General features: G+C 64.4%; 48 protein-coding genes (2 of these 48 cut by a window edge). 23 read left to right on the top strand and 25 right to left on the bottom strand.

Features of this window, described 5'->3' with window-relative positions; genetic code table 11:
- The 7 genes from JNB89_RS18075 to JNB89_RS18045 all read right to left on the bottom strand — a co-directional run.
- Window positions 1-56, bottom strand: the beginning of a protein-coding gene (locus JNB89_RS18075) for a helix-turn-helix transcriptional regulator (RefSeq protein WP_220363178.1). The gene continues 685 nt to the left of window position 1, outside the view; the window shows 56 of its 741 coding nt (coding positions 1-56); it begins with the start codon at window positions 54-56; its stop codon lies off the left edge, out of view.
- Window positions 57-184: 128 nt separating this feature from the next.
- Window positions 185-568, bottom strand: a complete 384-nt coding sequence (locus JNB89_RS18070) for a VOC family protein (RefSeq protein WP_220363177.1) — start codon at window positions 566-568, stop codon at window positions 185-187.
- Between the two features lie 319 nt (window positions 569-887).
- Window positions 888-2,177 carry a THUMP domain-containing class I SAM-dependent RNA methyltransferase gene (locus JNB89_RS18065; RefSeq protein ID WP_135894211.1) on the bottom strand — a complete coding sequence of 430 codons (1,290 nt, stop codon included), beginning with the start codon at window positions 2,175-2,177 and terminating at the stop codon, window positions 888-890.
- A 127-nt stretch (window positions 2,178-2,304) separates the two neighbouring features.
- The gene (locus tag JNB89_RS18060) at window positions 2,305-3,090 is read right to left on the bottom strand and encodes a PqiC family protein (RefSeq protein ID WP_220363176.1); all 786 of its coding nucleotides are present in this window, start codon (window positions 3,088-3,090) and stop codon (window positions 2,305-2,307) included.
- Entirely contained in the window at window positions 3,087-4,745 is a 1,659-nt protein-coding gene (locus tag JNB89_RS18055) for an intermembrane transport protein PqiB (protein WP_013338057.1), read from the bottom strand. The genes JNB89_RS18060 and JNB89_RS18055 overlap by 4 nt, the downstream gene beginning before the upstream one ends.
- Window positions 4,738-5,388 (bottom strand): paraquat-inducible protein A, encoded by a 651-nt coding sequence (locus tag JNB89_RS18050; protein WP_220363175.1) that lies wholly within the window; start codon window positions 5,386-5,388, stop codon window positions 4,738-4,740. The genes JNB89_RS18055 and JNB89_RS18050 overlap by 8 nt, the downstream gene beginning before the upstream one ends.
- The gene (locus tag JNB89_RS18045) at window positions 5,385-6,182 is read right to left on the bottom strand and encodes a paraquat-inducible protein A (protein ID WP_220363174.1); all 798 of its coding nucleotides are present in this window, start codon (window positions 6,180-6,182) and stop codon (window positions 5,385-5,387) included. The genes JNB89_RS18050 and JNB89_RS18045 overlap by 4 nt, the downstream gene beginning before the upstream one ends.
- A 378-nt stretch (window positions 6,183-6,560) precedes the next feature.
- Here JNB89_RS18045 and JNB89_RS18040 point away from each other — a divergent pair, with 378 nt between their 5' ends.
- The 4 genes from JNB89_RS18040 (at window position 6,561) to JNB89_RS18025 (ending at window position 10,079) form a co-directional block, all read left to right on the top strand.
- Window positions 6,561-7,121, top strand: a complete 561-nt coding sequence (locus JNB89_RS18040; RefSeq protein WP_220363173.1) for a cytochrome b — start codon at window positions 6,561-6,563, stop codon at window positions 7,119-7,121.
- Window positions 7,122-7,129: 8 nt separating this feature from the next.
- Window positions 7,130-7,693, top strand: coding sequence for a YceI family protein (locus JNB89_RS18035; protein WP_220363172.1), 564 nt, complete (start codon window positions 7,130-7,132; stop codon window positions 7,691-7,693).
- A 65-nt stretch (window positions 7,694-7,758) separates the two neighbouring features.
- A complete protein-coding gene (locus tag JNB89_RS18030; RefSeq protein WP_013338062.1) occupies window positions 7,759-8,325 on the top strand; it encodes a YceI family protein in 567 nt (188 codons plus the stop codon).
- Window positions 8,326-8,801: 476 nt separating this feature from the next.
- Window positions 8,802-10,079, top strand: coding sequence for an MFS transporter (locus tag JNB89_RS18025; protein WP_013338063.1), 1,278 nt, complete (start codon window positions 8,802-8,804; stop codon window positions 10,077-10,079).
- 143 nt (window positions 10,080-10,222) lie between these two features.
- Here the strand turns inward: JNB89_RS18025 and secF are convergent, their stop codons facing one another.
- From secF to queA, 5 genes are all read right to left on the bottom strand, one after another.
- Complete coding sequence (gene secF, locus JNB89_RS18020) at window positions 10,223-11,173, bottom strand: protein translocase subunit SecF (protein ID WP_220363171.1); 951 nt, start codon at window positions 11,171-11,173, stop codon at window positions 10,223-10,225.
- An 18-nt stretch (window positions 11,174-11,191) separates the two neighbouring features.
- Entirely contained in the window at window positions 11,192-13,252 is a 2,061-nt protein-coding gene (gene secD, locus JNB89_RS18015) for a protein translocase subunit SecD (protein ID WP_220363170.1), read from the bottom strand.
- Between the two features lie 115 nt (window positions 13,253-13,367).
- Window positions 13,368-13,697, bottom strand: coding sequence for a preprotein translocase subunit YajC (gene yajC, locus JNB89_RS18010; RefSeq protein WP_013338069.1), 330 nt, complete (start codon window positions 13,695-13,697; stop codon window positions 13,368-13,370).
- A gap of 198 nt (window positions 13,698-13,895) precedes the next feature.
- Window positions 13,896-15,071, bottom strand: coding sequence for a tRNA guanosine(34) transglycosylase Tgt (gene tgt, locus JNB89_RS18005; RefSeq protein ID WP_220363169.1), 1,176 nt, complete (start codon window positions 15,069-15,071; stop codon window positions 13,896-13,898).
- A gap of 111 nt (window positions 15,072-15,182) precedes the next feature.
- Complete coding sequence (queA, locus tag JNB89_RS18000; protein ID WP_220363168.1) at window positions 15,183-16,241, bottom strand: tRNA preQ1(34) S-adenosylmethionine ribosyltransferase-isomerase QueA; 1,059 nt, start codon at window positions 16,239-16,241, stop codon at window positions 15,183-15,185.
- Window positions 16,242-16,411: 170 nt separating this feature from the next.
- Between queA and recG the strand changes: the two genes are divergently transcribed.
- The 7 genes from recG to ubiA all read left to right on the top strand — a co-directional run bounded on the left by recG (window position 16,412) and on the right by ubiA (window position 23,777).
- Entirely contained in the window at window positions 16,412-18,688 is a 2,277-nt protein-coding gene (gene recG, locus JNB89_RS17995; protein WP_220363167.1) for an ATP-dependent DNA helicase RecG, read from the top strand.
- 193 nt (window positions 18,689-18,881) lie between these two features.
- On the top strand, window positions 18,882-19,841 hold the full coding sequence (locus tag JNB89_RS17990; protein WP_013338073.1) for a LysR substrate-binding domain-containing protein: 960 nt from the start codon (window positions 18,882-18,884) through the stop codon (window positions 19,839-19,841).
- Window positions 19,842-20,045: 204 nt separating this feature from the next.
- Window positions 20,046-20,183, top strand: a complete 138-nt coding sequence (locus JNB89_RS17985) for a hypothetical protein (RefSeq protein WP_220363166.1) — start codon at window positions 20,046-20,048, stop codon at window positions 20,181-20,183.
- 103 nt (window positions 20,184-20,286) lie between these two features.
- Window positions 20,287-21,741, top strand: coding sequence for a catalase (locus JNB89_RS17980; protein WP_220363165.1), 1,455 nt, complete (start codon window positions 20,287-20,289; stop codon window positions 21,739-21,741).
- A 60-nt stretch (window positions 21,742-21,801) separates the two neighbouring features.
- The gene (locus JNB89_RS17975; RefSeq protein WP_220363188.1) at window positions 21,802-21,975 is read left to right on the top strand and encodes a hypothetical protein; all 174 of its coding nucleotides are present in this window, start codon (window positions 21,802-21,804) and stop codon (window positions 21,973-21,975) included.
- A gap of 197 nt (window positions 21,976-22,172) precedes the next feature.
- Complete coding sequence (locus JNB89_RS17970; protein WP_013338077.1) at window positions 22,173-22,661, top strand: Dps family protein; 489 nt, start codon at window positions 22,173-22,175, stop codon at window positions 22,659-22,661.
- 252 nt (window positions 22,662-22,913) lie between these two features.
- Window positions 22,914-23,777, top strand: coding sequence for a 4-hydroxybenzoate octaprenyltransferase (gene ubiA, locus JNB89_RS17965; RefSeq protein ID WP_135894221.1), 864 nt, complete (start codon window positions 22,914-22,916; stop codon window positions 23,775-23,777).
- 152 nt (window positions 23,778-23,929) lie between these two features.
- On the opposite strand, the gene proC is transcribed toward ubiA, so the two are convergent.
- From proC to JNB89_RS17935, 6 genes are all read right to left on the bottom strand, one after another.
- A complete protein-coding gene (proC, locus tag JNB89_RS17960; protein WP_013338079.1) occupies window positions 23,930-24,745 on the bottom strand; it encodes a pyrroline-5-carboxylate reductase in 816 nt (271 codons plus the stop codon).
- Between the two features lie 127 nt (window positions 24,746-24,872).
- A complete protein-coding gene (locus JNB89_RS17955; protein WP_220363164.1) occupies window positions 24,873-25,571 on the bottom strand; it encodes a YggS family pyridoxal phosphate-dependent enzyme in 699 nt (232 codons plus the stop codon).
- 46 nt (window positions 25,572-25,617) lie between these two features.
- Window positions 25,618-26,844: a glycolate oxidase subunit GlcF gene (glcF, locus tag JNB89_RS17950; protein WP_135894224.1), complete on the bottom strand. Its 1,227-nt coding sequence runs from the start codon at window positions 26,842-26,844 to the stop codon at window positions 25,618-25,620.
- Window positions 26,845-26,851: 7 nt separating this feature from the next.
- On the bottom strand, window positions 26,852-27,940 hold the full coding sequence (gene glcE / locus JNB89_RS17945; protein WP_220363163.1) for a glycolate oxidase subunit GlcE: 1,089 nt from the start codon (window positions 27,938-27,940) through the stop codon (window positions 26,852-26,854).
- A 135-nt stretch (window positions 27,941-28,075) separates the two neighbouring features.
- Window positions 28,076-29,569: an FAD-linked oxidase C-terminal domain-containing protein gene (locus JNB89_RS17940; protein ID WP_220363162.1), complete on the bottom strand. Its 1,494-nt coding sequence runs from the start codon at window positions 29,567-29,569 to the stop codon at window positions 28,076-28,078.
- Between the two features lie 171 nt (window positions 29,570-29,740).
- Window positions 29,741-31,156, bottom strand: a complete 1,416-nt coding sequence (locus tag JNB89_RS17935) for an FAD-linked oxidase C-terminal domain-containing protein (protein WP_220363161.1) — start codon at window positions 31,154-31,156, stop codon at window positions 29,741-29,743.
- A 551-nt stretch (window positions 31,157-31,707) separates the two neighbouring features.
- Between JNB89_RS17935 and JNB89_RS17930 the strand changes: the two genes are divergently transcribed.
- Window positions 31,708-32,262, top strand: coding sequence for a cob(I)yrinic acid a,c-diamide adenosyltransferase (locus tag JNB89_RS17930; protein ID WP_013338085.1), 555 nt, complete (start codon window positions 31,708-31,710; stop codon window positions 32,260-32,262).
- A 118-nt stretch (window positions 32,263-32,380) separates the two neighbouring features.
- A complete protein-coding gene (gene hmpA, locus JNB89_RS17925; protein ID WP_220363160.1) occupies window positions 32,381-33,586 on the top strand; it encodes an NO-inducible flavohemoprotein in 1,206 nt (401 codons plus the stop codon).
- A 145-nt stretch (window positions 33,587-33,731) separates the two neighbouring features.
- On the opposite strand, the gene aroG is transcribed toward hmpA, so the two are convergent.
- Entirely contained in the window at window positions 33,732-34,805 is a 1,074-nt protein-coding gene (gene aroG / locus JNB89_RS17920) for a 3-deoxy-7-phosphoheptulonate synthase AroG (protein ID WP_013338087.1), read from the bottom strand.
- A 57-nt stretch (window positions 34,806-34,862) separates the two neighbouring features.
- On the opposite strand from aroG, the gene JNB89_RS17915 reads away from it, so the two are divergent.
- The gene (locus JNB89_RS17915; protein ID WP_167507875.1) at window positions 34,863-35,060 is read left to right on the top strand and encodes a hypothetical protein; all 198 of its coding nucleotides are present in this window, start codon (window positions 34,863-34,865) and stop codon (window positions 35,058-35,060) included.
- 105 nt (window positions 35,061-35,165) lie between these two features.
- Here the strand turns inward: JNB89_RS17915 and tldD are convergent, their stop codons facing one another.
- The 3 genes from tldD to JNB89_RS17900 all read right to left on the bottom strand — a co-directional run bounded on the left by tldD (window position 35,166) and on the right by JNB89_RS17900 (window position 42,032).
- A complete protein-coding gene (gene tldD / locus JNB89_RS17910) occupies window positions 35,166-36,632 on the bottom strand; it encodes a metalloprotease TldD (protein WP_013338088.1) in 1,467 nt (488 codons plus the stop codon).
- An 88-nt stretch (window positions 36,633-36,720) separates the two neighbouring features.
- Window positions 36,721-37,617 (bottom strand): carbon-nitrogen hydrolase family protein, encoded by an 897-nt coding sequence (locus tag JNB89_RS17905; RefSeq protein ID WP_220363159.1) that lies wholly within the window; start codon window positions 37,615-37,617, stop codon window positions 36,721-36,723.
- A gap of 215 nt (window positions 37,618-37,832) precedes the next feature.
- A complete protein-coding gene (locus tag JNB89_RS17900) occupies window positions 37,833-42,032 on the bottom strand; it encodes a YhdP family protein (protein WP_220363158.1) in 4,200 nt (1,399 codons plus the stop codon).
- Window positions 42,033-42,226: 194 nt separating this feature from the next.
- Here JNB89_RS17900 and glnE point away from each other — a divergent pair, with 194 nt between their 5' ends.
- A complete protein-coding gene (gene glnE / locus JNB89_RS17895; protein ID WP_220363157.1) occupies window positions 42,227-45,037 on the top strand; it encodes a bifunctional [glutamate--ammonia ligase]-adenylyl-L-tyrosine phosphorylase/[glutamate--ammonia-ligase] adenylyltransferase in 2,811 nt (936 codons plus the stop codon).
- Here glnE and recN read toward each other — a convergent pair.
- Complete coding sequence (recN, locus tag JNB89_RS17890) at window positions 45,034-46,704, bottom strand: DNA repair protein RecN (protein ID WP_013338092.1); 1,671 nt, start codon at window positions 46,702-46,704, stop codon at window positions 45,034-45,036. The genes glnE and recN overlap by 4 nt on opposite strands.
- A 144-nt stretch (window positions 46,705-46,848) precedes the next feature.
- A complete protein-coding gene (locus JNB89_RS17885; protein WP_135894233.1) occupies window positions 46,849-47,751 on the bottom strand; it encodes an NAD kinase in 903 nt (300 codons plus the stop codon).
- Between the two features lie 318 nt (window positions 47,752-48,069).
- Between JNB89_RS17885 and hrcA the strand changes: the two genes are divergently transcribed.
- The 3 genes from hrcA (at window position 48,070) to JNB89_RS17870 (ending at window position 50,756) form a co-directional block, all read left to right on the top strand.
- Window positions 48,070-49,089: a heat-inducible transcriptional repressor HrcA gene (gene hrcA / locus JNB89_RS17880; protein ID WP_013338094.1), complete on the top strand. Its 1,020-nt coding sequence runs from the start codon at window positions 48,070-48,072 to the stop codon at window positions 49,087-49,089.
- A 168-nt stretch (window positions 49,090-49,257) separates the two neighbouring features.
- The gene (hemH, locus tag JNB89_RS17875) at window positions 49,258-50,340 is read left to right on the top strand and encodes a ferrochelatase (protein ID WP_135894235.1); all 1,083 of its coding nucleotides are present in this window, start codon (window positions 49,258-49,260) and stop codon (window positions 50,338-50,340) included.
- Window positions 50,341-50,348: 8 nt separating this feature from the next.
- Window positions 50,349-50,756, top strand: coding sequence for an RNA-binding S4 domain-containing protein (locus JNB89_RS17870; protein ID WP_220363156.1), 408 nt, complete (start codon window positions 50,349-50,351; stop codon window positions 50,754-50,756).
- On the opposite strand, the gene JNB89_RS17865 is transcribed toward JNB89_RS17870, so the two are convergent.
- Window positions 50,728-50,889: a hypothetical protein gene (locus JNB89_RS17865; RefSeq protein WP_006047884.1), complete on the bottom strand. Its 162-nt coding sequence runs from the start codon at window positions 50,887-50,889 to the stop codon at window positions 50,728-50,730. The two genes, JNB89_RS17870 and JNB89_RS17865, sit on opposite strands and share 29 nt — an antisense overlap.
- Window positions 50,890-51,262: 373 nt before the next feature.
- Here JNB89_RS17865 and grpE point away from each other — a divergent pair, with 373 nt between their 5' ends.
- The 5 genes from grpE to pabB all read left to right on the top strand — a co-directional run.
- Window positions 51,263-51,847, top strand: coding sequence for a nucleotide exchange factor GrpE (gene grpE / locus JNB89_RS17860; RefSeq protein WP_013338097.1), 585 nt, complete (start codon window positions 51,263-51,265; stop codon window positions 51,845-51,847).
- Between the two features lie 64 nt (window positions 51,848-51,911).
- Complete coding sequence (locus JNB89_RS17855; protein WP_220363155.1) at window positions 51,912-52,352, top strand: thioredoxin family protein; 441 nt, start codon at window positions 51,912-51,914, stop codon at window positions 52,350-52,352.
- A gap of 153 nt (window positions 52,353-52,505) precedes the next feature.
- The gene (dnaK, locus tag JNB89_RS17850; protein WP_220363154.1) at window positions 52,506-54,470 is read left to right on the top strand and encodes a molecular chaperone DnaK; all 1,965 of its coding nucleotides are present in this window, start codon (window positions 52,506-52,508) and stop codon (window positions 54,468-54,470) included.
- A 270-nt stretch (window positions 54,471-54,740) separates the two neighbouring features.
- Window positions 54,741-55,877 carry a molecular chaperone DnaJ gene (gene dnaJ / locus JNB89_RS17845; protein ID WP_013338100.1) on the top strand — a complete coding sequence of 379 codons (1,137 nt, stop codon included), beginning with the start codon at window positions 54,741-54,743 and terminating at the stop codon, window positions 55,875-55,877.
- Window positions 55,878-55,902: 25 nt separating this feature from the next.
- Window positions 55,903-57,671, top strand: the 5' portion of a protein-coding gene (pabB, locus tag JNB89_RS17840; protein ID WP_220363153.1) for an aminodeoxychorismate synthase component I. The gene runs 130 nt beyond the window's last position; 1,769 of the gene's 1,899 nt are visible here — the first part of the coding sequence; the start codon lies at window positions 55,903-55,905; the stop codon falls past the right edge of the window.

Here is a 57,671-nt window from a genome sequence, read left to right as displayed (position 1 = left end):
ATCGTGGGTGTCTCGTGGAAGAGGACAGGAACAGACCCGCGATGATAGCGCCACACGCCGCGCTCCAGTCAGCGTTCGGGTCAAGCTTGCGGTGGCGTTCCGGTCACTTGGGTTTCGGCGTTCAACTGGTGGGGCGCGGCGCGCGAGCGTCGACACGCGCCACGTTCGAGGCCTCGTTTTGCGCTTAGCCGTTGGTCCGCGAATGCAAGCCGAGGCGATTGCCTTCGCTGTCGGTGAAAAACGCGATGTAGCCGATCTCATGCGGCAGCTTGATCACCGGCCCGTCGGTCTTGCCGCCGGCTTCTTCGATGCGGGCGAGCGCGGCGTCGACAGTCGGCTGCGCGTTCAGGTAGACGATCACGCCGTCGCCATTCGGCTTGATAGACGGGTTGTGGACGATCGCGCCGCCGGTCGCCGGTTCTTCGTAGCCGAAGACGGCAATCGGCTGGCCGCCTATTTCCTGGCGATTCAGTCTGACGTCGAGCGCGGTTTCATAAAAGCGCACGGCGCGGTCGAAATCGACGGAAGGAATTTCGAACCAGGCAACGACTTTGGACGATGCGGACATGACACTCTCCTGTAAGCGGCGGATAAGCCGGATGAATTGCCGGATGGCATGACGAGGAGTGTGCGGGGGTGCTGCTGACAGCGTGGTGTCAGTAGGATGAGGTCGCCTGCAAGGGACGCGGCCACTGGCGAAAAAAAACCGCGGAACCATGTCCGCGGTTTTCGTGGGCTATGTGGCCATTTGCGCCGGTGTGTAACGTAAAGCGGTTTGGATAGCGCGCGGTCCACAGCACGGCTTCAGGTTCGAACGACGCGAGCGCGACTCAACCGGCACTCTTCTATGTAACCGGATTCCTGGTTGCGCGAGCCGTGCACTCAGGTCAACCCGCCGGTGTCTCACCCTGCGGGCGCTGCCGTACGCTGCCCGCGATCAGATCGAAGCGGAACAGCCGGCATTCCAGCGCGCCGTTAAAGAGTGGCGTCTTGGTCGATTCGCGCAGACGCAGCTGACCCGGCAGTTTGCGATCCGACGTCAGGATGAACGCGTGCCAGCCGGTGAAACGCTGCTTGAGTGCGTCGCCGAGCGACTGGAAGAACTCGCTGTCCGGCGTTTCTTCCTGGGCACGGCGAAAGCCGTCGTCCTCGCGGCTGTCGCGGTTGCGTCCTTCGCGAATTTCGCCGCGCGCGTTGCGCCCGCGAACTTCGATCCGCTCGCCATACGGCGGATTGGCGACCAGAATGCCCGGCTCGGTAGTGGGCGGCGTCATGCCGCGAGCGTCGACCTGTTTCAGCGGAATGGACGGCAGGCCCGCGCGGTTGAAGTTTGCCCGCGCTTTTTCCAGCATGTCGCCGGAAATGTCGCTGCCGAAAATCTGCAGGTCGGCGCGCGAGCTGCGCGCGGCGTGCTTCGCGTCGAGCGCGGCGGCTTTTAGCGTTTGCCAGGTCTTGCTGTCGTATTGCTTGAGCTTTTCGAAGCCGAAGCGGCGCTCCGCGCCCGGCGCGATGTTGAGCGCGACTTGCGCAGCTTCGGCGAGGAACGTGCCGCTGCCGCACATCGGGTCGTATAGGGGCGTGCCGGCATTCCAGCCGGTCAACCGCAGAATGCCCGCCGCGAGATTTTCGCGCAGCGGCGCCGCGCCCTTGTCGAGGCGCCAGCCGCGCTTGAAGAGCGGGTCGCCGGAAGTGTCGAGATAAAGCGTGCAGTCGGTCGCGGTGAGAAACGCAAACACGCGCACGTCCGGCATGCCGGTGTCGATGCTCGGACGCGCGCCGCTCACTTCGCGCAGACGGTCGCAGATCGCGTCCTTCACGCGCAGCGTGGTGAACTCGAGGCTGCGCAGCGGTGACTTGATCGCGGTCACGTCCACGCGCAGCGTCTCGTTGGCCGAGAACCACTGCTCCCAGCGTTGCTCGACGGCGAGTGCGTAGATGTCCTGCTCGCTGCGATACGGACGATGCGCGATTTTCAGCAGCACGCGGCTCGCGATGCGTGAATGCAGATTCGCTGCCATGCCGGCCGCCCAGCCGCCGCGAAAGTGCACGCCGCCCGGCACTTGCGAGCCTGCCGTGAACGGCGCGCCGTGCAGATGCTTCGCCGCTATTTCGGCGAGTTCGGAGGCGAGCGACGCTTCAAGGCCGCGCGGGCAGGGGAGGAAGAAATCGAAGGACATGAGTGGAGCGAGCCGGAGGGCGGTGGGTAAGCGCGTATTGTACGCGGTCGCGGCAACGCTTCTTTCGGCCTGCGGCGGCGAGGCGGTTGATCGATTCGACGACTGGAAACCGCCGCCGCCGTACGCGCTACCTTACAGCCACTGATCCCGCTGCGACTTCAGACGGACAAGCCGGCACGCTTGCACGAACAACCCGCTTGTTGGCCGCCGAAGCGGAGGCAGCGGTAGAAGGAGCTGAAGCCGGATTGGACCCAGATGTCGCCGAAGATGCCACCGCAGCCGCCGCCATCGCCTGCACGGCCCCCGCCACCTGCGCGGAAATTCGCTGCAACGCCCGCCGATGCCCATCGACAAGCGAGTCATAGCCACTGCCGACAGGCTCGCTCACCACGCTCCTGCATGTCATCACAGCCGTGCTGCGCACAGCCCGCACGCTCCACACCGCGTCGATCAACGCGTGCGATCCGGGCCACGATTCGAACCGCTGCACATTCATGCTCACCCGATACACGGGCGTCGTATCGGAATAAGCCGCGCCGTACACGTCGATCGTATTTAACTGCTGCGTGAGACTGGTTGACAGGGCACGGCGCAACTCGTCGCCCGGCAGCGACGCCCAACGCTCCTCCTCGAGCACCTTCACCTGCGTCGGGCCTGTCTGCACAACCAACTGGTTCTTCGCGACCTGCGGCGGCACATCGATCGGCGCGACCGCGATCAGCCACGCCGGCGCGGCCGCAGTCCGCACGCTCGGCGCGGCAGCCGGTGCGCCCGCGCTCACGTCGCCCAAGGTATAGAACCGGCTATTCGGCGACGAACACGCTGCAAGCGCAAACGCCGTGGCGAGCGCGCCGGCAAGAACGGCGCCGCGCACGGATCCGCGTGGCAGGCGGGGGAGTCGATCGAACATCATGGTTTGTCTCCAGCTTTACCGCGCAACAACGATTCCGGATGGCGTTCCAGATAATCCGACAGCGCATTCAGTGACTGCAAGGTGCGCGTCAATTCCTGCAACGCCTGATGCACGTCCGACTGCAACGGCGAGTCCTGCTGCAAGGTCGCCTCCGCGGAGCCGAACGTCTGCTTCGCGGCCGCGAGCGTGTCGCGGGCCTGCGGCACGACTTCGGAGTCGAGCCGCTTGAACAGCTGATCGGCATTCTTCAACGCGCTGTTCAGGTTGTTGCCGATCTGGTCGAAAGGCACCTTGTCGAGCTTTTTCGCAATGTCGGCGACCTGCAGCTGCAACTCGTCGAGCGTGTTCGGGATTGTCGGCAGTTCCAGCGGATCGCTTGCAACGTCGACGGTCGCGGGCGGCGCCTTCGGGAAGATGTCGAGCGCCACGTACAACTGGCTCGTGATCAGATTGCCGGTACGCAACTGGCCGCGCAAACCATGCTTGACCAGTTGTTGCAGCATGTTCTGACCGGCGAGGCTGCCCGGCGCGGGCGCTGTTTCGCGGAAGCGCTTGCCGAGGCGGTCCGGGTAAAGATTCATGGTCACCGGCATGGTGAAGCTGCGCGTTTTCGGATCGTAGTCGATGCCGATGTTCGTCACCTGACCGAGTACGATGCCGCGGAAATCGACCGGCGCGCCAACCGACAGCCCGCGCAGCGACTGGTTGAAGTTCATCACGACGCGCAGCGGCACGCCGTCCGGTTCACGCATCGCGTCGGCTTCGTCGGAACCGAGGCGGAAGGTCATGTTGTTCGGCGCCTGCGCGCCCACGCCCTGGCCCGGCGGCGACTGGAACGACAGACCGCCGACTATCACCGTCGCGAGCGATTGCGTGTTCAGCTTGAAGCCGCTCGAATCGAGCCGCAAATCCACGCCGCTTGCATGCCACCAGCGCGAATTGGTGCCGACGTACTGATCGAACGGCGCAGACACGAATACCTGCATGGTCACCCCGGTGCCGTCCTTGTCGAGCGAGAAACCCACCACCTGGCCGACCTGCACGCGCCGGTAAAAAATTGGCGAGCCGATGTCGATGGAGCCGAGCGAATCGCCGTGCAGGATGAACTGGTGGCCTTTCTGGTCGCCTGTCACGGGCGGCGGTGTTTCGAGCCCGACAAAGTTCTTCTCGCTGTCCGGCGAATGGCCGGCGTCCGCGCCGATATACGCGCCCGAGAGCAGCGTGGTGAGGCCGGACACGCCGCTCGCGCCCACGCGCGGGCGCACGACCCAGAAGCGCGAGTCCTTCACGGCGAAGTCTTCGCCCTCCTTGGTCAGTTGCACTTGCACGAGCACATGCGACAGGTCTTTGGACAGCCTGATCGACTTCACCGCGCCCACGTCGACGTCCTTGTACTTGACCTTCGTCTTGCCGGGCTCGAGCCCTTCCGCGCTGACGAAACTGATCGTGATGGTCGGGCCTTTCTCCGTTACCGACTTGATGACGAGCGCGATGCCGATCAGCGCGGCGATCAGCGGAATCAGCCAGACGAGCGACGGCAGCCAGCGGCTGCGTGGTTCGATGTCGGGGTCGGGCAGTTGGGGCGGCAGCTTCGGTCCGTTCGAATCGTTGCGCGGCGCATCGGAGGCGGGCGTCGGTCCTTGCGGGCTAGTCATGTTCGAGATCCTGAGGTTTTTGGGTACTGCCGTCCACGTCGTCCCAGATGAGTCGTGGATCGAATTGCATGGATGCCATCATCGTCAGGATCACGACCGAGCCGAACGCAATCGCGCCCGGGCCGGCCGTGATCACGGCAAGCGACTTGAAGCGCACCAGCGCGACTGTCAGCGTGACGACGAACACGTCGAGCATCGACCAGCGGCCGATGCGTTCGACCATCCGGTACAGCGTGGTGCGCTGCTGCGGCCGCCAGCGCGAGTGGCGCTGCACGGTGATCGTGAGCAGCGCGAGCACCGTGAGCTTGAGCATCGGCACCATGATGCTGGCGATGAACACGATCACCGCGAGCGGCCAGTCGCCGGATGTCCAGAAGTACACGACGCCGCTCATGATGGTGTCGTCCTCCGAACCGACCAGCGACGAGGTGTGCATGACCGGCAACAAATTTGCCGGAATATACAGCAAGGCCGCGGCGATCAGCAGCGCCCACGTGCGCATCAGGCTGTCGGGATTGCGCGAGTGCAGACGTGCGCCGCACCGTCCGCAGTGCTGCGGCGTGACCGAGCGGATGCGCGGCTCGACGCGCCCGCACGCGTGGCAGGCGACAAGCCCGGCGCGTTTCGCGGTGACGTACTTCATTGCGCGGGCCGTCCCTGGTGAGGCGCGGGCGCCGTGCCGAGGTTTGCGTCGCCCGCGCCGCCCGCGCCGCTCGTGCCGCCGGTGCCTTCGTCGGGTTGCAACAGCGGCGCAGCGGGCGGACCCGTCAGCGAGTTGAGCGCGGCGGCCGCGCTGTCGGCCGAAGTGCGCGGCAGCGGGCGCTGGTTGCGCGCGCCGAGTTCGTCCGCGAGGTCCCAAAGAATGCGCGGATCGAACGTGACGACCACTGCGAACATCAGCGTCAGTGCGCCGAAAGCGAACAGTGCTGCCTCCGGGATCACGCGCGCAAGACTGACCATCTTCACGATGGTGATCAGCACGCCGAGCATGAACACTTCAATCATGCCCCAGGGCCGCACGAACTGGATTGCGCGCAAGACGCGGTTGAAACCCGCCGGCACGTAGCCGGAGCGCAGCGGCACCAGCACGTAGAGCAGCGCGACAAGTTCGGTGAGCGGAAACAGAATGGTCGAGCAGAACACCATGACGGCGACAATCTGCATGTTCTCGTTCCACAGCGCGACGAGCGCACCGAACAGCGTGGTTTGCGAGGTGATGCCATTGGTTTCCAGTTCGACGATGGGAAAGCCCTGAGCGATCACGAACGTGATTAGCGCGGCAAGCGTCATTGCGCTGATGCCGTCGAGCCTGCGCGACACGCCGCTATAGAGCGTCGCCCCGCACCGCGGACAGCGGGCGACCCTGCGCCCGACAAGCCGTGGCTTGCGAAACAGCGTGTCGCATTCATGGCACGCGATCAGGTTGTCATGTTCCATACGGCAGCGGGCCAACGAAAGGTGAGAAAGCGTGCAATGCCGGTCGCGAGATGAGTTGATCTTGCAGGTTTGTAAAAAAATGTGCAGCCATAGTACCAAAACGCGTTCCAGCTTCGCGTCGGCGGTCACAGGCTTACCGGTTTACTCTTTCTGACCGTTGCAGTCCCCAATTGTTCAGCCGCGCGCCCGGCTGCACGCAAGTCAGCCTTTCGGTAAATTTCCAACGGGCGCAGCCAGCTTTTTCCGCTTCGGGTAGCATGGCGGCCTGGCGCGTCCCCAATTCTGCGACGCCAGGCCCTCTGCCGATGGACTTCCAATCGGCGGGGAATAGCCGGGCATGCCGCGCCGTTAACCTCTCTTAGCAAGCGTTAACCTGTCATGGCACATAATCCTTCGTTCGGTGGCTCGGAGTCGTACACGCGGACCGCCATTGCCTTTCATTGGCTCATCGCATTGCTGATTGTTTGCGGCTTTGCGCTCGGCTGGGTGATGACCGACATCCCCGGCTTCACGCCCACCAAGCTTCGTTATTTTTCCTGGCACAAATGGATCGGCGTGACCGCGTTCGCGCTGGCTGTGCTGCGCATCGTGTGGCGCGCCACCCACGGCGCGCCGGCAATGCCGCGCCGCATGCCCGCGTGGCAGCGCGGTGCCGCGCATTTCGTGCACCTGCTGCTCTATGTGTTGATGATCGCCATCCCGCTTTCCGGCTATCTGTATAGCTCGGCGGCGAACGTGCCGGTCGTCTATCTCGGGCTGATTCCGCTGCCGCGGCTGATCGCGCCTGATCCGCACCTGAAGGAACTGCTCAAGAACGTCCATATCGTGCTGAATTACACGCTGTTGGTGCTGGTCGGAATGCACGTGGCGGCGGCGCTCAAGCATCAATGGCTGGACCGCGACGGCCTGCTGTCGCGCATGCTTCCCTTCCTCAAATAAGGACAATCATGAAGGTCTCGTTTTATCGCTACATGCTGGCGGCATTCGCCGCTGCCTCGCTGAGCGCGGCAGGCGCCGCGTGGGCCCAGGTGGACACGGCCAAAAGTTCCGTGACGGCTACGTCGAAGCAGATGAACGTGCCCGTCGAAGGCAAGTTCGGCAAATTCACCGCGCAGCTCAGGTTCGATCCGGCCAAGCCCGCCGAAGGCAGCGCGCAGTTGAACATCGACGTGTCGAGCTACGATCTCGGCGACGAAACCTACAACGACCAGGTGCGCGGCAAGGAATGGTTCGACGCAAAGACCTATCCCAGCGCGAGCTTCGTTTCGAGCGCAATCGCGCCGGCCGGCGGCAACCAGTACAAGGTGACGGGCAAACTCACCATCAAGGGTAAATCGCAGACGGTGGTGGTGCCCGTTACCGTGACGCAGCAAGGCTCGACGCAGACGTTCGACGGCTCTTTGCCGATCAAACGCTCGCAATTCGATATCGGCACCGGCGAGTGGAAAGACACCTCCGTGGTGGCCGATGAGGTCGTCATCAAGTTTCATATCGTAGCCGCGCGCAAGTAGGTTGAACTGCGCGTTCAAAAAAAGCAGCCGTTTTTCCTGACTGGGAGCATGACTTGAAGAAATCCATGTTGATTGCCGCCGGCGCATTGGCCTCCTGTGTTTCGCTTGGCGCGTTCGCCGCCGACACCTATCAGCTCGACCCCACTCACACCTATCCGAGCTTCGAGGCGGACCACTTTGGCGGTCTGTCGGTGTGGCGGGGCAAGTTCACCAAAAGCTCGGGCACCGTCACGCTCGACCGCGCGGCCAAGACCGGCACCGTCGAGGTCACTGTCGACGCCGCTTCGGTCTCGACCGGAAACACCAAGCTCGACGATCACCTGAAAGAGGCCGAATTCTTCGACGTCGCGAAGTTTCCGACCGCGACGTACAAAGGCACGTCGATCCGCTTCGACGGCGACAAGCCGGCTGAAGTGGTCGGCAGCCTGACGCTGCACGGCGTGACGAAGCCGCTGAACCTGAAGATCGAGTCGTTCAAGTGCATGCCGCACCCCATGCTCAAGCGCGAAGTCTGCGGCGTGGAGGCAAGCGCCCAGTTCAACCGTGCCGATTACGGCATGGATTTCGGCAGCAAGTACGGCTTCAGCATGGAGACCAAGCTGCATATTCAGGCTGAGGGCATCAAGCAATAAATGCCCACCGTGCGTGCAGGCAGGCAGCCTGCGCAGGCGCTCGCGTTGCCGCTTGCGCGGCAGCCAGCGCGCTGACCGGCATCACGGCTTCCTGATGGTGCGGCCGCCGACGACGCTGCCGCCGCTGTTGATGGGGCGCGGCCACACCTGAGGCGCCGGTCGCGTGACCGGCCTCATCGCTTTTCCGGCCGCTTCGTTCGCCTTTGCGACGAAGCGGTTTTTTCATGGCATCGCGGAAAAAGAGCGACGCGAAATACTGGACGCGCTAAGGTAGAGCGCAGCGGTTTCAGGCACTGCGCAGGCACTACAGCCCGGCAGGCACTGTTGAAGCAAGTCGTTGCGAAATTTCGCGCTCGCCTCGCTTTAATTTTTCAGGTACATAAAGCGTTGCACCCATATTGGTTGTGCGCGCATCCAATCTGGCGAAAGCGGGCCTCGCCCGACACCTATAAGATCAGCGCGCAATGGAGATCTGCATGAACGCAACGACAGCAGCAAGCCTTGCGGGAAGCCGGAAAAATTCGTGGCGGGCGGTGATTGCCGCGTCCATCGGCAACGCGCTCGAATGGTTCGACCTGGTCGTCTACGGCTTTTTTGCTGTGGTGATCGCGAAGCTCTTTTTTCCAGCCGGCAACGACACGGTGTCGCTGCTGCTGACGCTCGGCACGTTCGGCGTATCGTTCTTCATGCGGCCGCTCGGCGCCGTTGTGATTGGCGCGTATGCGGACCGTGCGGGGCGCAAGGCGGCGCTTACGCTGTCCATTCTGCTGATGATGGGCGGCACGTTCATCATTGCGGTCTTGCCGACCTATCAGAGCATCGGCCTCGCGGCGCCCGTCATTCTGGTGCTTGCGCGTCTGATGCAGGGCTTCTCGGCCGGCGGCGAATTCGGCAGCGCAACGGCTTTCCTCGCGGAGCATGTGCCGGGCCGGCGCGGCTTTTTTGCGAGTTGGCAGGTGGCGAGCCAAGGGCTCACCACGCTCCTGGCGGCGGGCTTCGGCGTGCTGCTGACCGGCGGTCTGACGCCCGATCAGATGGCGTCGTGGGGCTGGCGCGTGCCGTTCTTCTTCGGGCTGCTGATCGGGCCGGTTGCCTGGTACATTCGCACGAAGCTCGACGAAACGCCCGAGTTTCTCGCCGCGGAGACCACCACCACGCCGCTGCGCGACACGTTTTCGAGTCAGAAACTGCGGCTCGTCATCGCAATCGGCACTGTGGTGCTGGGCACGGTGTCCACTTACCTGGTGCTCTTCATGCCAACCTTCGGCGTGAAGCAGCTGGGCCTCGCGCCTTCGGTCGCCTTCTCGGCGATCGCGCTGACCGGGCTCATTCAGATGGTGTTCGCGCCGCTCGTCGGGCATCTGTCGGACCGGCACGGCCGCACCACCATCATGCTGATCGCCGGATTGCTGCTGCTCGTGCTGATTTATCCGGCGTTCGTCTATCTGGTCGCGCATCCGACCTTCGGCACGCTGATCGCGCTGCAAGTCGTGCTCGGCTTTCTGATGACCGGCTACTTCGCGGCGCTGCCGGGTCTGCTTTCGGAGATGTTCCCGGTGCAGACTCGCACCACCGGCATGTCGCTCGCGTATAACATCGCGGTTACCGTGTTCGGCGGCTTCGGGCCGTTCATTATCGCGTGGCTGATCAGCTTTACCGGCTCCAAGGCGGCGCCGAGTTACTACCTGATCTTCGCCGCGCTTCTGAGTGTGGCGGCGCTGGTGGCGGCAAGGCGGAAGCTGGGGTTCCGGTAGGCGGGGAGGGCGCCGAAGGCAATAAAAAAGGCCGGTTCATCACGAACCGGCCTTTTTCGTTGTGACACCCGCTTGGGACACTCGATTGGTGCTTTCAGGCGCCGTTATCAAACCCCAACGTCAAGCGCCATCCTCAAGTCCCTTCAAACCTGCGCGCCCGCATTCGGATCGTTAGGATCGACGCGTTCTTTCTTGTCCTTCACCAGATCTTCGCGCTTCACGCCGAACCACATCGCGAGCGCTGCGGCGACGAACACCGACGAGTAGATGCCGAACAGAATACCGACCGTCAGCGCCAGAGCGAAGTAGTGCAGGGTCGGGCCGCCGAACAGGAACATCGAGAGCACCATCATCTGCGTACAGCCGTGCGTGATGATGGTTCGCGACATGGTGCTGGTGATAGCGTGGTTGATGACTTCGATCACCGTCATCTTGCGTTCGCGGCGGAACGTCTCGCGAATCCGGTCGAAAATAACCACCGACTCGTTCACCGAATAGCCGAGCACCGCCAGCACGGCGGCCAGCACCGAGAGCGAGAACTCCCACTGGAAGAACGCGAAGAAGCCGAGAATGATCACCACGTCGTGCAGGTTGGCGATCACGCCCGCGACCGCGTACTTCCATTCGAAGCGGAACGACAGATAGATCACGATGCCCACCACCACGCAGGCAAGCGCAAGCAGGCCGTCGGTGGCGAGTTCCTTGCCGACCTGCGGGCCGACGAACTCGACGCGCTGCAACTGTACCTGCGGCGTGTCGGTTTTCAGCGCGCCCATTACCTGGTCGCTCTGCTGCGCGGAAGTCAGGCCCTGCTTGAGCGGCAGACGGATCAGCACGTCGCGCGAGGTGCCGAAGTTCTGCACCTGCGCATCGGCATAGCCGAGCCTGTTCAGCGTGCCGCGCACCGGATCGAGCGGCGCGGCGCCGGGATACTGCACTTCGATCACCGTGCCGCCCGTGAACTCGACCGACAGATGCAGCCCGCGGTGCAGGAGAAAGAACACGGCGGCGAGGAACGTCAGCAGCGAAATCGCGTTGAAGATCAACGCACGCTGCATGAACGGAATGTCTTTGCGAAAGCGGAAAAATTCCATGGTCTTGTTCTCCGGGACTCAGCGGGATGAACCCGGTTTTTGCGGCGTGCCCGGCGTGCCGGGAGCATTGCGGCGACGCACAGTCGGCTTGCCCACGCGCGATTGAGCGGCCGCGGCCGGCGCTTTCTGCTTGCCAGCCGCCGCGCTCGCGGCGCGCATGGCCTGTGCGGTGTCGGTGGCGTCGTCGTTGTTGCCGAGGTACGCGGCGGAGCCCGCGGGCGCGGTCTCCGGACGCCACACCTGGCCGATTGCCAGCGTCTTGAGCTTCTTCTTGCCGCCGTACCAGAGGTTGACGATACCGCGCGAGAAGAACACCGCGGAGAACATCGACGTAAGAATGCCGATACAGTGCACGATCGCAAAGCCGCGCACCGGCCCGGAGCCGAACGCGAGCAGCGCGACACCCGCAATCAGCGTGGTGACGTTCGAGTCCAGAATCGTCGCCCACGCATGCGCGTAGCCGTTCTGAATGGCCAGCTGCGGCGGCGCGCCGTTGCGCAGCTCTTCACGCACGCGTTCGTTGATCAGCACGTTAGCGTCGATCGCCATACCGAGCGCGAGCGCGATAGCGGCAATGCCCGGCAAGGTGAGCGTGGCCTGCAGCATGGAGAGCACCGCGATCAGCAGCAGCAGGTTTACCGACAGGCCGATCATCGAGATCACGCCGAACAGCATGTAGTACGCGACCATGAAGACGGCGATGGCCGCAAAGCCCCACACGACCGAGTGGAAGCCCTTCTTGATGTTGTCGGCGCCGAGGCTCGGGCCGATGGTGCGTTCCTCGATGATGTCCATTGGCGCGGCGAGCGAACCGGCGCGCAACAGCAGCGCGAGGTCGGCGGCGGCTTGCGGGGTCGGCTGGCCGGTGATCTGGAAGCGGTCGCCGAGCTCGGACTGGATGGTCGCGACCGTCAGCACCTCGCCCTTGCCCTTTTCGAACAGCACCATGGCCATCGGCTTGCCGATGTTGTCGCGCGACACGCTGCGCACCGCGCGCCCGCCGGCCGAGTCGAGGCGAATGTTGACGGACGGACGCTGATGCTCGTCGAAGCCCGCCGACGCGTCGATAATCCGGTCGCCGGTGAAGATGATCTGCTTTCTCAGCAGCACGGGCGTCTGGTTGCCTTGCGTGAACAGTTCGTCGCCCGGCGGCACCGGATCGGACGGGTTCGGATGCGTGTTGACCGGGTCGGCGAGGCGCGCTTCGAGCGTTGCCGTGCGGCCGATGATGTCTTTCGCCTTTGCCGTGTCCTGCACGCCCGGCAGTTCGACCACGATACGGTCGGCGCCTTGCTGCTGGATGACCGGCTCGGCCACGCCGAGTTCGTTCACGCGGTTATGCAGCGTGGTGATGTTCTGCTTGAGCGCGGCGTCCTGCACGGCCTTCTGCACCATCGGCGTGAACGTGCCGACGAGTTGCACGGAGCCGTCCGGACCGTTCTGCGACGCCCATTGCAGCTCGCCGATGCTGCGGCTCAACTGCTTCGCCGCTGCGTCGGCAGTTGCCTGGTCCGCGAAATTGATCACCACCGTCTGGTTGACGCGGTTCACGCCGCCGTCGCGGATATTGTTGTCGCGCAACAGCGTGCGCGCGTCCGACGCGTCGGAGTCGAGCTTCTTGTTCAGCGCGCCCGCCATGTCGACCTGCAGCAGGAAGTGCACACCGCCTCGCAAGTCGAGACCGAGGTACATGGGCAGCGCGTGCAGGGCAGTCAGCCAGCGCGGCGACGCGCTTTGCAGGTTGAGCGCGACCACGTATTGCGGATCGCTCGGGTCGTTGTTCAGCGACTTTTGCAGCAGGTCTTTCACGCGCAGCTGCGTGTCGGTGTCGACGAGACGCACGCGGATGTTCGCGTTCGCCGACGTATTGTCGAACGTGACGTCTTCCGGTTTGATCTGATTGGCTGCGAGCGTGGCTTCGACCGCCGACAGCGTGGTCGAGTCGAGCTTGACCGTTGCCTTGCCGCTCGACACCTGCACCGCCGGCGCTTCGCCGAACAGGTTGGGCAGCGTGTAGACGAGGCCGATGACGAGAGCCACCAGCATCACGGCATATTTCCAGAGGGGGTAACGATTCATGAGTAGTCCAACGGGAGGTTGGCTTGAAAGCGATGCGCCCGGCGATGAGCGCGGGCGACCCGCAGCAGGTATGCGTGGATCGCCGGCGAGGCCGCGCCGGACGCGAGAGCAGGCCTTACAGCGACTTGATCGTGCCCTTCGGGAGAATCGTCGTGATCGACGCTTTCTGCACGGTGATTTCCGTGCCTTCCGAAATTTCGACGCCGACGTAAGCCTCGCCCACCTTGGTCACCTTGCCGACGATGCCGCCATTCGTCACCACTTCGTCGCCCTTGGCCATTGCGGCGAGCATGTTGCGATGTTCCTTCTGGCGCTTCATTTGCGGGCGAATCATGATGAAGTACAGCACGCCGAACATCAGGATCAGCGGCAGGAAGCTCATCAGATTCGACTCAACGCCACCTGCTGCGGTGCCTTGGGCGAAGGCATTGGAAATGAACGACACGTTGGTCTCTCCGTTATAGATCAATTCAATCAAAAAAATCAGCCGGTCATTCTACCACCGGCATCGAGCGCGTCGGCGCGGCGATTCGGCTTTGCGATCAACCGCTTAAAGCCGATTTTCGCCGTCCGCGAAAGTAGATTGTAAGGTTTTCCGCAAGCCGCTGACGGATTGATTCGCTTGATCCGACAGCGTTTGTCGTCACGGCGCCTCGTCTATGCCGCGTGCGCGGTTCTCGTGAAAGCGCTTGCGGAATGGCTCGAACATTTTCGCGTCGATCGCATCGCGCATTTCCTGCATGAGTTCCAGGTAATAGTGCAGGTTGTGAATCGTATTCAGCTGCGCGCCGAGAATTTCCCCAACACGATGCAGATGATGCAGATATCCGCGAGTGAAGTTTCTGCACGTGTAGCAGCCGCATTGTTCGTCGAGCGGACGCAGCGAATTCTTGTGCGTGGCATTGCGGATCTTGATGTCGCCAAAGCGCGTGAAGAGCCAGCCGTTGCGCGCGTTGCGCGTCGGCATCACGCAGTCGAACATGTCCACGCCGGCCGCCACGCCCGCCACCAGGTCTTCCGGCGTGCCCACGCCCATCAGGTAGTGCGGCTTGTTGGCCGGCAACCTGGGGCCGATGTGGTTGAGCACGCGCATCATGTCTTCTTTCGGCTCGCCGACCGAAAGACCGCCAATGGCGAGGCCGTGAAAATCTTTCTCTGCGAGGCCGGCGAGCGACTCGTCGCGCAGGTCCTCGAACATGCCGCCCTGAACGATGCCGAACAGCGCGTTCGGATTGCCGAGCCGGCGGAATTCGTCGATCGAGCGCTGCGCCCAGCGCATGGACATACGCATGGAGTCGGCCGCTTCCTGACGGGAGGTCGGCACGTTGTTGGTCGCGTAGGGCGTGCATTCGTCGAACTGCATGACGATGTCCGAGTTCAGCACTTTCTGAATCTGCATCGACACTTCCGGGGACAAAAAGAGCTTGTCGCCGTTGATGGGCGAGGCGAACGTCACGCCGTCTTCGGTGATCTTGCGCAGCTCGCCGAGCGAGAACACCTGGAAGCCGCCGGAGTCGGTCAGGATCGGCTTTTTCCAACCCATGAAGCCATGCAGGCCGCCGTGCGCGGCGATGGTTTCGAGCCCCGGGCGCAGCCACAGGTGAAACGTGTTGCCGAGGATGATCTGCGCATGCATTTCCTCGAGCTCGCGCGGCTGCACCGCCTTGACAGTGCCGTACGTGCCGACCGGCATGAAGATCGGCGTCTCGACCACGCCGTGATTGAGCGTGACGCGGCCGCGGCGCGCGAGGCCGTCCGTGCCTAGCAGTTCGAACTGGAGGCCGTCGGCGGGTTGGGGTAATGGATGACCGGTGGTCATTGAGATAACTCCAAAAGCAACCGGAAAACAGTCCGGCGCGATAAGAAAGCACCGCCGCGAGCATTCGCGGCGGCTGCGAAGAACTACAGAACCAGAACGCGGTGTGTCAGATCAGCCGTCGCGCCGCGTCAGCAGCATGGCGTCGCCGTAGCTGAAAAAGCGGTAGCGTTGCTCGATTGCATGACGATACGCGGCGCGTATCGTCTCCACGCCCGCGAATGCGGACACCAGCATCAGCAGCGTCGACTTCGGCAAATGGAAATTCGTGACGAGCCGGTCGATCACGCGAAACCGGTAGCCCGGCGTGATGAAAATGTCGGTTTCCGTGCTCGCGGCGGCAAGCGGGCGGCCGGCCGCTTCGGCGTCGCGCGCGGCGGCTTCGAGCGCGCGCATCGAGGTGGTGCCTACCGCGATCACCCGGTTGCCGCGCGCCCGGGTCGCGGCGATTTTATCGGCGAGCGATTGCGGCAGGTGATACCACTCGCTGTGCATCTTGTGCTCGGCGAGGTTCTCGACGCGCACCGGCTGGAACGTGCCGGCGCCCACATGCAGCGTCAGCGTCGCGCGTTGCACGCCGCGCGCGTCGAGCCGCTCGAACAGCGCGTCGTCAAAATGCAGGCCCGCCGTGGGCGCCGCCACCGCGCCCGGGTTTTGCGCGTAGACGGTCTGATAGCGGGTCTCGTCGGTGGAGTCGGGATCGTGCTCGATGTACGGCGGCAGCGGCAAGCGCCCGTATTGCTCGATCAGCGTCAGACAGTCGGCGGGAAAGTGCAGCGTGTAGAACGGCTCGACGCGCTCGCCGACCGTCACGTCGAACGCGTCGGCAAGGCGAATCGTGGTGCCCGGCTGCGGGCTCTTGCTCGCGCGAATCTGCGCGAGCGCCGTGCGCTCGCCAACCAGGCGCTCGACCAGCACTTCGATCTTGCCGCCACTGGCCTTCTGGCCGAGGAAGCGCGCCTTCAGGACTTTGGTATCGTTAAAGACCAGCAGATCGCCGGCGTTGATGCATTCGGGCAGCTCGGAGAAGCGGCGGTCGGTCAGACGCGCGGCGCGGTCGGCGTCGGGTGCGTTGTCGACCTCGAGGAGGCGGCTCGCGCTGCGCTCGGGCAGCGCGACTTGCGCGATCAGCTCGGGCGGCAGGTCGAAATCGAAATCGGAAAGCGTAAGCATGCGAACCACTGGAAGCGAATGAAGACTGAATTGAGCCGAAGCCTCGGCCGGGCGGCTATGATTGCGGGACGCCGCGGCGGCCCGCGAGCCCGCGCGCTTGCGCGGCGGGCAGAAAGCCGTGCAGCCTTCGATATTTTTTGACAGCCGATATTGTACTTGCGAAGCAGCCCATGCCTTTGTCCGATCGCCGATTGCCTTCCGCTACCGATGAAGTGAGCGCCGAGCCGGCAGCCCGCGTCGCGCACGGCGGCGAGTCGGCGCAGTCGGCGCAGTCGGCGGCGAGCTCTGGCGACGAGGTGGCCGCCGCGTCCGCCGGCAAGCCTGCGGCGGAGCGCAAGGCCAAGCCCACCGTCAAGCCCGCGGCCAAATCCACTACGAAGCCCACCGTCAAAACCGCCGACAAACTCGCCAAGCTCGGCCTTACGCGCGACATCGACCTCGTGCTGCATCTGCCGATGCGCTACGAGGACGAAACCTCGCTCACGCCGATCGGCCATCTGCTGCCCGGCGGCATTGCGCAAACCGAAGGCGTGGTGTTCGACAACGAGATCGCGTATCGTCCGCGCCGCCAGTTGCTCGTCAAGCTGCGCGACGATGCCGGCGACGAGCTCGTGCTGCGCTTTCTCAACTTCTACGGCTCGCAGGTCAAGCAAATGGCGATCGGCGCGCGCCTGCGCGTGCGCGGCGACGTGCGGGGCGGCTTCTTCGGCATGGAGATGGTGCACCCGGCGGTGCGCGTGGTCGACGAAGACACGCCGCTGCCGCAAGCGCTCACGCCGGTCTATCCGAGTACCGCGGGCGTGAGCCAGGCGTATTTGCGCAAGGCAATCGACAATGCGTTGTCGCGCACGTCGCTGCCCGAACTGTTGCCCGAAGCCGTTGCGCGTCAATGGCTGGAGCCGCTTGGCGTGCCCTCGCTGATGGACGCGGTGCGCACGCTGCATCATCCCGGCGCGCAATCCGACGAAACCGCGTTGATCGACGGCACGCATCCGGCGTGGGTGCGCATCAAGTTCGAGGAACTGCTCGCGCAGCAGATGTCGCTCAAGCGCGCGCACGAGGAGCGCCGCACGCGCGCCGCGCCGGCCATGCCGCGCCGCAAGCTCGGCGACGAATCCGCGCTGGTCGCGCGTCTGCTCGCCGCGCTGCCGTTTTCGCTCACCAGGGCGCAGGAGCGCGTGGGCGGCGAGATTGCACTTGACCTGACGCAGCCGCATCCGATGCAGCGCCTGTTGCAAGGCGACGTCGGCAGCGGCAAGACGATCGTGGCGGCGCTGGCCGCCGCGCAGGCCATCGACGCGGGCTACCAGGCCGCGCTGATGGCGCCCACCGAAATCCTCGCCGAACAACACGCGCGCAAGCTGCGCGGCTGGCTGGAGCCGCTCGGCGTGAGTGTCGCGTGGCTCGCCGGCAGCCTCAAGACGAAGGAAAAGCGCGCCGCCATCGAGGCGGCCGCGCTCGGCACCGCGCAGCTCGTGATCGGCACGCACGCGATCATTCAGGACACCGTGGAGTTTGCGCGGCTCGGGCTCGTGATCGTCGACGAACAGCACCGCTTCGGCGTCGAACAGCGGCTTGCGCTGCGTGCCAAGGCCCGCAACGCGGCGGACGGCGCGCGTGACTTCCAGCCGCATCAACTGATGATGTCGGCCACGCCGATTCCGCGCACGCTCGCCATGACCTATTACGCCGACCTCGACGTGTCGACCATCGACGAATTGCCGCCCGGACGCACGCCGATCCTGACCAAGCTCGTCTCCGACGCGCGCCGCGAGGAAGTGATCGGCCGGGTGCGCGAAGCCGCGTTGACAGGGCGTCAGGTCTACTGGGTCTGTCCGCTGATCGAGGAAAGCGAGACGCTGCAGTTGCAGACCGCCGTGGAAACTTACGAAACGCTGGTGGCGGCGTTGCCCGAGCTGAACGTCGGCCTGGTGCATGGGCGGCTCGCGCCCGCGGAGAAGGCCGCGGTAATGGATGCGTTCACGCGCAACGAGGTGCAATTGCTGGTCGCGACCACGGTGATCGAGGTCGGCGTCGACGTGCCGAACGCGTCGCTAATGGTGATCGAGCACGCGGAGCGCTTCGGACTCGCGCAGTTGCACCAGTTGCGCGGGCGGGTAGGGCGCGGCAGTGCAGCTTCGGTGTGCGTGCTGCTCTACACCGGTCCTCTTTCGATGACGGCGCGCGCCCGGCTGCAAACCATGCGCGAGACCACCGACGGTTTCGAAATTGCGCGCCGCGATCTGGAGATACGCGGCCCCGGCGAGTTTCTCGGCGCGCGGCAGTCCGGCGCGGCCATGCTGCGCTTCGCCGACCTGGAAAACGACCAATGGCTGATCGAGCCTGCGCGCGAAGCGGCTGCCGTGTTGCTCGAACAGTATCCGCACGTGGTCACGCAGCATCTGACGCGCTGGCTGAGCGCGCGCGAGCATTACCTGAAGGCGTGAGGAGTGCCGCGAAGACGCACGTCACGGCGCTGGCGTTCGCGCTGGCCGGTTTCGCAGACATCGACAGGGCTGAACGGCAGGGCTGAACGACAGGGCAAACGACAGAGCAAAACCCGGCGAACCGGGTTGGCGAACCGACCCTATGGGTGTATAACTAGAACCTATCGAATCCATTGCACTGATTGGTCCCCCAATGACGCTCACCGAATTGAAGTACATCGTTGCCGTGGCCCGAGAGAGGCACTTTGGCCGGGCCGCCGAAGCGTGTTTCGTCAGCCAGCCGACGCTGTCCGTGGCCATCAAGAAGCTCGAGGACGAGCTGAACGTGCAAATCTTCGAGCGTGGCACGAGCGAAGTGAGCGTCACGCCCATCGGCGAGCAGATTGTCACGCAGGCGCAGCGGGTGCTGGAACAGACGCTCGCCATCAAGGAAATCGCCAAGCAGGGCAAAGACCCGCTCGTCGGACCGCTGCGGCTGGGCGTGATCTATACGATCGGGCCGTACCTGCTGCCCACGCTCGTCAAGCAGATGATCAAGCGCGTGCCGCAAATGCCCTTGATGCTGCAGGAAAATTACACGCTCAAGCTGATCGAACTGCTCAAGCAGGGCGAAATCGACGTGGCCATCATGGCGCTGCCGTTTCCGGAAACCGGGCTGATGCTGCGCCCTCTGTACGACGAGCCGTTTGTCGTCGCGCTGCCCTCGGGCCACGCGTGGGAAAACCGCCCCAAGATCGACGCCGACGACCTGAAGCAGGAAACCATGCTGTTGCTCGGCAGCGGCCACTGCTTCCGCGACCACGTGCTCGGCGTGTGTCCGGAACTGATGCGTTTCTCGCAGAACGCGGACGGCATCCAGAAGACCTTCGAGGGATCGTCGCTGGAAACCATCCGCCATATGGTGGCAAGCGGCGTGGGCATCACGGTGCTGCCGCGCATGTCGGTGCATGAGGTGAAGCCGCACGCGGGCGGCATCGACTCGGGGCTCCTCTCCTATGTCCCCTTCGACGAGCCGGTGCCCGACCGCCGCGTTGTGCTGGCGTGGCGCAAGAGCTTCACGCGCATGCCCGCCATCGACGCGATCTGCGACGCAATCAGCGCTTGCGATCTGCCCGGCGTGAAAAAGCTGGACCTTCCGGTCGCGGTGAACTGAACCGGCGGGCGGTCGACGCGAGGCGCCGGCGCGACCGGCGCTTGCGCTAGCCGCCGCGTCGGCTACCGGGCTTCCCCGCTTTGCGTTCTGCCAAGGGCCGACGCGCGCCTATCAGATAGATAAAATTTATAAAATGCGACATTTTGATAGTCTTGATATAGTCGTCTCCATGGATCGCCCGATCGTTTGTAACCGGAGAACAACATGACGAAATCGAATTTGTCGCAAACTGCCAGCTTCGCTGCTGAACCGGCCGCTGCGCAGACCGGTCTTGCAGCGGCCATGGTGGGCGTGCGCACGGTCGCGCTGTCGTTGCTGGTGGACCGCGCCTTGTCCGCATGATCGCGGGCAGTGTGTTCGCGCAGTTGCTCGCCCAGGTATTCCGCGTTGCCTCGCCGCGCTTCTCCCACAATCCGCTTTAACGAAAATCAACCAGGAGTTCCGCATGTCCGAACGTAAGCTCACCAATGCCGCCGGCGCGCCCGTCGCCGACAACCAGAATTCCATGACCGCCGGCGTGCGCGGCCCGGTCGTCCTGCAGGACGTGTGGCTGCTCGAAAAGCTCGCGCATTTCGACCGCGAGGTGATTCCCGAGCGCCGTGTTCACGCCAAAGGCTCCGGCGCATTCGGCACGCTGAAGGTGACGCACGACATTTCGCGCTACACGAAGGCCAAAGTGTTCGCCGAGGTCGGCAAGGAAACGCCGCTGTTCATGCGTTTTTCGACGGTGGCGGGCGAGCGCGGCGCGGCTGACGCGGAACGCGACGTGCGCGGCTTCTCGATCAAGTTCTACACCGAAGAAGGCAACTGGGACGTGGTGGGCAACAACACGCCGGTGTTCTTCATTCGCGATCCGTTGAAGTTCCCCGACTTCATCCACACGCAAAAGCGGGACCCGTACACCAACCTGCGCAGCAACATCGCCGCGTGGGACTTCTGGACGCGTCATCCGGAGTCGATGCATCAGGTCACGATTCTCATGAGCGATCGCGGCATTCCGAAGAACTACCGCCAGATGCACGGCTTCGGCTCGCACACGTACTCGTTCATCAACGCGAACAACGAGCGCTTCTGGGTGAAGTTCCACTTCAAGTCGCTGCAGGGCATTGAAAATTTCACCGATGCGGAAGCGGCGCAAGTGGTCGCGCAAGACCGCGAAAGCGCGCAGCGCGATCTGGTGGGCAACATCGACGCGGGCAATTTCCCGAAGTGGCGCTTTGCGATCCAGGTCATGCCGGAAGCAGAGGCCGCGGCCTATCGCTTCAATCCGTTCGACATCACGAAGGTGTGGTCGCAGAAAGACTACCCGCTGATCGACGTCGGCACGATCGAATTGAACCGGAATGCGGCCAACTATTTCGCGGACGTCGAGCAGGCAGCGTTCACGCCGGCCAACGTGGTGCCGGGCATCGGCTTTTCGCCGGACCGTCTGTTGCAAGGCCGTCTGTTCTCGTATGGCGACACGCAGCGCTACCGCCTTGGCATCAATCACCATCAGATTCCGGTGAATGCCTCGCGTGTGCCGAATCCGCATTCGTTCCATCGCGACGGCGCAATGCGCACCGACGGCAACCTCGGCGGCAACGTGAACTATGAGCCGAACCGCTTCGGCGACTTCGCGCAGGACGCCAACGCGGCGGAGCCGCCGCTCGCCGCGGGCGCGGTCGATCGTTACGACCATCGCGCGGATGACGACTACTACACGCAGCCGGGCATGCTGTTTGCCCTCTTCGACGCAGCACAGCGGGAGCGTCTGTACGGCAACATCGCGCGTCATATCAACGGCGTGCCGCAGGAGATCGTCGCGCGTGCAGTCGAGCATTTCCGCAGCATCGACCCGGCGTATGCCGAAGGCGTGATCGCGGCAATGGCCGAACTCGCGGAAGGCGGCAAGAAGTAACGCAGTAAGCAAAGCGGGGCGCGCGGGCGTCCCGCGAGTACCGATACGAACCGGAGCACGATGATGATCGACATGATGAAAGCCACTATCGGCAGAACGTCCGCCGGGCATCGCGCGCAACAGCAGCACGCGCTGAAGTTGCGCAGAGCCGTGGGCCTCGCGATCGTGACGAGCGGTTTTGCGCTGATCGCCGCGCAAGCGGTGCAACACGCGCTGCAACACGTGGTCGGCTGAGCAGCGCGAGCGAGGCGGTTTTCCCGTGGAGATCGTGCAAGGCTGTGAGTCAGAAGGCGCAGTGGCGACACGTCACACGAACATTTCGCCTTTCTAAGATAAACTGTCGAGCGCTCGTTTTGCCGGGCCTGACATGAGCGGGCTCCTGGCGCTCCGTTCTTCACTGCCGGTTCGTATCACTCTTCGAAGGAGTCATCATGGCCAAAAAAGAAGCTGTACAGCACGTCAATATCGGGATCAGCGACAAGGACCGCAAGAAGATCGCGGAGGGGCTGTCGCGTCTGCTCGCGGACACCTACACGCTGTACCTGAAGACCCACAACTTCCACTGGAACGTGACGGGTCCGATGTTCAACACGCTGCACCTGATGTTCGAAACGCAATACAACGAACTGGCGCTGGCGGTGGATTCGATCGCTGAACGGATTCGCGCGCTCGGCGTGCATGCGCCGGGCAGCTACAAGGATTTCGCGAAGCTCTCGTCGATTCCCGAAGCGGACGGCGTGCCTTCCGCGGAAGAGATGATCCGTCAGCTGGTGGAAGGTCAGGAAGCCGTGGTACGCACCGCGCGCGCAATTTTCCCGTCGACGGAAGCGGCCAACGACGAGCCCACCGCCGACCTGCTGACGCAGCGCATGCAGACGCATGAAAAGACGGCGTGGATGTTGCGCTCGATGCTGGCTTGATCGTTGCCAGTGGATGCTTGCCCAGACCGGTTTGCAAAACTGGACAAGCCGGACGCAGGCAGATGCAATGAACAAAGCCTCCCCTAGCGGGAGGCTTTGTTTTTCTGGCTACCGCTTCGCTTTGACAGGTCAACGCTGCGTCGGTGCACAAGCTCCTTGTCGCTGCGCGTCACGGTCAGGGAAGGCTGCTGTTCGCATCCCGTAAAATAGCGGCACCGTCATTGCAATCCACCCGCATTCGCCGAGTCCGTCATGTTCGCCCGACTTCCCCTGTATCTGCGCCTCGTGCGCATGGACAAGCCCATCGGCAGCCTTCTGCTGCTGTGGCCGACGCTCAACGCGCTGTGGATCGCCTCGGACGGCCATCCGTCCTGGCCGCTGCTCGCTATCTTCACTGTGGGCACCGTGCTGATGCGCTCGGCGGGTTGCGCGATCAACGACTACGCAGATCGCGATTTCGACCGCTACGTGAAGCGCACCGAAAATCGCCCGATCACGTCCGGCAAGATCAAGGCGTGGGAAGCGGTGGCGCTCGCGGCCGGACTGTCGTTGCTGGCGTTCCTGCTGATCCTGCCGCTTAACACGCTGACGAAGGAACTCTCGGTGGCGGCGCTCTTCGTCGCGGGTTCGTATCCGTTTACCAAGCGCTTTTTTGCGATCCCGCAGGCGTATCTGGGCATTGCGTTCGGCTTTGGCATTCCAATGGCGTTCGCAGCGATACAGAATCAGGTGCCCATGCTCGCCTGGGTCATGTTGCTTGCCAACGTGTTCTGGTCGGTCGCGTACGACACCGAATATGCGATGGTCGATCGCGACGACGACATCAAGATCGGCATCCGGACCTCGGCGCTCACATTCGGCCGCTTCGACGTGGCCGCGATCATGCTGTGCTATGCGGTAACGCTCGGCATCTACGTCGGCATCGGCGTGCTGCTCGGTTTCGGCGTGATGTACTGGCTTGGATGGGCGGTTGCGGCAGGCTGCGCGGTCTACCACTACACGCTGATCCGTAACCGCGAGCGCATGCCGTGCTTCAAGGCGTTCCTGCACAATAACTGGCTGGGCGGGGCCTTGTTCGTCGGCATTGCCGCGCATTACGCGGTGGCTTCGTTCTAGCTTTCAGGTTTCGGGTTTCAGCGCGCCACGGGCGGCGCTTGCCGCCGTGAGCGCGCGGTCCGTTGTGACAGACCTACGCCAACAGAGGCCGCGCGCCCGCGGCGTACTCCATTCCCGCAAACGGCGGCTCGCGGACAGCAGTCGATAACCGTTTACTGCCTGCCGAACTCCTCGCCCATTTCTTTTGCGCGCGCGTCGGCCGCGAGCGCGCCGCGCACAATTGCGTCCTTCACGCCGCTCGCGTCGAACGACGCAAGCGCCGCAGCGGTTGTGCCGCCCTTCGAGGTCACGCGCTCACGCAACACGCTCGGCGGTTCATCGGAGTTTGCCGCCAGTTGCGCGGCTCCGGTGAAGGTCGCCACGGCGAGCGCGCGGCCTTGGGCTTCGTCCATGCCGAGTTGGCGCGCCGCCTCCTGCAATGCTTCGATGAAGTAGAACACGTAGGCCGGGCCGCTCCCTGAAATCGCGGTGACAGCGTCGATTTTTGCTTCGTCGTCGAACCATACGGTTTCGCCCACCGCGCCGAGCACCTGGGAGGCGAGCGCGCGGCCCGCTTCGTCGACGCTTGCGGTCGCGGTCAAGCCGGCGACGCCCATGCCGATCAGCGCAGGCGTATTGGGCATGACGCGCACGACGCGCGCGTGACCGTTCAGCCAGCGCGACATGTCGTCCATGCGAATGCCGGCGACGATGCTGATGACCAGTTGCGACGCCTTCAGGTGCGCTGCAAGCGCTGCGGCGACGCTTTTCAGGATCTGCGGTTTCACCGCGAGCACGACGGCGTCATAGTCGGCGAGCGCCGCGTCGGCGGCCGCGCCGGTCTTGATACCGAACTGCTCTTCGTTGCGCTTGCGCGCGTCTTCGTTCGGATCGATCGCATACAGGTCGGCGGGCGCGACGCCGCGCTTGATGAGGCCGCCGATCAACGCCGCAGCCATGTTGCCGCCGCCGATAAAAGCAATTTTCATGATGTTCCGGGAAGGTTTGATTGAGATCTTGAAGCTGAACTGGTCAGGATTGCGCGGCCGCTGAATCAAGCTGCGTGAGCACTGCATGAGTGCTACATGAGCGCTTTTTTGAGCACTTGCGCAGCCGTCAATGCGAGTAGTCGCGGGCGCCGAATATCGCGGTGCCCACGCGCACGATCGTTGCGCCTTCGAGCACGGCCGCCTCGAGATCGCTCGACATGCCCATAGAAAGCGTATCGAGCGGCAAGCCTTCGTCTCGCAGACGTTCGAACAGCTCGCGTAAGCGGCGATGCGGCACCCGTTGCTGGTCGATGTTGCCGGCCGGCTCGGGAATCGCCATCAGCCCGCGCAACCTGAGCCTCGGCAGCGCGGCAATTTCTTTTGCCACCTGCAGGGCATCTTCGGCGCTGACGCCGCTTTTCGACGCCTCGCCGCTGATATTGACCTGCAAGCACACGTTCAGCGGCGGCAGGTGCTCTGGACGCTGCTCGGAAAGCCGCTGCGCGATCTTCAGCCGATCCACCGAATGCACCCAATCGAAATGCTCGGCCACTGGTCGCGTCTTGTTCGACTGCAACGGCCCGATGAAATGCCATTCGAGCGAAGCGCGCAAATCGCCGAGCGCTTCTATCTTGGTGAGCGCTTCCTGCACGTAGTTTTCGCCGAACGCGCGCTGGCCGGCCGCGTGGGCGGCGCGCACGTCCTCGGCGGGAAAGGTCTTGGAGACCGCGAGCAGCGCAATGGAACGCGCGTCGCGTCCGGCTACGTGAGCGGCCGTGGCGATGCGTTGCTGCACCGCTTCGAGGTTATGGATCAGATCGGGCATGGAGCGAACGGGAGCGAACCTGAGGTCGATAAGGACGATGCCCCGATTATACGGACAGCATGTGCTCGACCAGTTCAATCCAGTGCGCGACCGGCGTCGACGTGCCGCTTTGCAAATGCGAAATGCAGCCGACGTTCGCCGAGACAATTACCTGCGGCTCCTGCGCATGCAGCCGTTCGAGCTTCTGGTCGCGCAGTGCGTAGGAGAGCTTCGGCTGCGTGAGCGAGTACGTGCCCGCCGAGCCGCAGCACAGGTGATTGTCGGCGGGCAGGCGCACTTCCACGCCGAGCTTCGTCAACAGATGCTCGACCCTGCCGCGCACCTGCTGCCCATGCTGCAGCGTGCAAGGCGGATGAAACGCGACGGTATGGATCGCGCGGCGGCGCGTGAGCGCGACAAGTTCTTCCTCGAATTCCGGCAGGATCTCGGCGATGTCGCGTGTCAGTTCGACGATGCGGTGCGCTTTCTCCGCATACGCCGGATCGTGCCGCAGCAGGTGCGCGTATTCCTTGACGGTTGCGCCGCAGCCCGACGCGTTCATCACGATAGCCTCGACGCCTGCTTCGACATGCGGCCACCATGCGTCGATGTTGGCGCGCATGTCGTCGAGCGCTTCGTCGTTGTAGCCCAGATGCAGGCGGATTGCGCCGCAGCAGCCGGCGTCCGGCGCGACCACCGTTTCGATGCCGAGCGCATCCAGCACGCGCGCAGTCGCCGTGTTGATGTTAGGCATCATCGACGGTTGCACGCAGCCCGCGAGCATCAGCATCTTGCGGTCGTGTTTGGCGTTTGGCCACGCGAGCGGACGCTGCCGCGCCGGCACCTTGTCGCGCAGTTTTCTCGGCAGCAGCGCGCGGAAATGCTGGCCGAGTCGCATGGTCGGCGTGAAGAGCGCGCTATTCGGCACGAAGCTCGCGAGGAGTCTGCGCGTGAGGCGCTGGCCGAGCGGGCGCGTCACTTTTTGCTCGGTGATCTTGCGGCCGATTTCCACCAGCTTGCCGTACTGCACGCCAGACGGGCAGGTGCTTTCGCAATTGCGGCAAGTGAGGCACCGGTCTAGGTGGACCTGCGTGCTGCGCGTAACCTGGGCGCCTTCCACCATCTGCTTGATCAGATAGATGCGGCCGCGTGGACCGTCCAGCTCGTCGCCGAGCAGTTGATAGGTGGGACAGGTGGCCGTGCAGAAACCGCAGTGCACGCAGTTGCGCAAGATGGCGTCGGCTTCGTCGCCATCGGGCGTGTTGCGAATGAAGTCCGCGAGATTGGTTTGCATCGCGCGCTCAGAAGTCAGGGTAGAGACGTCCGCGATTGAAGATGCGGGCCGGATCGAAAGCGGTTTTCAGGCCGCGATGAATTTTCATCAGCGGCGCGGGAAGCGGTGTGAATACGCCGGCGCCGCGGTCGTAGCCGAGGCCCGTGCGAAAAATCGTGGCGTGGCCGCCGGCCTGTTTCGCGCTGATGCGCACCGTTTGCGCGTCGGTGTCCGTGATCCACCAGCGCTGGGCGCCGCCCCATTCCATCAGTTGCGCGCCCGGCAGTTGCAGCGGCTCGGTGATGGACGGCAGCGCGAGCCGCCACAGTGCGGCTTTCGGCGGAATGGCCGCAAAGAACGAGTCGGTCTGCTCGCGCAAACCCGCCCAGAAGCGCTCCGCTTCGACCGCGTCGACGACTTCGCCGCCAAGCGACGAACGCGCCGACTTCACAGCACTTTCTGCGCCTGCGAGACGCACGGCGAGCGTGCCGTGTCGCCAGGCGCTCGCGGTGATGGGCAGCGGGCGGCCGCCCCATTCGTTGAGCTTGCGCACGGCGTCGGTGCCGTTCATGTCGAACTTGAGCGTGGCTTCGGCCTGCGGCTGCGGCAGCACCTTCAGCGACAATTCGAGGATCAGCCCGAGCGTGCCGAGCGAGCCCGTCATCAGACGCGAGACGTCATAACCGGCGACGTTCTTTACCACCTGGCCGCCGAAGTGCAGTGTTTGTCCCTGGCCGTTCATGATGACCGCGCCCAGCACGAAGTCGCGCGCCGCGCCCGCCGACGGACGGCGCGGACCGGCAATGCCCGCCGCCACGCAGCCGCCGAAGGTGGCCTGCGGCCCGAAGTGCGGCGGCTCGAAGGCCAGCATCTGATTGTGTTCGGCGAGCGCGGCTTCGATTTCGAGAAGCGGCGTGCCAGCGCGTGCGGTGATCACCAGTTCCGCCGGGTCGTACGCGATGATGCCGCGATAGGCGCGCGTGTCGAGGATCTCGCCTTCCAGCGTTTGACCGTACCAGTCTTTCGTGCCGCCGCCGCGCACGCGCAACGCGCGTCCCTCGGCGCTGGCGGAACGCACGCGCTCCGACCACATGGCGACGATGTCGTCCTCTTCCATGATGCCCTGCTTCGTTGTGTTTCGAACGATTGTACCGGGCGGGGGCTTGCTGGCAACCCGGAGCGGACCCGCATCGGGTAATCAGGGTGGGAGGCTGGAAACCCCGCCGCGACGGGCTATGCGCGATGCGTGACGCTAGAAGCGCGGCAGCTCCGGATGCGGTAGCAGACCGCCGCGCACGTGCATCTTGCCGTATTCGGCGCAGCGTGCCCGGGTGGGGATTCCCTTGTCCGGATTCAGCAGGCCGGGCGGATCGAAAGCGCGTTTGACGGCGTGAAACGCGTCGCGCTCTTCCGGCGAGAACTGCACGCACATCGAGTTTATCTTCTCGATGCCGACGCCGTGCTCACCTGTCACCGTGCCGCCCAACTCGACACACGCTTCGAGAATGTCCGAGCCGAACCCCTCGGCGCGGTGCCATTCGTCCCGGTCGTTGCCGTTGAAAAGAATGAGCGGATGCATGTTGCCGTCGCCCGCATGAAACACGTTGATGCAGCGCAGTCCGTACTTCTTTTCCATTGCTTCGATGCGCGACAACAGGGGGCCGATACTGCGGCGCGGCACGGTGCCGTCCATGCAGTAGTAGTCGGGCGAAATGCGGCCGGCGGCCGGGAACGCGTTCTTGCGGCCGGACCAGAAGCGCAGCCGCTCGTTTTCCGTGCGCGAGATCTGGATGCGGGTCGCGCCGTGCTCGCGCAGCACCGCGGTCATGCGCACGATCTCGTCGGCGACTTCCTCGGGCGTGCCGTCGGATTCGCACAGCAGGATGGCTGCCGCATCGAGGTCGTAGCCCGCGTGTACGAACTCCTCCACGGCGCGCGTGGCGGGCTTGTCCATCATCTCGAGGCCCGCCGGAATGATGCCCGCCGCGATGATGCCGGCGACCGCATCGCCGCCTTTCACGACGTCGTCGAAACTTGCCATGATGACCTGCGCCGTTTGCGGTTTGGGTATCAGCTTGACGGTGACCTCGGTGACGATTGCGAACATGCCTTCGCTGCCTATCAGAACCGCGAGCAGGTCGAGGCCGGGCGCGTCCGGTCCGAGCGAGCCGAATTCGACGATCTCGCCTTCCATCGTCACGGCGCGCACGCGCAGCACGTTATGCACGGTGAGGCCGTATTTCAGGCAGTGCACGCCGCCCGAATTCTCGGAAACGTTGCCGCCGATCGTGCAGGCAATCTGCGACGACGGGTCAGGCGCGTAGTACAGGCCGTAAGGCGCGGCCGCTTCCGAGATCGACAGGTTGCGCACGCCCGGCTGCACGGTGGCGGTCCGCGCGTAGGAGTCGACTTCGATGATCTTTCTGAAGCGCGCGAGCGACACCACCACGCCGTGACGAATCGGCATAGCGCCGCCGGAAAGACCGGTGCCCGCGCCGCGCGGCACGATCGGCACGCCAAGGCGATGACAGATCTGCACGATGCGCTGCACCTGCGACTCGGTTTCGGGCAGAGCGACGGCAAGCGGTAGCCGGCGATAGGCCGCAAGGCCGTCGCAGTCGTACGCGACGGTGTCTTCGTCGCGATACAGCAGGCAGTGGTTCGGCAGTACCGCCATCAGCGCCTGCACGACTTCGCGCTGACGCTCTGCGAGAACTTCGGCCGTCAGTTCGGCGGGTGCGTTCATGTGCATCGTCTCCTCTTGCCTCTTGCCTTTCGCCCGTCGCCCGTCGCCCGGCGCTCGTTGGCGCGGGCGCGGGCGTTGCAGGCGGCCACCGTGGCGGTTCGACCGCTCGCTTGCTGCTCAGTTACGCCTCGTTCTGCCTCGGCGCTGCATGGCCGCGCACGGCCTCGCATATCACGCCGCCCAGCTGAAAATCTTGCCCGGGTTCATCAGATTGCGCGGGTCCAACGCGTGTTTGATCGAGCGCATTGTGTCGACCGCGACATCGCCGTGTTCTTCGAGCAGAAAGCCCATCTTGTGCAGGCCCACCCCGTGCTCGCCGGTACAGGTGCCGTCCATGCTCAACGCACGCTGCACGATGCGATGGTTCAGACGCTCGGCCTCGGCCAGTTCCTCCGGCTTGTTCGGATCGATCAGAATTGCGACGTGGAAGTTGCCGTCGCCGACATGGCCGACGATGGGGCAGGGCAGCGGAGAGTCCTTCAGGTCCTGCTCCGTTTCGACGACGCATTGCGCGAGGCGCGAGATCGGCACGCAGACGTCGGTAGTGACGGCACGGCAACCCGGCTTCAATTGCAGCATCGCGAAATAGGCGTTGTGACGCGCATTCCACAGACGGCTGCGATCTTCCGGCCGCGTCGCCCATTCGAAGCCTTCGCCGCCGTTCTGCCCAGCGAGTTCCTGCACCAGTTGGGCCTGTTCCTGGACGCCGGCTTCGGTGCCGTGGAACTCGAAAAACAACGTGGGCGCCTCGCGCAGCGTGAGGTTCGAATGCCGGTTGATGGAGCGGATTGCGAGCGCGTCGACGAATTCGACGCGGGCAATCGGCACGCCGATCTGAATCGTTTCGATGACGGCGCGCACGGCATCGCCCATCGACGGAAACGCGCAGACCGCGGCGGATACCGCTTCCGGCTGCGGATACAGACGCAGGGTGATTTCCGTGATGACGCCGAGCGTGCCTTCGGAGCCCACGAAAAGCCGCGTGAGGTCGTAACCCGCGGACGACTTGCGCGCCCGTGTTCCCGTTTTGATGACGCGGCCGTCGGCCAGCACGACGGTCAGCCCAAGAACGTTCTCGCGCATCGTGCCGTAGCGCACCGCATTGGTACCGGAAGCACGCGTTGCCGACATGCCGCCGATGCTCGCATCCGCGCCTGGATCGATGGGGAAGAACAGGCCGGTGTCGCGCAGCGCCTCGTTCAACTGCTTTCGTGAAATGCCGGGCTCGACAGTAACTGTCAGATCTTCGGCGTTGATCGACAGCACTCGGTTCATTTCTGACAGATCAATCGACACGCCGCCTTGCACCGCGAGCAAGTGCCCTTCGAGCGACGAGCCGTTGCCGTAGGGAATGATCGGCACGTTGTACTGGCCGCAGAGCCGGACGACGGTCTGGACGTCTTCGGTATTCCGCGCGAATACGACGGCGTCGGGCAGTTGGGGATCGAACGGCGATTCGTCGCGGCCATGGTGCTCGCGCACGGCTTGCGCGATGGACACGCGTTCGCCGAAGGCTTCGGTGAGCGCGCTGAGCAGTTCGGCGGGGAACGGCCGGCGCAGCGGGGCCGGCGTAACAAGGTTATTCACGCATGTCTCCGTTATCGACCCGAGTTAGCGCTTTAGCGCTTACTCGGGTCCTACCTATGGTATCGACCGGAGTTAGCGCTTTAGCGCTCACTCTGGTTCTAGCTATGGTATCGACCTGAGTTAGGGCTTTGGCGCTTACTCCGGTTCTATCTATCGTATCGGCCAGAATTAGCGCTTTTGCGCTGCGTCTAGTCCTGGCTATCGTGGTTGACCAGGCTCAGGGCCCACTCTGGCCAAATGAAAATAGTCGCTACTAATCCTGGCGAAGCGTTGTGAACCGCTTTGCAGCAGGTGTTTCATTCTACGCCGATCGCTCGTCAGCGAGGTTTGGATCAGCGCAACTCGTACCGCGCCTCTGCATCTCCGCGTCTCCGGGTAGCCTCGCCCGTCGCTCCTATAATGGCGGCGAGCGCGGGATGCGCGCAAGATGGTCAACGCAATGCCATACACGGCGCATGCACAAGGCCCGATGCGCGCTGGCTGTCTCCCGCCTGCCGCGCGCGAAAAGCCGAACGGCGCCCGCCTCATCACCGATCGAATGGGAACACATCATGGGTAACCGCCTGAGCAAGATTGCCACGCGCACCGGCGACGACGGCACCACCGGCCTCGGCGATGGCCGGCGCGTGCGTAAAGACAGCGCACGCATAGCCGCAATCGGCGATGTGGACGAACTGAACTCGAATCTGGGCGTGCTGTTGTGCCAAACGCTGCCGCAGGACGTGCGGGCCGCGTTGCTGGCGATCCAGCACGATCTGTTCGATCTGGGCGGCGAGCTTTGCATTCCCGGCCACACCATGATCACCGAGCGCCACCTTGCCCAACTCGACGGCTGGCTCGCCGAGTACAACGCGGCCTTGCCGCCGCTGAAGGAATTTATCTTGCCGGGCGGCTCGCGGGCGGCGTCGCTCGCGCACGTCTGCCGCACCGTTTGCCGCCGCGCCGAGCGGGCGATCGTCGCGCTCGGAGAACAGGAAGCGCTCAACGCGGCGCCGCGTCAATATGTGAACCGTCTGTCGGATCTGCTCTTTGTGCTTGCGCGCGTATTAAATCGCGCTGACGGCGGCACCGACGTCCTCTGGCAGCATGATCGCAACCGCGCGTAGGCAGTCGATGCGGCCCGCGTAGGCAGGCACGACGCAGGTTTCCGCCTGCGACAATCTGTCTGAGCGAAACTGTAATCTTAAAGATGTATCGTATTTGCATCTTTAAGGAGAAGTACAGATGACCGCCCTTACCGCTGATCAGATTGCCCGCGTCAAAGCAACAGTTCCCGTGCTCGCCGAACATGGCACGACCATCACCAGGCACTTCTACAAGCGCATGTTCGCGCACCATCCGGAACTGAAAAACCTGTTCAATCAGACGCATCAGCAAAGCGGCAACCAGCCGGAAACGCTCGCTCGCGCGGTATATGCATACGCGGCCAACATCGACAATCTGGGCGCGCTCGGGCCCGCCGTCTCGCGAATCGCCAACAAGCACGCGAGCCTGAACATCCGCCCGGAGCACTACCCGATTGTCGGCCGCCATTTGCTGGGCGCGATCGTCGACGTGCTCGGCGACGCGGTCGATCAGCCGACGCTCGACGCATGGCAAGTGGCTTACGGGCAGCTCGCGAATATTTTTGTCGGCACTGAGGCGAAGCTTTACGAGGGCGCGGCGTGGAGCGGCTTCCGCCCGTTCAAGGTGGCGCGCAAGCAGGTCGAGAGTGACGAAATCACGTCTTTCTACCTCACTCCGGCCGACGGCGCCGCCGCGTGTGGCTTCGAACCGGGCCAGTACGTCAGTGTGACGCGCTTTGTCGACAAGCTCGGCGTGGACCAGCCGCGCCAGTACAGCTTGTCGGATGCGCCGCATGGCAAGTGGCTGCGCATTTCTGTCAAGCGCGAAGACGGTCGCGAAGACGCGGCGCCCGGCCATGTGTCGAATCTGCTCCACGCCGACGTGGAAGAGGGCACCGTCGTGCATGTGAGCGCGCCGATGGGCGACTTTACGCTCGAGCGCAAGAAGAGCACGCCGGTCGTATTGATGAGCGGCGGCGTGGGCGTCACGCCGATGATCTCCATGCTCTCGACGCTGCTCGCCGACGGCAGCGAGCGCAGCGTGAGCTTCGTGCACGCTTGCCGCAACGGCCGCGTGCATGCGTTCCGCGAGTGGCTGAACGAGACGGTGGCCGCGCATCTGAACGTGAAGCGCGTCGTGTTCTATGAAGCCGTGGAGGCAGCCGACCGGCAGGGCGTCGACTACGATTTCGAAGGTCGTCTGGACGTGACGAAAATTGCGGACCGTGTAATCGTGCCGGACGCGGATTACTACATCTGCGGCCCGGTGCCGTTCATGCGCGCGCAGCGCGATGCACTGACTACTCTCGGCGTGGAGCCCGCGCGGATCCACACGGAAGTATTCGGTTCGGGTGCCGTGGAGTAAGTCGATTCGTCCGTTCGGGCCACCAGATAAAAACCCGGCTCATCGAGCCGGGTTTTTTGACTACGAGCTGCGAAACCGCATCGGCGAGATGCGGCGATATGCGGCGAGATGCGGCGAAATGCAGTGAGACGCAATGAGACGCGGCTCAGTTGCCGCTTCCGCGCGCCACGCGCCGCTGCTTGACTGCGTCCGCCAGACCCTCGAGCACGGCGACGCTGTCGTCCCAGCCGATGCATGCATCCGTCACGCTCTGACCATAGGTCAGTGCGCAGCCTTCCTGCAAATCCTGGCGGCCTGCCACCAGGTGCGATTCCACCATGACGCCGACAATTCTTTCGTCGCCCGAAGCAATCTGGCGGCCGATGTCCGCGCACACCGGAATCTGGTTCTCGTGCTTCTTCGAGCTGTTCGCGTGGCTCGCGTCGATCATCAGACGCGCGGCGAGCCCAGCCTTGCCGATGTCCGAGCACGCTGCGTTCACGCTGTCCGCGTCGTAGTTCGGCGCTTTGCCGCCGCGCAGGATGATGTGGCAGTCCTCGTTGCCGGCCGTCGACACGATCGCCGAATGCCCGCCCTTCGTGACCGACAGGAAATGGTGCGGCTGCGAGGCAGCCTTGATCGCGTCGACGGCAATCTTGACGTTGCCGTCGGTGCCGTTCTTGAAGCCGACCGGGCACGACAGTCCCGAAGCCAGTTCGCGGTGCACCTGCGACTCCGTGGTCCGCGCGCCGATCGCACCCCACGAAATCAGATCGGCAATGTACTGCGGGCTGATCATGTCGAGGTACTCGGTGCCGGCCGGCAGGCCCAGTTCGTTGATGCGCAACAGCAGTTCGCGCGCGGTGCGCAAGCCTTCGTTGATCTTGAAGCTGTTGTCCATGTGCGGATCGTTGATGAGGCCTTTCCAGCCGACCGTCGTGCGCGGCTTTTCGAAGTACACGCGCATCACCACTTCGAGTTCGCCCGCAAAACGCTTGCGCTGTTCGACGAGACGCCTTGCGTATTCCATTGCCGCTTTGGTGTCGTGAATCGAGCACGGGCCGATGATCACGATCAGGCGGTCGTCCATGCCGTGCAGAATGCGATGCATCGCGGTGCGCGAGTTGTAGATCAGGTCGGACACGGCTTCGTCGCACGCGAACTCGCGGATCAGGTGCGCCGGGGGAGTGAGTTCTTTCAATTCTCGAATGCGGACATCGTCGGTGTTGTGCGGGGGCATGTTGTTCTCCTCGTTCGGTTCGTAGCGTGTTCGCGCGGGCGGCGCGTGCAGGGCGGTTTGTTCAAAAACTGGATGTGCAAAGACTCGGGGCGAAAAAAAACCGCCAGACTCGCTGGCGGTTTTTCGGGAATTCTCGGTGTTCTGCGTGCGCTAACACCCCTCTCGATCCGCCAGCGGTCTGAGATACCAGAAAAAGTAAAAGTAAAACTTGGCGGACATGGCGAAAGGGAGTCGCTGGTCAAGAAAGGTGAATGACTTTATAACCCGGTCAAGCGCGGTTGACAAGCGGGATGCGGGAAAAATGCGGGAAATCCGCATACTTCGCCAGTTCCGTGCACGAAGTATGCGGAAATCTCAGGTTCAGGCCGTGCCGCCCACGGTCATCCGGTCGATGCGCAGCGTCGGCTGACCCACGCCCACCGGCACGCTCTGGCCTTCCTTGCCGCACACGCCGACGCCCGAGTCCAGCTTCATGTCATTGCCGATCATGCTCACGAACTTGAGCGATTCGGGGCCGCTGCCGATCAGCGTCGCGCCCTTGACCGGGTAGGTGACCTTGCCATTCTCGATCATGTAGGCCTCGGAGGCCGAGAACACGAATTTCCCGTTCGTGATGTCGACCTGGCCGCCGCCGAAATTCACCGCGTACAGGCCGTTTTTGACCGACTCGATGATTTCCTGCGGATCCTTGTCGCCGTTCAGCATGTACGTGTTGGTCATGCGCGGCATGGGCAGCGCCGCGTACGATTCGCGCCGCGCGTTGCCTGTGACCGGCATTTTCATCAGCCGTGCGTTGAGCGTGTCCTGAATGTAGCCCTTCAGAATGCCGTCCTCGATTAGCGTCGTGCACTGGGTCGGGTTGCCTTCGTCGTCGATATTGAGCGAGCCGCGGCGGTTCGGCAGCGTGCCGTCGTCGACGACCGTCACGCCTTTCGCCGCGACCTGCTCGCCAATGCGTCCGGCGAACGCGGACGACCCCTTGCGATTGAAGTCGCCTTCGAGGCCGTGGCCAATTGCTTCATGCAGCAGCACGCCGGGCCAGCCCGGGCCGAGCACTACCGTCATCGCGCCGGCCGGAGCGGGGCGCGCCTCGAGGTTCACGAGCGCCGCGTGCACCGCGTCGTCGACATAGCGCGACAGCACTTCGTCGGTGAAGTAGCTGTAGTCGAAGCGGCCGCCGCCGCCGCCGCTGCCCACCTCGCGGCGGCCGTTCTGCTCCGCGATCACGGTGACGGAGACCCGCACCAGCGGGCGGATGTCGGCCGCGAAGCCGCCGTCGCTGCGCGCGACCAGCACGACGTCGTATTCGCCCGCGAGGCCCGCCATGACCTGCTGGATGCGCCGGTCGCGGCCGCGGGCCATGTGTTCGATGCGCTCGAGCAGCTTGACCTTGGCGGTTGCGTCGAGCGAATGCAGCGGATCGGCGGGCAGGTACAGATCGCGCCCGGCAATGCCCGTCAGCGACGACGCTACCTTGATCTTCTGCTTGCCGCCGCCGGCCTTGGCGATCGCGCGGGTGGCAATGGCCGCCTGGCGGATCGCTTCCGGAGAGAGGTCGTCGGAATAGGCGAAAGCCGTGCGGTCGCCTGACACGGCGCGCACGCCCACGCCCTGGTCGATGCTGAAACTGCCCGACTTGACGATGCCTTCTTCGAGGCTCCAGGCTTCGCTGCGCGTTGCCTGGAAATACAGGTCGGCGTAGTCGACACGATGCGTGAAGATTTCGGCGAGCGTGCGGGTGAGCAGGGATTCGTCGAGACCGTAGGGCGCGAGGAGGATGTCCTTGGCGGTGGCGAGATTACGGATACCGGGTTCGATGATGTTCATGCGAAGTATGTTCTGCTCGATACGAAGGGTTCGGTTGGCGCCACCGTCACTATATGAGTGAGGCAGGCCGCAGTTTCAATCTCTGTTGCTAGCCCAGCACCCGATGACGCCAGGCCGGCAGGCTTTGCCGCACTTCGTCGATGCGGGCGCGCTCCAGCGTACCCGCGACCACGCCGGCGCCCTCGTCGCGCACCGCGACGATTTCGCCCCACGGGTCGATCAGCATGCTGTGGCCCCAGGTGCGGCGGCCGTTCTCATGCTTGCCGCCTTGCGCCGCGGCCAGCACGTAGCACTGGTTTTCGACGGCGCGAGCGCGCAGCAGCATTTCCCAATGCGCGCGGCCCGTCGTGTAAGTGAACGCCGAGGGCACCACCATCAGCGTGCAATCGCCCATGCGCCGGTACAGCTCGGGAAAGCGCAAATCGTAGCAGACCGACAAGCCCACGCGCCCGAACGGCGACTGGAAGGTGCGGACTTCGCCGCCGGGGCAGATGGTGCGCGCCTCGTCGAACGATTCCTCGCCCTTTTCGAAGTTGAACAGGTGGATCTTGTCGTAGCGCGCGGCCTCGTTGCCTTGCGGGTCGAACACCAGTGTGGTGTTGAGCACGCGCGACGGCTCGGGTGCGGCGATCGGCAACGTACCGCCGATCACCCACAGCTTGTGGCGGCGCGCGGCATCCGCGAGAAAACGCTGGATCGGACCGTCGCCGTAAGCCTCGCGCACGGCGAGCTTGTCGGTGTCCTTGAAGCCCATGAAGCAGAAGTATTCGGGCATCAAGACGAGTTGCGAGCCGTCGGCCGCCGCTTCGGCCATCAGGCGTTCGGCCTCGGCCAGATTGCGTTCCGGTTCCGGCGTGCTGACCATTTGCAGTGCGGCGACGCGAAAGGTGCCCTGCGCGCCGGCCGCCGGCTCGCTCTGCGCGGCATGCGGCGCAGCGGTGGAGGAGGCGGGCAATGAACTTGAAGAGACGTGTGTTTCGCTCATGAGCGTCTTGGAAAACTCCCGGCAGGACGGCGGCGCGACAGCCGGCGCCGCCTACGTCGTTCAGGGCAGGCCCAGGCCGCCGGCACCGCGCCACGCGCTGCATCACAGAAGCGGCCATGTATGCGCCGGGCCGCCGAGCGCTGCGCCGACAGTGCGGCTTTCGCCCCGCCGCAGCGCAATTCCGGCGCAATCGCCCGGGACGCCCGGCTCGCCGCTCAGTTGGCGCCGGCGGTCGAAGCTGGAGCGTCCATCTTACCCCGATCGCTCTTGACCCGCTCGATGTGCGGTTTCGACCAGGAGCCGGTAATCGCATACTCGCGCGCAAACGCATGCGACACCGATTTGCTGAACGCCAGATCCGCCACCAGCGCGCCGAGGCCGAGCAGCGGATTGACCACGGCGGCCGCGACGACCGCCGCGCCCGCGCTGACGGTCGGCACGATCTGCACATGCAGGTCTTGGGTTTCCTGCGCGAGGTCGACGGAGCCCTTCATCTCGGCACGGGCCGGCGCGGTCACCATTTCGAAATTCTCGGTGCGGCCGATGCCGTTGCGGACCTGCGCGGTGCCCGTCACATGTTCGAACGGCAGACCCTCGCCGATCACGTCGCGGAAATTGAGCGTGGCGAAGCGCGCGAGGCTTTGCAGACTGAGCACGCCAAGCAGCTTGGCCACGCCCGGATCGACCTTGAGGATCTGACCGTGGCGCAGGTCCACGGCGAGATTGCCGTTGAGCGTCGGATAGTCGATTGCCGTCGGTCCGCCGCGCCACACCATCTTGCCGGACAGCGTGCCGCTGCCCGCCTTCAGCGTGCGCGGCTGGCCGAAGCGCTCGAGCAGCCCGCCCGCGTCCTTGATGTCGAGCTTGAAATCGAACACGGTGCGCCGCGGGGTGGTTTCGTCGGCGGCGTTGCCGAGTTCCGTCGAGGTGCGCCAGTTGGCCGTCGCAGTGAGCGTGGCCGACGGGTTCGTTATGTCCAGCTTGTCGAGTTGCCAGACCGGCACGCCGTCTTCGGTGAAGTTGTGCGCGCCGACTTCCAGCCGGCCGATGTTGCGGTCGCGCACGATCAATTCGCTGACGACGAGATCGATCGACGGCATGTTCTGTGCCGGTGCCGACATGGCCTGGCCGAGCAGATCCTTGTCCGCGACCGACGGAATCACGACGCGCGCAAAGCGCGCCTGCAGCGTGCCGGGCGATGCCTTGTTCACGCCGGGCAGCCACGAGACGTGGCCGGACACCTGATTGGACGCGATGTTTGCCTGCCATTTGCCGTCCGTGTGGGAGGCGCCGACGATCACGCTTTCCCAGTGACGCTTGAGCAGCGTCAAGGTGCCGATGTGCAGCGCAAAGCGGCTCGGCAGGAACTGCGCGACCGTCGGGTTCGGCGGAGCGGGCGCGGCGGCCGCGGCGGCGGGGGCCGCGGGCGCTTCGTTGCTGCGCAACTGCGAGATCAGCGCGCGCCAGGCGTCGGCGTCGAAGGCGTCCACGTCGACCGCGGCGATTACGCCTTCGGAAGGCAGATCAGCCGGCCGGTTGACGCCGATCGCGCCGCGCACCACCGTCGGCGGGGTTTTGGGCTCATAGTGCAGCAGATAGCGCGCGGCGATCGGGCCAAAGTTCAGCTCGGCGCGCTCGAGCCCGCTTTCGCCCGCCACAGTCGACGGACCGGCGGCGAGGTGCAGCGGCATCGGCTCGCCCACCGGCTTGTTGAAGGGCGCGGGGAAGTCGAGCGCGAGCCCCGTCAGATCCGAGTTCGCCGTTACTTGCGGCAGCTTGCCCTTCGCGCCATGCACGCTGAGCGCATACGGCGCGCTACCGCTCATGCGCGTGAGCACCTGCGCCGCGGGGCCGTGCAGATCGAGGCCGCGCGCGGCATCGACCGCGATGTGGCCGTCCACGTCCAGCGCGTAAGTGCCGTCCTGCCTCAGACCGCCGCTCGCCCGCATGTCGCCGCCGAGAAACCGCGCGGTGAGCCGCTCGGTCTGCGCACTGCGTTCCGTAAAGCGCACCTTGCCCTTCAATTGCGACAGCGGCGGCACGTTCTCCACGCTCAGACGGTTGTTCTGAAAGCCGAGCGCGCCTTCCACGCCGATGTGCGGCTTGGGCGTGCGCGGCACCGTCAGTTTGAGCGCGAGCGAGGCCGGCCCTTCAGCGCGAACTTTTTCGGTCTGATGCCTTGCCATGATGCCGAGCGAGCTTTCGTTCACGTAGTCGAGCATGTCGGCGAGCGGACCCAGGCCGTCGCCTTTGATGACGAGACTGGACTCGCGCGTGCCGAGGTCGTCGATCCGGCCGTTCACGCTGCGCAGCGCAACGCGCTTGTAGCGCGCCCGGTCGATGTCGAAGCGCAGCACGTTCTGCCTGATTTCGAACACGCCGTCGATGCCGTCGAGCGGCGGCCACACGTTTGGCGTGCCGTTGCGCATCTTGCGCGGCGGGTAGGGCGTCGGGTCGAACTTGCCGCCTTTGAAAGGCGCGACGATATGGAAGATGCCCGCTTCGGGATCGCGCGAGTACGGGAATTTGGTCAGATCGCCGTGCACCTCGATCTTCGCGCCGCGCGACATGCCGGCCTGCAGGCCGTGACCGAGGTAGATGCGCAGTTTCTCGCTGATGCTGGTGGGCAGATAACGGACGATGCGCGACACCTGCGCGCGCTCGAAATCCGCTGTGAGGTCGAGCGAGCCGCGGCCGTGGCCGGGGTTGCTGTAGTCGGCGCTCGCGGTGGCCGCCACGTCCGCGTTCGAAACGCCGAAGTCGGCCAGCTTGACCGTAAACGCCGGGTGGTTCTCGCCGGGCGCTTTCGGCGAGATGGTCCAGTCGGCGCGACCATGCAGACGGTCGAGCAGCAGGCGCGGATCGTCGAACACGCCCGGCAGCGTAATCGCGACGTTGCTGGTGTCGAGCGTGGCGGTGCCGCGGTGCTGATCGGCATCCACGCTGCCCCACAGATTTTCGATGCCCGGAATACCCGCGCGCGGGTGGTTGCGTGCGGTCAGCCCCGGCGGCGGTTCCTGCGCGGCGACGCTGATGCCCTGCAGATCGCCCTTGAAGCGGTAACGCTCGATGGGCTCGGCGCCCGTGCCGTGCCGGTCGCCCCCGGGCTCGCCCGACTCCGGCTTCGCGCGCTCGACTTCGATCACATAATTGGCGACGAGCCCGCGCGGGTTATAGCGCACGAGGTTGTTCAGGAGCCGCCGCGGCAGCGGCAGCGCGCGGCTGAATTCCGCGAGAATGCCCAGGTCGACGCGGTCGCCCGCCACGCTGATGAGCTGGCCGTGCTGCTGCGAGGCCATCCGGTAGTGGCCGTCCAGCGTGCGGAACGCGAGCGTGCGCGTGAGCGGCGTGCCGTCATCGAGCGGCGGCTGGCCCAGTTCGGCGCGCAGGTCGTTCAGTTGCAGCTTGTAGTCGCCTTGCTGCCCCTCCACGCGCCAGCCGAAACTGGCTACCGGCAGCAGCAGCTTCGGCTGCGTGGGCCGCACGCGCAAAGCGACATCGGCGCCGTTCATCTGGCCGCTTGCCGAACTCATGCGACCGTCGGCGAAATCAACCCAGATTGCGTTGTCGATGCGTCCTGCAAACGTCTCGATCGGGAATTTGATGTAGCGCGCGAGCGTGGGCAGGTCGACCGGTCCCGTCGACACATAGGCTTGCCCTTTCCAGTTCACCGGCTTGCCTATGGCGGCAAGCGGCGCGTGCCGGAAATGCGTGCGGAAGTCCAGCGGGCCGCGCAGCAGATGGCCGTCGGGCGGCGCCTGAAGCGCGAGGCGGTGGTCGTAACCGTCGTTGAGAATCGCAATGCGGATGTCGCGCAGCGCGAGTTCGGGCGCGTCGCGCTGGGCGTCGCGCCAGCGCAGCACGCCGCCCCGCACGACGATGGCCTGCTGGCGCATGAGCCACGTCGACAATGTGTCGTTGCCGCTATGACGCGTCGGCACCGGCACGCCGGCAACCGACAGCACGCCGTCGCTGCCGCGCGCGATCAGCACGTCGGGCTGGTCGACGATCAGACTCGAGAGCACCGGACGAAACTGCCACAGCGAACGCCACGACAGCGTCGCGGTGGCGTGCGGGATGGTGAGCGCAGGTTTGCCTTCGCGGTCGCGAATCACCAGATTCGTGATGTCGAGCCCTGGCTGGAAGCCGCTCCAATGCGGCGCGAGTTTGCCGATGCTGAACTGCGCATGCAGCTTGTCGGAGACGGTCGCCTCGATGCGCGGACGGAACGCGTCGGCGCGCGGCAGCACGCCATAACGCAAGCCGAGAAAGAGTCCCGCCGCGATGAAATACAGGACGAGCGCAAGCGCGAGAACGACGTGAAGAGTCCGGCGCAGCACGACATGGTCGCCTCCGCTCACAGGCCGGGCCTGCCCGGTTTCCTGCGGGTCGGCGGATTCGTTTCGCTCGGACATGCTGCGGCGGGTGGGCGTATGGTAGTTTTGCGAGTTAACGACGAAATGTAACACACAGAAAAGCGTCGACAGGACTTCGTGAAACCCTGTCTGTGCGCCGCTGCACGGCCGGCATCGGCGTGCCGCCAGTCGTCGTGCGACGAGCCGGTGATGCCGGTTCATGCCAATCAAGCAACGAGCGAGCCAGACTTTTGATGACTCACGCCACACTGCTGAGTTCCAGCTATTCGCATTACGCGGCGCGCGCCGTGGCAGCACGTCCGCAACTCGCCGCACAGGTGGCGGAACTCGCTTGCGCTGCGCTCACTCGCGAGCGCATCGACGCGCGCTTTGACGCGCTGTGCGCGCAGGCTGCCGGCGGCCCTGGCGCAGCGCTGACCGAGGACGGGCTTAAACGTGCGCTGCGCCAGTTGCGCACCGAGGTGTTCTGCGCGGTGATGGAGCGCGATCTGGCTGGCCGGGCGGACGTCGCCGAAGTGACCGGCGCGATGACCGATCTCGCCGAAACGGCGATCCAGCGCTCGCTCGCGGTGCTTTCGGCCGAACTCGAAGTGCTCTTTGGCGAGCCGCGCGGCCCGCAGGGCGAGCGGCTCACGCTTGGCGTCGTCGGCATGGGCAAGCTTGGCGGGCGCGAGCTGAACGTGTCCTCGGACATCGACCTGATCTTCATTTATGAAGACGACGGCGAGACGGCGGGCGGCCAGCGCGCGCCCATCGCCACGCAGGACTTTTTCACGCGCCTCGGCAAGCGCCTGATCGGCGCGCTGGCCGAAGTGACCGCCGACGGCTACGTGTTTCGCGTGGACATGCGCCTGCGGCCGAACGGCGATTCCGGACCGCTGGTTTGCAGTCTCGGCATGCTCGAAGAATATTTCTACGTGCAGGGCCGCGAGTGGGAGCGCTATGCGTGGATCAAGGGGCGGCTGGTGTCGGAGGGTACGAGCGAGTCGGCGCAGCGCCTGCACAAACAGCTGGGCGCGATCGTCACGCCGTTCGTCTATCGCCGCTATCTCGACTACGGCGTCATCAGCGCGATCCGTGCGCTGCATCTGCAGATTCGCCAGGAGGCGCAGCGTCGCGCGTCGATGCGCCCCGACAAGGCCGACGACATCAAGCTCGGGCGCGGCGGCATCCGCGAAATCGAATTCAGCGCGCAGGTTTTTCAACTGATTCGCGGCGGCCAGGACGCCGGCTTCCGGGTGCGGCCGACGCTCGCCGTCTTGCGGCATGCGGCGGCGCACGGGCTGATCGACACGTCGGTCTGCGAGAAGCTTTCGCAGGCGTATCGCTTCTTGCGCGAGCTCGAACACCGCCTGCAATATCGCAACGACGCGCAAACGCATGCCATCCCGGTCGATCGCGAAGAACGAGCGGCGCTCGCGCGCGCGATGGGTTGCGACGACTATCCGATTCTGCTCGCGCGGCTCGAGGCGCATCGCGAGTTTGTGGAACAGCAGTTCGACCAGATTTTCGCCGACAAGGTGAGCGGCCGCGACGGCTGCGGCGCCCCCGAAGACGGCGCGGCGGTGTGGGTGTGGAGCAGCGCGCTCGCGGACGACAGCGCGGAAGACGCGCTGCGCGCGCGCCTCGTCGAACTCGGTGTCGCGGAACCCGCCGATCTGCTCGCGCGGCTGCGCGGCGTCTGGCAGTCGTCGCGCTATGCAGGGCTCGCCGAGCGCAGCCGGCAGCGCTTCGACACGGTCGCGCAGCGCGCGCTCGAAGCCGTGCGCACGTTAGAGCCGCCCGAGCGTCGCGGCGACACGCTCGCGCGTCTGTTCGACCTGCTCGAAGCGGTGGGCCGGCGCGGCGCCTACCTCGCGCTGCTGAACGAATATCCGCAAGCGCTGCATCGTGTGTTGTCGGTGCTCGGTGCGTCGCGCTGGGCGGCGGGTTATCTGATCCGCCATCCACAACTACTCGACGAACTGCTCGACGACGAAGCACTCGACACGCCGTTCGACTGGCCCGAGTTCAAACGCACGCTGCGCTTGCGGCTCGCGGCGGCGGACGGCGTCGAGCAGCAGATGGACCTGCTGCGTCACGCGCACCAGGCCGAGGTGTTCCGTATTCTGCTGATCGATCTCGCCGGCAAGCTCAGCGTCGAGCACGTAAGCGACCGCCTGTCCGAACTCGCCGACGCGGTGCTCGACGTCACGCTGGAAGCCGTGTGGAACCAGTTGCCCAAGCGCCATCGCGACGCGCCGCGCTTTGCGGTGATCGCCTACGGCAAGCTGGGCGGCAAGGAACTGGGCTACGCGTCCGACCTCGACGTCATCTTTCTCTACGACGACCCCGACGACGCCGCGTCGGACATCTATTCCACCTACACGCGCCGGCTGATCACTTGGCTCACGACCGCGACCGGCGCGGGCACCCTTTTCGACATCGACCTGCGGCTGCGGCCGAACGGCGAGTCGGGCCTGCTCGTCACCGATCTGGACGCGTTTCGCCGCTATCAGCTGCGCGAGGGCGACGCGGCCAACACCGCGTGGGTGTGGGAGCACCAGGCGCTGACGCGCGCGCGTTACTGCGCCGGCGACGCGCAGATCGGCGCGCAGTTCGAGGCGATTCGCGAACAGGTGCTGACCACGCCGCGCGACGCCGCACAACTGGCGCGCGAGATCGTCGAGATGCGCGAGCGCGTCGAAGCCGGGCATCCGAACCATACGACGCTGTTCGACCTGAAGCACGATCGGGGCGGCATGGTGGACATCGAATTCGCCGTGCAGTATTGGGTGCTGTTGCACGCAGCGCGCGATCCAGAGCTGATCCGCAATACGGGGAACATTGCGCTGTTGCGCGAGGTGTCGCGCCTCGGGCTGATGAGCGAGGCCGAAGCGGAAACGGTGGGCGCCGCCTATCGCACTTACCGCAAGCTGCAGCACAAGCTGCGGCTCGACGGAATGGAAAAGGCGCGCGTGGAACCGGCGCTGGTCTCGGCCGAGCGCGATGCGGTGCTCGGGCTGTGGGAGCGGGTATTCGGCGACCAGCCCGGCGCCGCCTAGGCGGCGAGCATTTCCTTCGCGTGCTTGCGGGTGGTCGGCGTGATCTCCAGGCCGCCCAGCATGCGCGCGACTTCTTCCACGCGGCTTGCCTTGTCTAGCGGCACCACGCTGCTCACCGTTCCGCCCTTGCCGTTGCCGGTCTTGGCGACCTGGAAATGGTGATCGCCGCGCGCGGCAACCTGCGGCAAGTGCGTCACGCAAAGCACCTGGCGGGCCTCGCCGAGCTGATGTAACAGCCGTCCGACTACTTCGGCCACGCCGCCGCCGATTCCGGTATCCACTTCGTCGAAGATCAGCGTGGGCGTCGGGCTCGCGGCGCTCGCAATCACGGCGAGCGCGAGGCTGATACGCGCCAGTTCGCCGCCGGACGCGACTTTCGCCAACGGCCGCAGCGGCACGCCGGCATGACCGGCGACGCGGAACTCGACCTGCTCCAGCCCATGCGCGCCGCCTTCGGGCAGGGGCACGAGCGCCACTTCGAAGCTGCCGCCTTTCATCGACAGTTCCTGCATGCCCGTGGTGACCGCGGCGCCTAGCGCCTTGCCGGCTTTGGCGCGCGCCTTCGAAAGCTTCTTTGCTTCAGCGAGGAAGTCTTCGCGTGCCCTGGCTTCGGCTGCGTGCAGGCTGTCGAGGTCCGCGGCGGCGTCGAGCGCGGCCAGTTGCGCGCGGCGCGTTTCGTGTTCCTCGGGCAGTGTCTCCGGTTGCAGGCGGAACTTGCGTGCCGCCGAATGCAACGCGTCGAGGCGCTTTTCGACTTGCGCGAGCCGGTCGGGGTCGAGTTCGAGCTTCTGTGCGTAATGGCTGAGCGAGTACGCGGCTTCCTGCAGTTGAATCTCGGCGGGCTCGAGCGCCGCAAGCACATCGTTCAAGGCCGGATCGATTTCTGCGAGGTCGCGCACTTTCGAGACGATCGACGCGAGATGCGTGATCATTGCCTCATCGGATTCGGAGAGCGCGTTCAGCGCGCCTTGCACGCCGTCTATCAGATTGGCCGAGTGCGAGAGCCGCCGGTGCTCCGCGTTCACTTCTTCCCATTCGCCCGGCTGCGGCGCGAGCTTGTCGAGTTCGGCAAGCTGCCAGGCGAGCCGCTCGCGTTCCAGTTGCAACTCGCGGTCGCGCGTTTGCGCATGCTCGACCGCCTGCACCTTCTCGCGCCATGTGCGCCACGCACGCGTGACGCTCGCGGAAAGCTCGGTGAGGCCCGCGTGCGTGTCGAAGAGTTCGCGCTGCGCGTCCGGCCGCATCAGCAACTGGTGCGCGTGCTGGCCGTGAATATCCACCAGCATTTCGCCTACCTCGCGCAGTTGCGCGAGTGTCGCCGCCGTGCCGTTGATGAACGCGCGGGAGCGTCCGTTCGCGTCCACCACGCGGCGCAGCATCACCGTGCCGCCGTGCTGGCCGTCGGCTGCCGAGGCGCTCAGCGCCTGCTCGTCGAGCCACTGGTCGACGAGCGCGTGGGTGTCGAACTCGGCGGTAATGTCGGCACGGCTCTCGCCGGTCCGCACGACGCTCGCGTCGGCGCGCGCACCCAGTGCGAGCGCCAGTGCGTCGATCAGGATCGACTTGCCGGCGCCGGTCTCGCCGGAGAAAACGGTGAAGCCGCTGTCGAATTCGAGATCGAGCGCGGCGACGATGACGAAGTCGCGTATCGAGAGGTGGCGAAGCATGGAGGTCGTCTGTGAGCTGTCTTTGGGCTGCGTTTGGGCTGTCTTTGGGCTGTCTGAGGGCTGTCTGAGGGCTGTCTAGCCTGGTATTCGGGTTTCCGGAGCGCGGGTTTCGCGAGTGACGCCTGCGGTCGGCATGCCCGCCGGTCACGGCTTGGCGTCTTCCTCGTGCGACGGGTATTCGTTCCAGTGAAGCTTCTTGCGCAGCGTGGCGTAATAGCTGTAGCCGACCGGGTGCAGCATCGGCACCGTATGACGCGAGCGGCGCACTTCGATTGCGTCGTTCAGTTCGAGCGACGTGAACGACTGCATGTCGAAATTGACGTTGACCTCGCGCCCGGAAACGATCTGGATGCTGACCTTGGAGTCGTCCGGCAGCACGATGGGGCGGTTCGACAGCGCGTGCGGAGCAATGGGCACGAGCACGATGCCCTGCAACTGCGGGTGCAGGATCGGCCCCTGCGAAGACAGCGCGTAGGCGGTCGAGCCGGTAGGCGTGGCGACGATCAGTCCGTCGGAGCGCTGGTTGTACATGAAGCGGCCGTCTACTGAGACGCGCAGCTCCGCCATGCCCGAGAAACCGCTGCGGTTGACCACCACGTCGTTGAAGGCGAGCGCGTGGTAGATCGGGTTGCCCTGGCGCATGATGCGCGCTTCGAGCAGCACGCGCTCTTCCCGCTCGAAGTTGCCTGCCAGCATTTGCGGCACGATCTCGCTCATGTGCGAGATCGGGATGTCGGTAATGAAGCCCAGCCGGCCGTGGTTGATGCCGATGAGCGGCGTGCGGTACGGCGCCAGTTGACGGCCTATGCCGAGCATCGTGCCGTCGCCGCCAAGCACGATTGCCACGTCGGCGCGCGCGCCGATCTCGGCGGGGCGCAGCGCCGGATAGTCGGTCACGCCGATTTCCGCCGCGGTGTCCGCTTCGAACACGACTTCAAAGCCGCGCCTCGCGATGCACGAGGCGAGCGTGGTCAGGGGCTCGCGGATGCCCGGCGTATTGTTGCGCCCGACGAGCGCGACCGTCTTGAACTGGCTGGTTACTTGCATGCCGGCATTACACCATAGGTAGGGCCTGAAAAGAACCGCGCCGCAACCCGGCGGCCGGCCAACGGCAGCGGGCCGTGAGCGCAGTTCGGGATTATCGTTAGAATGGTGAAGCCTTGATGACATGCGCGTGGGGCAAACTGCAGCGCCAGCTTGCCGTTCGGGCCGCCCGCAACGGACAGAACGGCGCGCCGCACGGTTCGCTGTGCGAGGCTTTGCAACGAGCGCAAGGCGCGGTCCCGCCGGGCGGCCGCCAACCCGCCGGCGATGGGCGCCGTTGGCGCTCGCGGTAGTCGCATCATTGAGCTAAAATTTTTCGCCATGCTAGATCCTCGTGCACAAACCCTCCTGAAAACCCTGATCGAGCGCTACATTGCCGAAGGTCAGCCGGTCGGCTCGCGCACGTTGTCGCGCTATTCCGGCCTGGAGCTGAGCCCGGCAACCATCCGCAACGTCATGTCGGATCTCGAGGATCTGGGGCTGGTCGTCAGTCCGCATACTTCCGCCGGCCGCATTCCCACGCCGCGCGGCTATCGGCTCTTCGTGGACACCATGTTGACGGTCGAATCGGCCGCGGACGAAGAGGCGGTCGCCCGCACCGTCAAGACTACGCTGCAGGCCGGTGAACCACAGAAAATCGTCGCGGCGGCGGCGACCGTGCTCTCGAATCTGTCGCAGTTCGCCGGTGTGGTGCTCACGCCGCGGCGCAGCCACGTGTTCAAGCAGATCGAATTCATGCGCCTGTCCGACAAGCGCATCCTGCTTATCATCGTGACGCCCGAAGGCGACGTGCAGAACCGCATGATGGCGACCCAGCGCGACTTCTCGCCCTCTGAACTGGTGGAGGCGTCCAACTACATCAACGCGCACTTCGCAGGGCTTTCTTTCGACGAGGTGCGGCGCCGCCTGCGCGAGGAAATCGACCAGTTGCGCGGCGACATGACCACGCTGATGCACGCGGCCGTTACCGCGAGCACCGAGGAGCCCGACACCGGGGAAACGGTGCTCATTTCGGGCGAGCGCAAACTGCTGGAAGTCGCCGACCTTTCCTCGGACATGGCGCGCCTGCGCAAGCTGTTCGACGTATTCGACCAAAAGACGAGCCTCCTTCAGTTGCTGGATGTGTCGAGCCATGCCGCCGGCGTGCAGATTTTCATAGGCGGCGAATCCAACCTCGTGCCTATCGAGGAAATGAGCGTTGTTACGGCGCCGTACGAAGTGAACGGCAAGATAGTCGGCACGCTCGGCGTAATCGGCCCGACGCGCATGGCCTACAACCGTGTCATTCCCATCGTGGACATTACCGCGAGACTGCTTTCCCTTACGCTCAGTCAACAATAGCGCCTGGTCGCTGCGGCGGTCTATGCGGCACATCATGCGCGAGCGCACGCCGCTTGCCAATTGGCCGAACGGCCAGGGGCGCCTAAGGCAAGCGGCCGGAAAGCGCGCCGCTATAATGAATCCACCTCGTTCCATTTCCCGCCCAGAGCGGGGCATCTCTGCCAGCCTATGCGCTTCGATCTCGAGCGGCCCTCCCAGAACGCCACGTCGCACCGCGTCGCCGTACTGCTGATCAATCTCGGCACGCCCGACGCGCCCACGCCGCGCGCGGTTCGCCGCTATCTCGCCCAGTTCCTGTCCGATCCGCGCGTGGTGGAAATTCCCGCGCTCGCCTGGCAAATCATTCTGCGCTTGCTGATCCTGCCGTTCAGAGGGCGGGCGTCCGCGAAGAAATATGCGGCGGTGTGGCTGCCCGAGGGCTCGCCGCTGCGCGTTTATACGGAAAAGCAGGTGGAAGGCTTGCGTCACCTGCTGCAACTGAACGACTACACGGTGCTGGTTGACTACGCAATGCGTTACGGCACGCCCGGCATTCCCGCCATGCTCAATCAGCTGAAACTGGCGGGCGCCGAGCGGGTGCTGCTCGTGCCTATGTATCCGCAATATTCGTCGTCGACCACGGCCACGGCGTTTGACGACGCCTTCGCGGCCCTCAAGCGCATGCGCAACCAGCCGGAAATTCGCACGGTGCGTCAATACGCCGACCATCCCGCGTATATTTCGGCGCTCGCCGCCCAGGTGCATCATTACTGGCATCTTCATGGCCAACCGGATTTCGCCGCAGGCGACAAGCTGGTATTGAGCTTTCATGGCGTGCCCAAACGCACGCTGGATCTCGGCGATCCTTATCACGACCAGTGTCAGACAACGGGCGCGCTGCTCATGCAGGCATTGGGGCTGACGCCGGTCGAATGCCGCATCACATTCCAGTCGCGTTTTGGCAAGGCCGAATGGTTGCAGCCCTACACTGCGCCCACCTTGAAGGAATTGGGGGCGGCAGGCGTGCGGCGTGCTGACGTGTTTTGTCCGGGCTTTACCGCCGACTGCCTGGAGACGATCGAGGAAATCGGCATGGAAGTGCGCGATGAGTTCCTGCATGCCGGCGGCAAGGAGTTTCATCGCATTCCGTGCGTAAACGCGTCGCAGGCGTGGATTGCCGCGCTTGGCGAAATCGTCGCGCAGAACCTGCAAGGCTGGCCCGTGCAGGCGGTCGCGGTTCCGCATATCCCGGCGCACAACACAGCGGCTTGACCTGACCAATGAACTACAGGATTTCAACCGAACCGGGCGCGAAACTGCGCATCGACAAATGGCTTTGGGCGGCGCGCTTCTTCAAGACGCGCTCGCTTGCGGCGGATGCTGTCGAGAAGGGCCGGGTGCGCATTGGCGGGGCTAATGTGAAGCCGGCCAAAGACGTGCGAGTCGGCGACCTGGTGGAGATCGAGATTGAGCGCCTGGTGTGGCAGGTTAAGGTGCTGGGAGTATGCGACGTGCGCGGGCCGGCCACCGTCGCGCAGACGCTTTATGCCGAAACCGACGAAAGCCGGGAAAAGCGCCAGGCGGAGCATGAACGCCGCAAGACGTACCGCGAGCCGGCCGAGACGTTGCACGGCCGCCCGACCAAGCGCGACCGCCGCATTATCGACAGATTTTCAGGTGGGGATTGAACAGTTGTTCCATGGTCGCGTTCACGCCGCCGTATTCGGTGGTGTGATCGTTGACCGCCCCGGACATACAGATGGTCGTGGTGCCCGCAACGAGTACCAGCGCGACCACCGAGATTGCAAAGGTCAGCTTCACGGTACCCCCTTCTGGGATGGTGCAGGAAAGAAACGAGCTAGCTAGGTGGAAATTGCAAAGGCGCGGAAAGGCTTACGTCAGATTAGGGTTAACGAGGTTTTTCCGCCGCGTAACTGGAGCATAGGTCAGTTGCTCGCGCCGCTCAATCTGAATCTGATTGCACCGCACTAATGGTTGTAACCGGTCATTTCCGCGCTTGGCCGGCGCTTTGAAAATTTGCCGGCAGGCGCTTGAAATGGGCGTTCGCGGCCCCAACTGCCGTTCCGATACGCGGTGGCGCGCCTGCATCCTTGTCGCAATTTTGCAACGCACAAATCGCGGCAGCATACGCGCCGCCGCCGTTGGCCTTTAATTCTTAACGACTTTCAGCGACATGGAAAACACGCAAGAGAACCCGACGAGCCAGAATCCCACGCCCGCGGAAGAAGCCGCGCGCCCGGCCGCCGAGGCGGCCACTCCGGAGCAGGAAGCCGCAGCGAGCGTGGCCACGGACGCGCCGGCAACGGGTGCGGAAGCGGCGTTGGCTGAAGCGCAGGCCAAAATCGCCGAACTGCAGGAGAGCTTCCTGCGGGCCAAGGCCGAAACCGAAAACGTGCGCCGCCGCGCGCAGGAAGACGTCGCGAAGGCGCATAAATTTGCTATCGAGAACTTCGCGGAACACCTGCTGCCGGTCGTCGACAGTCTGGAAGCAGCCGTCGCCCATTCGTCCGACGACCTCGCGAAAGTGCGCGAAGGCGTCGAGCTCACGCTGCGTCAGCTCACCGGCGCGTTGGAGAAGGGCCGCGTCGTCGCGCTGAATCCGGTGGGCGAGAAGTTCGACCCGCATCGCCATCAGGCCATTTCGATGGTTCCCGCGGATCAGGAGCCGAACACCGTGGTTGCGGTGTTGCAAAAAGGCTTCGTCATCGCGGACCGCGTGCTGCGTCCGGCTCTCGTGACCGTGGCGGCGCCCAAGTAGGTCCGCAAGCCCGTGTAAGGCGCCTCGCAGGCGTTTCGCTATTCGACACCAGGCGAACCTCATCATGGCCAATGTTCCGGTGGACGCTACTGCGTTTTCGGTATTCGACATGAAGGAACTGGGCTCGGACTCGTTCGACGCCGGGCTTGCTGAAGCGGGCGACGAACTCGCGGTCGTGTTCTTCTGGGGGCTTGACTGCTTCAATTGCGAAATTGCCAAGAAGGCGATGCTGGCGCAACCGGAGGCAATCCGGGCGCTCGGTCTGCGGTGGTTTCACAGCAATGTCTACGAACACCGTGAGCTCGGCCGGCGCTTCATGCTGCACGGCGTGCCCACATGGTTTTTCTTTCATCGTGGCAAGCGGCTTGGGCGGGCGACCGGCTGGCATGGCCTCGCGCAGTTTCAGGCCGCGGTGGCCGCCGCGCGGGACAAAATCCGGGCGGGCGGCGCACAGGCCGGTCCAGCGGCCTTGGGCACGAGCAAGGGCGGCGCGCCGCACGATTGAAAAAAATTAAAGACCGCATCGTAAAAGAGGTCTTGAAAACGGTGCGGACGCACTTATGTTGAGTGCAGGTATGAATTCAGGGGCGCAGCGCCTTACGGCCGAACGGCGGACGGGGCGCTTGCCGCAGCGATCAAAGTCAGGAGATTAGTAAAAATGGGCAAAATCATCGGTATCGACCTCGGCACGACCAACTCGTGCGTGGCGATCATGGAAGGCAATTCGGTCAAAGTGATCGAGAACTCGGAAGGCGCGCGCACCACGCCGTCGATCATTGCGTACATGGAAGACGGCGAGATTCTCGTCGGCGCGCCTGCCAAGCGTCAGTCGGTCACCAACCCGAAGAACACGCTGTACGCGGTCAAGCGCCTGATCGGCCGCCGCTTCGAAGAGAAAGAAGTCCAGAAGGACATCGGCCTCATGCCGTACAAGATCATGAAGGCCGACAACGGCGACGCATGGATCGAAGTGCGCGAACAGAAGCTCGCTCCGCCGCAAATCTCCGCGGAAGTGCTGCGCAAGATGAAGAAGACCGCTGAAGACTACCTCGGCGAGCCGGTCACCGAAGCTGTGATTACGGTTCCCGCGTACTTCAACGACAGCCAGCGCCAGGCAACCAAGGACGCAGGCCGCATTGCCGGTCTGGAAGTCAAGCGCATCATCAACGAACCGACCGCAGCCGCTCTGGCATTCGGTCTGGACAAGAACGAGAAGGGCGACCGCAAGATCGCGGTGTATGACCTGGGCGGCGGTACGTTCGACATTTCGATCATCGAAATCGCGGACGTCGACGGCGAGAAGCAGTTCGAAGTGCTGTCCACCAACGGCGACACGTTCCTCGGCGGTGAAGACTTCGATCAGCGCATCATCGACTACATCATCAGCGAGTTCAAGAAGGAGCAGGGCGTCGATCTGTCGAAAGACGTGCTCGCGCTGCAGCGCCTGAAGGAATCGGCTGAAAAGGCCAAGATCGAGCTGTCGTCGAGCCAGCAGACCGAAATCAATCTGCCGTACATCACGGCTGACGCGTCGGGTCCGAAGCACCTGAACTTGAAGATCACGCGCGCCAAGCTCGAAGCGCTGGTCGAGGAACTGATCGAACGCACGATCGAACCGTGCCGCATGGCGATCAAGGACGCAGGCGTGAAGGTCGGCGAGATCGACGACGTGATTCTGGTCGGCGGTATGACCCGTATGCCGAAGGTGCAGGAAAAGGTGAAGGAGTTCTTCGGCAAGGATCCGCGCCGTGACGTGAACCCGGACGAAGCCGTGGCCGTGGGTGCCGCGATTCAAGGTCAGGTTCTGTCAGGCGACCGCAAGGACGTTCTGCTGCTCGACGTGACCCCGCTGTCGCTCGGCATCGAAACGCTCGGCGGCGTAATGACGAAGATGATCAACAAGAACACTACGATCCCGACCAAGCACTCGCAGGTCTATTCGACGGCCGACGACAATCAGAGCGCCGTGACGATCAAGGTGTATCAGGGCGAACGCGAAATGGCGGCGGGCAACAAGCTGCTGGGCGAGTTCAACCTGGAAGGCATTCCGCCGGCACCGCGCGGCACGCCGCAGATCGAGGTGAGCTTCGACATCGACGCGAACGGCATTCTGCACGTCGGCGCGAAAGACAAGGCAACCGGCAAGGAAAACCGCATCACGATCAAGGCGAACTCGGGTCTGTCCGAAGCCGAAATCGAGAAGATGGTGAAGGACGCCGAGGCGAACGCGGAAGAAGATCACAAGCTGCGTGAGCTGGCCGATGCCCGCAACCAGGGCGACGCGCTGGTGCACAGCACGAAGAAGGCGCTCACCGAATACGGCGACAAGCTGGAAGCCGGCGAGAAGGAAAAGATCGAGAGCGCGCTGAAGGACCTCGAAGATACGCTGAAGAGCAGTTCGAGCGACAAGGCCGCGATCGAAGCCAAAATCGAAGCAGTCGCAACGGCCTCGCAGAAGATGGGCGAGAAGATGTACGCCGACATGCAGGCTGCGCAAGGTGCGCAAGCCGCGGCAGCAGGCGCGGCGGGTGCGAGCGCGGGTTCGGGCGCTTCGGCTGGTGGCGCGAGCCAGCAGCAGGACGATGTGGTCGACGCCGAGTTCAAGGAAGTCAAGAAGGACTAAAGCCAGGTCGCATTCCGACCGTAAAGCCGCACACGGATCAAGTGTGCGGCCCGGCTGCACAAGCAACCGCGCCCCATCCGGCGCGGCAACGTGCAAGAGCGGTTATCACGCCTGGCGAGCCTTTTGGGCTCTCCGGGCACATTTGTTTTATGGAGGGCGTTGTTTTTAGCCGCATTCATGCGGCATGAAACAGCGTCCGGACGAGTCGTGAGACTCCAGCATTCAAGAGGAGCCACCGCGCGGCACTCTCGCGGGGGGCGTTGAACCGATATGGCGAAACGGGATTACTACGAGGTTCTGGGCGTCGCAAAGAACGCGAGCGACGACGAAATCAAGAAGGCTTATCGCAAACTCGCGATGAAGCACCACCCCGACCGCAATCCGGGCAACAAGGATGCGGAAGAGCATTTCAAGGAGGTGAAGGAAGCCTACGAAATGCTCTCGGACTCGCAAAAGCGTGCCGCATACGACCAGTATGGTCATGCGGGCGTCGACCCGAACATGGGCGGCGCCGGCGCGCAGGGCTTCGGCGGTTTTGCGGATGCATTCGGCGATATTTTCGGCGACATCTTCGGCCAGGCAGCCGGCGGCGCGGCACGCGGCGGGCGTGCGGGCCCGCAGGTGTATCGCGGCGCCGACCTGCGCTACAGCATGGAGATTACGCTGGAACAGGCGGCGCACGGATACGACACGCAAATCCGCGTGCCGAGCTGGGTCTCGTGCGAAGTCTGTCACGGCTCGGGCGCGAAGCCCGGCACCAAGCCGGAAACGTGTCCGACCTGTAGCGGCTCCGGCGCGGTGCGCATGTCGCAAGGTTTCTTCAGCATCCAGCAAACGTGTCCGAAGTGTCACGGCACCGGCACCTATATTCCTGAGCCGTGCGCTCACTGCCACGGCGCGGGCAAGGTGAAGGAAACCAAGACGCTGGAAGTAAAGATTCCGGCAGGTATCGACGACGGCATGCGTATCCGTTCCGCAGGCAACGGCGAGCCGGGCATCAACGGCGGACCGTCGGGCGATCTGTACGTCGAGATCCACATCAAGCAGCATTCGGTCTTCGAGCGCGACGGCGACGACCTGCATTGCCAGATGCCGATTCCGTTCACCACGGCGGCCTTGGGCGGCGAAATCGAAGTGCCCACGCTGGCGGGCCGCGCGAGCTTCACGGTGCCGGAAGGCACGCAGTCGGGCAAGACTTTCCGGTTGCGCGGCAAGGGCATCAAAGGTCTGCGTTCGAGCATTGCCGGCGATCTTTACGTGCACGTGCAGGTCGAAACGCCGGTCAAGCTGACGGAATCGCAGCGCGACCTGCTCAAGCAGTTCGAAAAAGCGTTGGTGGAAGGCGGCGCACGGCATAGCCCGCAAAGCAAGAGCTGGTTCGACCGGGTGAAGAGCTTCTTCGATTAACTGCGGTTTGAAGTTGGCGGCAAGCATGACGGCAGATGAGCGCGGCGCGGTGTTTGCATTGCTGGATGACTGCGACGCGTCGGCGGCGCGCCGCTCGAGCCGTCTGTACACGGGTTTCGTGCATGAGCACGTGTGTGCCGACGCCGCGCAGCTCGAGGCCGTATGCGAGGCCGCACAGGCGGACGCGCGCTCGGGCCTCTTCGCCGTTGTGCTTGCCGACTATGAGTTCGGCCGGCATCTACTCGGCGGAGCGTTCGCTCCGTCTATAAAAACGCAGCATGGCAATGCCACGCTGCGTTTTTTGTTGTTCGAGCGCTGCGAAAAGCTCTCGCGCGACGAGGTCGACGCGTGGCTCGTCCAGCAGGACGGCGGGCTCGCCGAACCGTCGGCGGCGGGCACGGCTAATGTGCGCGAAAGCGTGGAGCCGCAGGAGTTCAATGCGGCCATCGGCGCCATTCACGCGGCCCTGCGCGCGGGCGATTCGTATCAGGTCAACTACACATACCGGCTGAGCTTCGACGTGTTCGGCACGCCTGCCGCGCTGTATCGGCGCCTGAGAGCGCGTCAGCCGGTTCGCTACGGCGCACTGATCGCGCTGCCCGGCGGCGCGTGGGTGCTGTCGTGTTCGCCTGAGCTATTCGTCGAAAAGCAGGGTGCAAACTTGCGTGCGCGTCCTATGAAAGGCACGGCGCCCCGTTGCGCAGATCCGGCGGCGGACCGTGGCGCTGCCGAATTCCTGCGCAGCGATCCCAAGAATCGCGCTGAAAACGTGATGATCGTGGATCTGTTGCGCAACGATCTGTCGCGCGTCGCGCAGACGGGCACCGTCAAGGTGCCCGCGTTGTTTTCCGTCGAGCCCTATGCATCGGTCTGGCAGATGACGTCGACAGTGCAGGCCGCGCTGCGGCCTGGCACGTCGTTCGCCGCGATATTGCGGGCGCTCTTTCCATGCGGCTCGATCACCGGCGCGCCGAAGCATCGCACGATGCAGTTGATCGACGCGATCGAGAGCACACCGCGCGGGCTTTATACCGGCGCGATAGGCTGGCTCGACGCGGCGGCGGCCGAGCCGGGGCAGGCAGGCGCTGGAGAGCAGGCTTGCGGCGACTTCTGCATGTCCGTTGCGATTCGCACGCTGACTTTGGAGCCAAGCGCGCAAAGCGGCTTGCTGCGCGGCACGATGGGCATAGGCGCAGGCATTGTGCTGGACAGTGTCGCCGAGGACGAATATGCGGAGTGTCGATTGAAAGCGCGCTTTCTGACCGGCGCTGAGCCCGGCTTTGAGCTTTTCGAAACCATGTACGCGACGCGGGAGGCAGGCGTGCGTCATCTGTCGCGCCATCTCGCAAGATTGTCGGCTAGCGCTGCGACCTTTGGCTTTGCGTTCGACGAGCAAGCTGTCCGCGCGCAAATCGCGGAAAAATGCGCGTCGTTGCCGCCGCTTACGCCCCACCGTATGCGCCTCGCGCTAGGCAAGAGCGGCGCGACCCAAATCACGGCTGCGGTGTTGACGCCATTGGCCGAGTCGAACGTCGGCGTGTTGCTTGCAACCGAGCATGGCTTCGCGGCCCTGCAAGCCGGGGATCCGCTGCTGCGCCACAAGACCACGCGCCGCGCCGAATACGACCGCGGCTGGCGCGAAGCCGAGGCAAGAGGCGCCTTCGACATGCTGTTCTTCAACGAACGCGGTGAATTGACGGAGGGCGGCCGGTCGAACGTATTCGTGAAGCTTGACGGGCGCTGGTGGACGCCGCCGCTCGACTCGGGCGTGCTGCCGGGCGTGATGCGAGGCGT

It is taken from the genome of Paraburkholderia phenoliruptrix (assembly GCF_019511605.1).
GTDB lineage: Bacteria > Pseudomonadota > Gammaproteobacteria > Burkholderiales > Burkholderiaceae > Paraburkholderia > Paraburkholderia phenoliruptrix_A.
The sequence above is the reverse complement of the archived record's forward strand: the minus strand, read 5'-3'. Positions and strand labels throughout refer to the sequence as shown.

What these genes read in the sequence shown, in the direction of transcription:
- queA (WP_220363168.1), bottom strand. Translation starts at nt 16,241, where the DNA reads ATGCTTACGCTTTCCGATTTCGATTTCGACCTGCCGCCCGAGCTGATC.
- hrcA (WP_013338094.1), top strand. Translation starts at nt 48,070, where the DNA reads ATGCTAGATCCTCGTGCACAAACCCTCCTGAAAACCCTGATCGAGCGC.
- JNB89_RS17975 (WP_220363188.1), top strand. Translation starts at nt 21,802, where the DNA reads ATGATGATCGACATGATGAAAGCCACTATCGGCAGAACGTCCGCCGGG.
- JNB89_RS18050 (WP_220363175.1), bottom strand. Translation starts at nt 5,388, where the DNA reads ATGAAGTACGTCACCGCGAAACGCGCCGGGCTTGTCGCCTGCCACGCG.
- hmpA (WP_220363160.1), top strand. Translation starts at nt 32,381, where the DNA reads ATGACCGCCCTTACCGCTGATCAGATTGCCCGCGTCAAAGCAACAGTT.
- aroG (WP_013338087.1), bottom strand. Translation starts at nt 34,805, where the DNA reads ATGCCCCCGCACAACACCGACGATGTCCGCATTCGAGAATTGAAAGAA.
- tgt (WP_220363169.1), bottom strand. Translation starts at nt 15,071, where the DNA reads ATGACCACCGGTCATCCATTACCCCAACCCGCCGACGGCCTCCAGTTC.
- JNB89_RS18035 (WP_220363172.1), top strand. Translation starts at nt 7,130, where the DNA reads ATGAAGGTCTCGTTTTATCGCTACATGCTGGCGGCATTCGCCGCTGCC.
- tldD (WP_013338088.1), bottom strand. Translation starts at nt 36,632, where the DNA reads ATGAACATCATCGAACCCGGTATCCGTAATCTCGCCACCGCCAAGGAC.
- JNB89_RS18045 (WP_220363174.1), bottom strand. Translation starts at nt 6,182, where the DNA reads ATGGAACATGACAACCTGATCGCGTGCCATGAATGCGACACGCTGTTT.
- JNB89_RS18055 (WP_013338057.1), bottom strand. Translation starts at nt 4,745, where the DNA reads ATGACTAGCCCGCAAGGACCGACGCCCGCCTCCGATGCGCCGCGCAAC.
- secF (WP_220363171.1), bottom strand. Translation starts at nt 11,173, where the DNA reads ATGGAATTTTTCCGCTTTCGCAAAGACATTCCGTTCATGCAGCGTGCG.
- glcE (WP_220363163.1), bottom strand. Translation starts at nt 27,940, where the DNA reads ATGGAAGAGGACGACATCGTCGCCATGTGGTCGGAGCGCGTGCGTTCC.
- JNB89_RS18060 (WP_220363176.1), bottom strand. Translation starts at nt 3,090, where the DNA reads ATGATGTTCGATCGACTCCCCCGCCTGCCACGCGGATCCGTGCGCGGC.
- glcF (WP_135894224.1), bottom strand. Translation starts at nt 26,844, where the DNA reads ATGCAAACCAATCTCGCGGACTTCATTCGCAACACGCCCGATGGCGAC.
- JNB89_RS17855 (WP_220363155.1), top strand. Translation starts at nt 51,912, where the DNA reads ATGGCCAATGTTCCGGTGGACGCTACTGCGTTTTCGGTATTCGACATG.
- JNB89_RS18030 (WP_013338062.1), top strand. Translation starts at nt 7,759, where the DNA reads ATGTTGATTGCCGCCGGCGCATTGGCCTCCTGTGTTTCGCTTGGCGCG.
- JNB89_RS17955 (WP_220363164.1), bottom strand. Translation starts at nt 25,571, where the DNA reads ATGCCCGATCTGATCCATAACCTCGAAGCGGTGCAGCAACGCATCGCC.
- JNB89_RS17990 (WP_013338073.1), top strand. Translation starts at nt 18,882, where the DNA reads ATGACGCTCACCGAATTGAAGTACATCGTTGCCGTGGCCCGAGAGAGG.
- dnaK (WP_220363154.1), top strand. Translation starts at nt 52,506, where the DNA reads ATGGGCAAAATCATCGGTATCGACCTCGGCACGACCAACTCGTGCGTG.
- JNB89_RS17970 (WP_013338077.1), top strand. Translation starts at nt 22,173, where the DNA reads ATGGCCAAAAAAGAAGCTGTACAGCACGTCAATATCGGGATCAGCGAC.
- JNB89_RS17870 (WP_220363156.1), top strand. Translation starts at nt 50,349, where the DNA reads ATGAACTACAGGATTTCAACCGAACCGGGCGCGAAACTGCGCATCGAC.
- ubiA (WP_135894221.1), top strand. Translation starts at nt 22,914, where the DNA reads ATGTTCGCCCGACTTCCCCTGTATCTGCGCCTCGTGCGCATGGACAAG.
- JNB89_RS18065 (WP_135894211.1), bottom strand. Translation starts at nt 2,177, where the DNA reads ATGTCCTTCGATTTCTTCCTCCCCTGCCCGCGCGGCCTTGAAGCGTCG.
- hemH (WP_135894235.1), top strand. Translation starts at nt 49,258, where the DNA reads ATGCGCTTCGATCTCGAGCGGCCCTCCCAGAACGCCACGTCGCACCGC.
- JNB89_RS17905 (WP_220363159.1), bottom strand. Translation starts at nt 37,617, where the DNA reads ATGAGCGAAACACACGTCTCTTCAAGTTCATTGCCCGCCTCCTCCACC.
- JNB89_RS17980 (WP_220363165.1), top strand. Translation starts at nt 20,287, where the DNA reads ATGTCCGAACGTAAGCTCACCAATGCCGCCGGCGCGCCCGTCGCCGAC.
- JNB89_RS17930 (WP_013338085.1), top strand. Translation starts at nt 31,708, where the DNA reads ATGGGTAACCGCCTGAGCAAGATTGCCACGCGCACCGGCGACGACGGC.
- JNB89_RS17940 (WP_220363162.1), bottom strand. Translation starts at nt 29,569, where the DNA reads ATGAACGCACCCGCCGAACTGACGGCCGAAGTTCTCGCAGAGCGTCAG.
- glnE (WP_220363157.1), top strand. Translation starts at nt 42,227, where the DNA reads ATGACTCACGCCACACTGCTGAGTTCCAGCTATTCGCATTACGCGGCG.
- secD (WP_220363170.1), bottom strand. Translation starts at nt 13,252, where the DNA reads ATGAATCGTTACCCCCTCTGGAAATATGCCGTGATGCTGGTGGCTCTC.
- recN (WP_013338092.1), bottom strand. Translation starts at nt 46,704, where the DNA reads ATGCTTCGCCACCTCTCGATACGCGACTTCGTCATCGTCGCCGCGCTC.
- JNB89_RS18070 (WP_220363177.1), bottom strand. Translation starts at nt 568, where the DNA reads ATGTCCGCATCGTCCAAAGTCGTTGCCTGGTTCGAAATTCCTTCCGTC.
- proC (WP_013338079.1), bottom strand. Translation starts at nt 24,745, where the DNA reads ATGAAAATTGCTTTTATCGGCGGCGGCAACATGGCTGCGGCGTTGATC.
- grpE (WP_013338097.1), top strand. Translation starts at nt 51,263, where the DNA reads ATGGAAAACACGCAAGAGAACCCGACGAGCCAGAATCCCACGCCCGCG.
- JNB89_RS18040 (WP_220363173.1), top strand. Translation starts at nt 6,561, where the DNA reads ATGGCACATAATCCTTCGTTCGGTGGCTCGGAGTCGTACACGCGGACC.
- recG (WP_220363167.1), top strand. Translation starts at nt 16,412, where the DNA reads ATGCCTTTGTCCGATCGCCGATTGCCTTCCGCTACCGATGAAGTGAGC.
- JNB89_RS17985 (WP_220363166.1), top strand. Translation starts at nt 20,046, where the DNA reads ATGACGAAATCGAATTTGTCGCAAACTGCCAGCTTCGCTGCTGAACCG.
- JNB89_RS17885 (WP_135894233.1), bottom strand. Translation starts at nt 47,751, where the DNA reads ATGCAAGTAACCAGCCAGTTCAAGACGGTCGCGCTCGTCGGGCGCAAC.
- JNB89_RS17900 (WP_220363158.1), bottom strand. Translation starts at nt 42,032, where the DNA reads ATGTCCGAGCGAAACGAATCCGCCGACCCGCAGGAAACCGGGCAGGCC.
- JNB89_RS18025 (WP_013338063.1), top strand. Translation starts at nt 8,802, where the DNA reads ATGAACGCAACGACAGCAGCAAGCCTTGCGGGAAGCCGGAAAAATTCG.
- dnaJ (WP_013338100.1), top strand. Translation starts at nt 54,741, where the DNA reads ATGGCGAAACGGGATTACTACGAGGTTCTGGGCGTCGCAAAGAACGCG.